A 57,671-nucleotide genomic window follows, 5' to 3' on the forward strand; every position below is an offset into this window, starting at 1 on the left:
TACAACACCGAACGCATCCAACAACGACTCAAGGGTCTAACCCCGATGCAATATCGAAATCAGACCCTTGAAGCCCTAACCGCCTAGAATTAAACCAGTCCAACTTTCGGGGGCCAGTTCAGGCAGCTCATTGGCTGCATACCGGGGCGGTTTCTTATCGCCACAGCTATCTCCGCTGCCAGCTAGCGCAGCCGCTGCCCGCTTTATTGCAGCGCAGAAGTTAGACGCATGACATTATCCACGTAACGGCGGATGAAGCCACGCTCATTCCACTCCTCAAGGGTCAGCTCGTGGCATACGGCGCGGTAATTGGCCACGAGCTGGTTGAACTGGTCAATGAGGTCTCCCTTGGCCACCAGCATGGTGGATTCGTAATTTAGGCCGAACGAGCGCGGGTCCATATTAGAAGAGCCAAACATGCACAACGGGTCGCGGCCTGGATCGTCAGGGTCGGTGATGATGAACTTGGAATGCAGCACAAAGGGGTAGGGGAATTGGTAGATGCGCACACCCGCCTCCAGCAGCGCCTGGTAGTAGGAGGATTGCGCGTGGTTGACCATAAACTGGTCCGCCTTTGCCGATACATAAAGTTCCACGTCCACGCCGCGGTAGCAGGCGGTGGTCACGGCCTCCAGCAGGGATTCATCCGGGACGAAGTAGGGCGAGCACAGCACTAGCCGGTCCTTGGCGTGGTGTACCAAGGAGTTGAACATGCGCAGGTTTGGCTCAGTGGTGTAACCCGGCCCGGAGGGGATTATCTGGAGGTGGTTGGCGTCGGCAGTCTGGGCGTCGTCATACGGCAGCTCATCCAGCGGCAGGTTCTCGTCCGCCTCGAGGTACCAATCCACGGCGAAGACCGCGGACATGGAGGTCACAATCGGGCCCGAAAGCTCCACCATGTAGTCAATCCAGTAGCGATCCTTGGTCTTGTACTGGCGCTTAATCATATTCAGCGAGCCAATAAAGCCCACCTTGCCATCGATAATCACCAGCTTGCGGTGATTGCGCAGGTCAGGGCGGCGGAAGCGGCCCTTGTGCAGCTGGATGGGCAGCATGAGATGCCAGTCGACGCCTATCTCCGTTAGCCGCTTACCCAGCTTGAAGTAGCCCTTGTACTTAAAGCTGCCAATCTGATCCAAAAGCAAGCGCACCTTCACGCCGCGGGCGGTAGCCCTGCGCAGCGACTCAAAGAAGACGTCTGTGGTCTCATCCCAGGACTGGATGTAGATCTCGATGGATACGTACTTCTCGGCGCGGTCAATAGCGGCGGCAATGGCGCGAATGGACTCGTCATAATCCGCGTGCAGGTCAAGGTTATGGCCCACCAATGCTGGGAACCCGGTCAGCTCGCGGTTGAGCCTGATGACCGATTCAATTTCGGCCGAAAGGATACCTTGTGGGTGATCCGGGGTGCGGGCTGTGACGTTTTCAATCTTCTCATTGGCTTCTTGCTGGATGCGGTGGCGACGCCGGTTGATATACGGCGATCCCATGAGCAAAAACAGCGGCAGGCCGATAAATGGCAGCACCAGAATAGCCAATAGCCACGCGGTGGAACTGGAAGGTCGGCGGCCTTCCGGCACAAAACCAACGGCAATAATCTTGATGCCGTAATCAAGGATCAGGAATACGAGCTGCCAGAAGCTGAGATCAAGAGACCAAGACATTTAACGAACGGAATCGAAATCGGGCAGATCATAATCTGCGATAAGCGGGCAATGATCAGAGGTTTTATCGCCGGCGCGCTCCACCATGTCTACCTGCGCGCCGGTCACATGCTTGGCAAGCGGGGCTGAAGCCAACTGGAAGTCGATGCGCATGCCCTCGTTCTTTTGGAAGCGCATGCCTTTGTAATCGAAGTAGGTATAGCGCTGGTCCTCCGTGAACCGGCGGGTAACCTCCTCGAGGCCGGCTTCTTCCAGCATCTGGAACGCGGCGCGCTCTGGCTCGGTGACATGAGTCTTGCCGCGGAATGCCTCAATATCCCACACGTCTTCATCGCGCGGGGCAATATTGAAATCACCGGTCATAAGCAGCTTGGATTGCGCATGATCTTCTGCATAGCGCGCCAAGTGATAGAGAAAGTCCAGCTTGTAGTCGTAGTGGCGGTCCGTAATCTCGCGGCCGTTGGGCACGTAGAGAGACCAGATTTCTACGCCACGGATGCGCGCCCCTAGTGCTCGGGCCTCACGGTCTTGCGGCTTTTCTGGATCTTTGGCAAAGCCTGGCTGGCCCGGAAAGCCGATAAAGACGTCCTCGGGCTCTTCCTTGGACACAATGGCCACGCCGTTCCACTGGTTGAGCCCGTGGCAGGTGACATGTAGGCCCGCGTCCTCGAAGGCCTCGCGCGGAAACTTATCGTCTTTCACCTTAGTTTCTTGCAGGCACAAAACATCGATGTCGTGCTTGGAGATAAGGTCCAGCGCCCGCTGTGTGCGGGTACGAACGGAGTTAATATTCCACGTGGCGATGCGCATGCCACATAGGTTACCTGGGTAGTGAGTCGAGCTCACTACCCAGCCCACAAGGAGTCAGCGGGCAGTCCCATAAGGCTCACCGCCCAGACCGGAAGTCCGCAGCGCGGAGCCTAGTCGCGCAGGCAGGCGTAGATGCGCCGGTGTTGCTCGATGAAGCCGAGCTTCTCAGCCAGACGTACTCCTGCGATATTCGAGGTCGGCGCGGTGAGGTACGCGTGCTCAGCGCCGTTGTCGTGGCCCCAGTGCAGCAGGTGCTGGAGTGCGAGCGTGCCGTATCCGCGGCGCCGGAAGTCCTTGGCCACCTCGATGGAAGAAAGACCCAGCCACGTGGTGCCATCGCCGGATTCGCTCAGGGTGCCGCGGGCAATGGCGACGGTCTCGCCATCGAGGACTAGGCGGCCAAATCCGAGCGTTCCCTCGAGGTGAGCGCCAAGGCTCTGCAACGCTTCGGCAGAAAGGGCATCGGTGCGGGATTGATACATCGCCAGCCACTCGTCATCGGGCTGGGCGGCGAGGTGGAAGGTGGGGGAGGGAGAGGGGGCGTCGGCAAGCGCGGGCAGATTCCGCAGGACCATGGCGAGGACCTCTGGCTCAGTCTCCCAGGCGGGGTCGGCGAGCAGGCGCTCGGCCGGCTTGCCTATGCGCTCCGGGACTAGCAGGTGCACTGGAAGGCTGTGGCGGGCGTAGAAGGCCTTAATCTCCTCCAGTGGCACCGGAGTGAAGCCGGCCGAAGGCCCCACGGGCACGGCCGAGTTGGAGCGGCCGGAAACCCCGTCGCTCGCGCGCAACAGCCAGGAACCGTCGCTGGTCCAAGCGTGGTCTGTGCTGGGGAAAGCCGCGGCCGCGGCAACCTCCACTGCGCGGATATCGGAGTTGCGGACCATGCGCGGGGAGAGGCGCTTGATGATCTTCAGCTGCTCTGGCGGGATCTCCACCGCCTCCAGGTCGGAGGGGTAGCCGCCGACCTCTTGTGGGCGAATGACCAGCGGATTGAGGCTCAGCACATGCCCGATGACATCGCTATGCACGTCGCCAAAGTCGCGCCGGGCCACCACGCGCTCGCCCACATGGATGGCATCGGAGCGGAAAATGCGTGACATTAGTCGTCGTGGCCGAAGGGATCGGCGTCCTCGCCCGGTACCCAGGAATAACCCGGTTCGGTCCAGCCGTGGCGCTTAATGGCCTTCTTGGCCTGGCGCTTATAGCGGCCGATGAGGGTATCGGTGTAGAGGAAGCCATCGAGATGGCCGGTCTCGTGCTGCAGGCAGCGGGCGAAAAAGCCATAACCCTCGACGGAGATGTCATTGCCGTTTTCGTCCTTGCCGGTCACGCGCGCCCAGTCGGCGCGGCCGGTGGGAAAGCCCTCGCCTGGCACGGAGAGGCAGCCCTCGTCATCGGAGCCATCATCGGCCGGCATGGTCTCTGGGATCTCGGAGGTCTCCAGCACGGGGTTGATAACGCAGCCCTTGCGCATGCCCGCCTCCTCGGACGGCAGCTCAGTGCCATTAGGGCCATCTGTATCGGGGCAGTGGTAGACAAAGAGGCGCTTGCCAATTCCTACCTGGTTAGCGGCCAGGCCCACGCCATTGGCGGCGTCCATGGTTTCATACATGTCCGCGATGAGCTGCTGCATTTCCGGGGTGGAAATCTCGGATTCTTCCACCGGTTGGGTGGGTTCGTGAAGCACGGTCTCGCCGTGGATAACGATGGGGCGAATAGTCATGCCTTACAGTTTAGGCATGAACCCCTTGTCTGACCTAGACGCCGCCATTTTGGACTTCGAGGAAACCGCGCCGCGCAGCATCGGCCACAAGGAAGAGGCCATCCGTGCGCAGCTGGACATCTCCCCGGTGCGCTACCACCAGCGCCTTAACCTGCTTCTCGACGCCCCCGCGGCCGCCCAATCCCATCCCCTCCTGGTTGCACGGCTGCGGCGCCTGCGCGAGGAGCGAGAAGACACGCGGCGCGCCGCGCGGGGAAATACCCCAGATAGTTAATTCTGGGTACTAGTGTTGCGTATGTGACTAATGTGAATCCGGAAAATTCGACCGACAAGGTATCCGACGAAACCCGCGCCGGCTCTGCTGCCGGTGCGTCCGCTTCCCGTGCAGCTAAGCGCCCCGCTGGTGGTGGCGCGCACGCTAAAAAGGGCGGCCTCCCGCTGCGCGGCCTGGCGATGGTCCTCATCGCCGTGGCCGTCATGCTCGGCCTCTGGGCTTTGTACTCCATGACCTCAGGCGACGATGACTCCACCGTGGCCTCCGAGAACAAGCAGGAAAACTCCACCGGTTCCACCATCGGTGCCGCGCCCGAAGGATCTGCTGGCCCCGACGCCGCAGGTTCCCGTGCCCCTGGCGCGCCAGGCGCTTCCGAGGGCGCGAGCGCGCCGGCCCCCGCACCGGCGCCAGGTGAGGGCGAAAGCGATGCTGCAGGCGACTCGGCCGCGTCCGGCGCTGCCGATGAGGGAGCCGCGGCTGAGGGAGATGCCGCCGCAGGCGAGGAAAACGCCCACTCCGCCGCGCGCGACCGCAACGATATTAAGGTCAGCGTCCTCAATAACTCCGGCGAGGTAGACAAGGCCAAGAAGGAAGCCGATTCCCTCAAGGGTGGCGGCTTCAAGGTTGGCTACGTGGGCAACCTGCCGGGCGATGTCCTCACCGTTCCGAAGACCACCGTCTTCTTCCCAGAAGGCGATGCCTCCGCTGAGGCTCTGGCCAAGGAAGTCGCCGCCCGCTACCAGGCCGATATCGCCCCGATGAACCGCGACCTGCCTAAAGAAGCAACCGATGACGGCGCCGTCGTCGTCGCCCTGGCGGTACCGCAGGCCTAAGCAAGCCGCGCACCTGACTTAAAGTCCAAGGCCATCCGGCCGAAGAGCAAGCACCATAGTTCTTCGGCCGAATGCCTTGGACTTTTGTGATCTGAACTTGTCCGCGACCGCCCGTCCACCGGTGCGAACAGGTTAAATAAAATTCACGCCTTAATACCTGTCACCCGTTAAGCTGAATGGGTGAAGATCCCGGCAGAACAATTCGCCCGCTCTCCCGAACCAACGCTCGGCGTGGAATGGGAGGTGGCGCTCGTGGACCGTGGCACGCGCGACCTTGTCCCGCGCGGCGCAGAACTCATTGACCTCGCCACTGCAACCCACCCCGAGATCCACCTGGAAAAGGAATTCCTCCAGAACACGGTAGAGCTGGTCACGGGCATCTGCCATACCGTGCCGGAAGCCATCGCTGACCTGAACACTTCCCTGAAGGCAGTGGAAGAAGCAGCCGATAAACTGGGCGTAGACGTCTGGGCCTCTGGTGGCCACCCGTTTACGGACTTCCGGGAGAACCCGCTTTCGGATAAGCCCAGCTATCAAGAAATCATCGCGCGCACCCAGTACTGGGGCAAGCAGATGCTGCTTTGGGGCACGCACGTGCACGTGGGCGTTAGCCACGAGGACCGCGTATGGCGCATCATCAATGCGCTGATGACCAAGTACCCCCACCTGCTGGCCATTTCTGCGTGCTCGCCCGGGTGGGAGGGCCTCGATACCGGCTATGCCTCCAACCGCACCATGCTGTACCAACAGCTGCCCACCGCAGGCATGCCGTATCAATTCCGCGATTGGGCCGAGTGGCAGTCCTATATGCGCGACCAGGCCATTTCCGGCGTTATTAATCACACCGGTTCCATGCACTTTGATATTCGGCCGGCGTCCAAGTGGGGCACGGTGGAGGTGCGCGTCTCTGATGCGACGTCCAACCTGCGCGAGCTCTCCGCCATCGTGGCGCTCACTCACTGCTTGGTGGTGTACTACGACCGGCTTATCGACGCCGCGGAGCCCCTTCCCACCCTGCAGCCCTGGCACGTGGCAGAAAATAAGTGGCGCGGTGCCCGCTATGGCATGGACGCGCTGGTGATTACCTCCCGCGAGACCGATGAGGCCTGGGTTAAGGACGAGTTAGCGGAGATGGTGGATGAGTTTAGCCCCATTGCGCGCGAGCTGGGATGCGTCAACGAGTTAAAGCTCATCCACGAAATTATCGATGGCGGAGCCGGCTATGAGCGGCAGCGCCGTCTCTTTAAAGAGACGGGCAGCTGGCGCGAGGTGGTCGAAGAGACCTGCCGCGAGTTGCACACCTTCCGCCCGCTCTAAAGCGGCGGGCAGGCGGGCCCGGGGCTAGTCCTCGGAGCGTGAATGGCGACCGTAGGCCGGGATATCGGGGATATCGGTGATGTCCTGAGCCGCCGGGAACGCGCGCGTTTCCGGCCCTACCGCGGGCATTTCTGCCGTTTCATCGCTGACGGGTTGCGCTGCCCGCGAATGCCCCTGGCCCCCACGGCTCGTAGCTGTGGTATTAAACGAGCGCGCCGGGCGTGCCCCGGCCTCCGAGCCAGCGGGCTGCGCAGGTAAGTGGTGGCGGCCCGGGGCGGGCGCTTCCTCTTCCGGCTGGGTGCCAGGGATAAAACCCCACACCGCGTAGAAGGCGATAAAGAGGACGCCGGCGCCGGTGAAGGCCAACGTTCCCCACGGCTGCAGATCCCAGTGGTCGAGCGAGCGGCTAGCCGCAGACAGCCACACGGGTGCGGAGATGAACGGCAAGGTCACCGCACACATAGCGAGCACCGACACGAGGCCAGCGACCTGCGCGCCGAGGATGCCGTGCAGGCGCTTGCCCAGACCCTGGTTGACGGCAACTAGCACGACGACGGCTAGCGGCACCGTCCACACCCAGTGGTGGTACCAGGAGAACGGGGAGACCAAGCAGGAGCTGATGCCGGCAAGCGCAAGTGCGGCGGAATTATTGCGGTGCTTCATCGCGGTGCGCAGCGCCAGGCAGGTCAAAATGAAGACCACGACCACGGCGGCAAGCCAGATCCAGCCGCCATCGATGCCCCATGCGCGGACCATCACCGAGCGAATGGACTGCGCACCTGGGTTGGTGTGCTCGCCCACGCGGGAGGACTTAAAGATAGCGTCGGTCCAGAAATCGGCGGCATCCGGAATCGTCACGAAACCAATGGCAACGGTCACCGCGAAGGTAAGGATAGCGATGATCGCTTGCCACCAGCGCTTCTGGAAGAGCAAGACCAGACCCATATAGGCCGGGGTGAGCTTCATACCCGCGGCCAAACCAATTCCGATGCCCGGCAAAGCGCGCTTGCGCGGGAGGATGTCCAAGGCCACCAGCAGCATCAAAAAGATGTTGATCTGGCCAAAGAATAAGGTGCCGTGCACCGGCTCATTCGCCGGGGTGCAGCACAGCAGCAAAAGGCCCAGCAGCCAAATTGCCGGGGAGAGCTTGAGGCCGCGCTCACGCAGGACCAGCATAATAACCGTGAACAAGGCGAGGGCGGTGCCGCCCTGCCAGAGAAGGATCAAGGGGGCGTCGGCAAGCGTGGAAAGCCACGTGAAAAGAGTGCCGGAAAAGGGTGGATAGGTAAAAGGCAGGTCGCCAATATAGGCGTTATCGTAGAGGTCCGCGCCTTGGGCCACCTCGCCGCCGGCGAGCCAATAAATCTTCAGATCCAGGGGAACGCGCCACACAAAAGCGCTATTGCCGTCGAAGATGCTGAAGCGGTAGACGATGACGCCGATAAGAGCGGCGAGCAAAGCCACCATAGTGGGAAGCCCATAAAGCTTTTTCACGGTGAAAAGCGTCTCCTACTTGCGGCGCAGCGACTTCGCGGCGGGTCGGTCGTTGCGGGACATGGATTCCTCGGTGCCGTACAGACCCTCACGGCGTGCAATACGTGAGGTGCGCTGCGCGGTTACCGGGCTAGTGAACATGGCAAACAGTACCAGCAAAACGAGTATTCCTAAATCCCCGCGCTCGGCTACGCTGAAGGATTCCGCGCCAGTGATGCGTATGATGGCGCCGAGGATGGTGAGGATAAGCCCTGTGGTTTGTGGCTTGCTTACCGCGTGTACACGAGACATCGTGTCCTTGAACCGAGCGATGCCGATGGCTGCGGCCAAGGTGAGGACGCTGCCGCCAATAATGAGGATGAGCGAGAGTACATCTGCAATAAAGGACCAGCTCATTGGCTATCCCTCTTCCTAAACCTGGTGACGGATACGGTGGAGATGAATCCCAGCAGCGCAATGACCAGCATGGCTGAGACCACGGTCGTGTTAAGTGACCAGCACATATAGGTAGCCAGCGCGCACTGGAACATCGCGGTAAAGCCATCCATGCCCACCAAGCGGTCCAGCGAATTGGGGCCGGTGACAATACGCCAGACGGTGATGAGGAAGGAGACCACCAGCAGCGCGGCGGCCACCAGCAAAATCGCGTTATAGATCTGCGGATCCATTAGGGGTGGCTCCTTTCAAAGATGTCGATGAATGAGGCCTCAAGGTGGGCCACGGCACCGATTTCGCGCTGAATCTGGGCCTCATCGCGGGCGTCTAAGATATGGACGGTAATCATGCGGTTGGCAATGTCGATATCGGTCACCGTGCCGCCTGGCTGCAGGTTATACAGCGTTACGGCCAGGGAGAGTACGAACTCATTATCCAAGCGCATGGGCAGCTCCAAGATGGCGGTCTTGGGCACCGGTTGCGGGCGCACGGCCAACCAGCCCACCTTGAGCGAGGCATAGAACAATTCCCAGAACCAGCGGGCCATGAAGGCGATGAGCTTGCCCCAAGAAACATCGATGTCTGCGATAGGCATGGCCGGCAGTGGCAGGGCAAAGACGATAATGGTGCCGATGAGGAGACCGGCCACCACATTGCCCACGGTGACCTCTCCCATGAGCATGCACCACATGATGGTCAGCCAGACGATGAACCACGGGCGGAAGCGGTGGCGCAGGCCGGAAAAGCGTGCGTTAGTCATCGCTAATATCCTTCCTCTTGGCGGCGTCCGGTGTCTTTACAGTGCCGGAGTGGGAATCGCGGCCGCCGGCTTCCGGGTCGGTGCGTGCATCCAGGCCCGGCTGGGCGGGCGGCTTCGCCTCCTGGGAGGGATGCCGGCGATTTTCATAGGAATCCGCGCCGCCGGTGTAGCGCTCCTTTTGATTGAGGTGGCGGGTGGGGTCATCAGCTCTATCGCCCAATACCGCGTACTGATAGATGGACGTATCCTGAGCGGATTCGGCCGCGCGCGAGGTGATGCCCGAGATCGGCCCGGCCAGGAAGGTGATGGAGGTAGAAGCAGCTACCAGCAGCGTAGTAGAGGCGATCATGCCAAAGGGAACCCTGCCCACGTCCTGACGGGAGGAAAACTCCACCTCATCCGTGATATCAGAAAGCGGAGCTGGGCGAGCGAGTGCCACGTTACCTTCGGGGGCATCGGCGCGGTCGCGTTGGAAGCCCTTTGCCCACACCAGCATCATGACGTAGAGGGTAAGCAGGGAGGTAACCACGGCGCCGACGATAAGCACCCAGGCCATCCAGGAATCCTCGTTTGCACCAGCTTCTAGCAAGATAACCTTGCCCAAAAAGCCCGAAAACGGCGGGATACCCCCCAGGTTGATCGCGGGGATAAAATACAAGATTCCAATGAGCGGGGCGGAGTACATCAGCGAGCCCAAACGGCGCAGCGACGAGGTGCCGGCCTGGCGCTCGACGAGTCCGACCACCAAAAAGAGCGCGGTTTGCACCAAAATGTGGTGCACGGCGTAGAAGATGGCGCCGGAAAGCCCTTGCGCGGTACCGAGCGAAACGCCGAAGATCATATAGCCAATGTGGCTGACCAGGGTAAAAGACAAAAGGCGCTTAATATCGGACTGTGCGATGGCGCCCAAAATACCCACCAACATCGTGGCTAGGGCTACCCACATGAGCACGGTATCGAGGCCGCCGGCGGTGAAAATAGAGGAGCGGGCGCGGATGATGGCGTAGACACCCACCTTGGTCAGCAGGCCGGCAAAAACCGCAGTGACCAGTGAAGGTGCCGTGGGATACGAGTCCGGCAGCCAGGCGTCCAGCGGGACGACGGCTGCCTTAATGCCAAAGGCAACGAGCAGCGTGGCAAAGATCGCGGTGCGGGTGCCTTCCGGGAGATCCTGCATGCGCTGGCCAATTTGTGCCATGTTCACGGTGCCTACCGATGAATACACAAAGCCCAGCGCGAGCAAGAAAATCATCGACGAGGCCATGGACACCATCACGTATCCCACACCAGCGCGCACGCGGCTGGCCGAAGCACCCAAGGTCAACAGCACATACGATGCGACGAGGAAGACCTCAAATCCCACGTAGAGATTGAAGAGGTCGCCGGCCAGGAAGGATATATTTACGCCCATGGTCAGCAACATGTAGGTGGGCAAGAATACGGCCACCGGCTCGTCTTTGGTGCCATCGCGCACACCTTGGGAGATGGCATACCAAATAACAGAAAAGAGCACCACGGACGAGGTAAAGAGCATCACCGCAGAGAGGCGATCTGCCACTAGCGTGATGCCCACTGGGGCGTCCCAGCCGCCCACCTGCAGTGTTTGAATACCCTCAAAATCCGCAATGAGGATCAACACGGCGTTGACTACCGCTGTTATAAGCAGCGAGAAAAATACGATTTGGCGCTGCGCATTGGGCACGCGGGAAAAGATCAAGGCGAGCGCTGCGGCTATCGCTGGGATGATGATGGGCAGGGGAATGAGGTAGCCGATGTAGGGAAAGAGGGCATCGACAAGCGGCTGCATGGTCTCACTCATCGTGGGCCCCCTTTACAGGCTCTTCAAAGGACTCTGGACCGAAGTTATCGCCTTCTTTGGTTGCGCGGCCCGTCGTGGGATCGTTGGAGGCATCGTGATCTGGGCTTGCGGCCGCATTGCCAGGGCGTGCAGCCTTGGCGGCAATGGCGGTATCCTCCGCGTCATCCTCAATGACATCGTCCGTGCGGTAGCGGTACTGGCGGTAGGCCAAGGTCAGTATGAAGGCTGTCAGAGCCATGGAAATGACGATGGCGGTAAGGATCATCGCTTGGGCGAGGGGATCTGCAATCTCGGTGCCAAACGGCTCCGATTCGCGGCCATCGATGGGCGGGGAACCGGCCGAGCCGCCTGCCTGCAGCAGGAAGAGGTTGGCACCGTTGCCCAAGAGTAAAAGTCCCAGCAGCATTTTGGTCATGGCGCGGTCTAGCAGCAGGTAGATGCCCGCGGCTACGAGCACGCCGGCGGCGAGCAGGAGGAAGAGATTGGCTTCCATTTACTTCTCCTTTCCTGTCGTAGCGGCTGTGCTTGCCGTGGTGGCTTGTTTCTTTTCCTTGCGTTGCGCCCGTTGCGCTTTCTGCTTGGCGGTGCGTTGGCGTTGCTGGCGGGCCAGCGAGCGGGCGCGGTCGCGGGCGCGCTGCTTGCGCATATCCTCTTCTTCATCCAGCTTCGCGCCCAAGGAGCTGAGTATGTAGAGCGTAAGGCCGATGACGATGAGGTAGACGCCCGCATCAAAGACCAACGCCGAAGGCAGCGATACCGCGCCGATGAGCGGGATCTCTGGTGAGGTATACCCACTGGTTAGCGGAGGGTGGCCAAAGAACATTGGGGCCACCACGGCCACTGCGGATAGGAAGAGTCCGGTGCCCATGGTGCGGCCGGCGTCGATAGGCAGGGTTTCATCCAGCTCTGCGCGCCCGCCGGCCAGGTAGCGCAGGATAAGAGCTAAGGCGGCGACGAGCCCACCGGCGAAGCCGCCACCCGGTGCATTATGGCCTGCGAAGAAGAAATAGAAGGAAATCGCGACCATAGACGGGAAGAGTACGCGGGTAGAGACATCGATCATCAGCGAGCGGTTGAGTGCCTGCTCTGATTCCACGCCGGCCGCCAGCCAGCGCCGCCCAGTAACCTGCAGGGTGGGGCGGCGGCTCGCGCGGGCGAAGGACTGGGTGCGATAAATCAGCGAAGCCACGCCCAGCGCGGCGATGATAATGACGGTGATCTCGCCAAAGGTATCCCATGCGCGCAGGTCCACCAGCAAGACATTGACGGTATTGGCGCCGTGGCCAATCTCCTTGGCCAGATCGGGCATGAACTCAGAGATGGGTTTGGACTGGCGCGCGTTGATGGCAAACATCGCCACCACGGTTACCGTCAGGCCCGTGCCCACCGAAAGCCACGCGCGCAGGCGCCCCATCTTGGGATCCTGCTTCCACTCGGTGGAGGCAGGCATGCGGCGCAGGACCAGCATGAAGATAACCATCACGATGGTCTCCGTCAGCAGCTGGGTCAGTGCAAGATCTGGTGCACCGTGGAGCGCAAAGATAAAGGCGAGCGTATAACCGGTCACGCCTACGATGATGACGGCGGATAGGCGGTTATCGGTGACCGTGGCGGCCACCGCGGCCACAATAATGATGACGGCGGCCACGATCTGCCAGGGATTTTCCGCCACAATCATCCGAATATCGGTGAGGTCGCCCTTGATGAGCATGGCTACCGGCAGCAACATCAAGGTGGCAAAAATGACCGTGAGGTTCAGCTGCAGGGAGCCGCGCTGCGTGGTTGCCGTCGTGCGCAGCGAGAGCTGGCGCAGAAGAGCGATGACCGAATCATAGGCATCATCCGCATTGCCCAGTGCAGGGTAGGCGAATTGCCACTTGACTAGGGCTTGGCGCTGCCAGTGCATGACAATACCGCCCACAATAATGAGCACGGAAAGGCCCAGCGCCACGGTAAAGCCGTGCCACAGCGCCAGCTCACTATGCGCCTTCGGGCCAAAGGTGGAGTTGAGGTGCTGGTCAAAGGCCGCCGAGAGCGGCTTGGGGAATATACCCAGTACCACGGTCAGGGCGGTCAGTAGGGCAGGGGAGAGCCACAGCCCCATGGTGACGGGATGCATCTTGGCGACGGCCTCTGCCGGCTCCGTGCCATTAACCTCCGGCTTGGTAGCGAAGGCGCCCCACAAAAAGCGCAGGGTATAGGCCATGGTGAGGATAGAGCCGAGGACATAGGCCACGAGCATCATATTGCGCGGCATGCCGGCCAGTAGCTCCTCGTGCATGGTGGCTTCCAGCACGGCCTCCTTGGCCACGAAGCCAAAGAGCGGTGGGACGCCGGCCATGGACAGGCCAGAGATGATAGCGATGCCAAAGAGGAAGGGCTCCTTGCGCCCTAGGCCGGATAGCTTGGTGATATCCCTCGTGCCTGAGCAGTGGTCGATGGCGCCGACGACCATAAAGAGCGCCGCCTTAAAGAGCGAGTGCGCAAAGGTCAGCGCAAGTGCGGCCTGCATGGCCTCGCGGGAGCCTACAGCTGCGATGGAAGTAATAAAGCCCAGCTGGGAGACAGTGCCGTAGGCCAGCACCAGCTTCAGGTCGCGCTGCTTGAGCGCCATCCAGCCGCCCAGCAGCATGGTAAATACGCCGAGGGAGATAACCACCACGTGCCAGGTGGCAACCTCATACATCGATGGCGCGAGGCGCGCGACTAGGTAGATGCCTGCCTTCACCATCGCGGCGGAGTGGAGATAAGCGGAAACCGGCGTCGGCGCCGCCATCGCGCCCGGCAACCAGAAGTGTGCCGGCGCGATGGCGGACTTCGTTAGCGCGCCCGCCAAGATAAGCACGATGGCGACCGTGACAAATGGCGTCTGGGCAAAGTGCTGATAGGCGGCGATATCGCTAAAGGTCCACGCCCCGGTCTGGCGTCCGAGCAGGATGATGCCCATGAGCATGGACAGTCCGCCCAGTGCGGTGACCATGAGTGCCTGCTGCGCGGCGCGGCGGGAAGAGGCACGCTCCGCGTAGTAGCTGACCAAAAGGTAGGACAGCATGGAGGTAATCTCCCAGAACACGTACATCAGCAGGAAATTATCTGCGGCCACCAGGCCAAACATGGCGGTGGCAAAGCCCACCATCTGCGCGGCGAACATGGCCAGGCGGCGCCGTGTGCCGTCGAAATAGCCCCAGCAATACACCAGCACCAGGGCGCCCATGCCCAAAATGATGAGGCTAAATAGCGCGCCTAGTCCGTCCAAGCGGAGGTCAAAACTTAGGTTGGCGGACGGCATCCATTCCACGGTGCGTTCGACCGCGCCGCCGTCTGTGAAGGTGCCGCGCAGGAAATGTACGAGAGTCCACACGAAGCCTGCGCCGGGAACCAGTGCCAAAATTCCAAAAGCCGGGCGACCCATTCGCATGATGAGCAGCGGCGCGACCACGGAGGCGGCGATAAGAGCACCCAGAAGTACTAGCACGTTGGTTACTGCGCTCCTTATGGTTGTGTCACGTTCTTATACCCCGCTGCCGCGAATACCACGAGCACACAACTGACGAGAGGCGAGAACATTCACGAGCCGCGCGCCGCTGAGTACGCCGCGGCGGCACAGTGCAAGCAACATGGCCGAGCGCGGGGCCAACTTTTTGCCACTTTACCGGTTTTTCCACGGCTTTGAAAGGAATAATTTTATGCACTGTATTATATGCCGCTATTTCGGGCCGATTGAGGGCAGAAATAAACCCCGCATCCCATCGGTTCGGGACGCGGGGAGTTGGCGGCAAGCCGCTAAACCGAAGCGGCAGCAGCCGCGGTGGCCGCGGCGGCCGGGAGGGGTAAGCCGCTAGGCGTAGCGCTGCAAGAAGAGCGCTTCTGCGGCAGCGATGTTTTCGATCTCGGTGGGATCGACGGACTCATTGGCCGAGTGGATGGTGCACTTTGGCTCCTCCACACCGTAGAGAGCGATCTCCGCGTTGGGGTGAGCCTCCTGCAGTTCGGTGGTCAGCGGGATGGAACCGCCCATGCCCTGTGCAGCGGTGTCCGTGCCGTAGGCCTCGGTGAGGCACTCGCCCAGTAGGGCAGCGGCGGGCTTTTCCGGATCGGTGGCAAAACCGGCATTGGCCTCGAGTACCTCGGCCTTAACGTGGGCGCCCCATGGGGTGTGGGCGCGGAGGTGATCACAGACGGCGTCGGCAATCGCAGCGGCATCGGCACCGGCCGGAACGCGCAGGTTGAGCTGCGCGGAAGCGGTGGCGGGCACGGCGTTGACGGCCTCTGACACCGGGGTGGAGGTAAAGCCGGTCACGGTAATGGCCGGGCGGGACCAGACCATGTTGGCCACCGGGGTGGCACCGGCTGGGTCGTCTTCGCCCATGATCTTGGTGCCCTCCAGCAGCTGCGCATCGGCGCGGAAGGCCTCGGCCGGGTACTCCTGGCCGGACCACTCGGCGGTGGTATCTACGCCGTCGATAACCGTGCGACCGTACTCATCGGACAGGGAGTCGATGGCGCGCATCAGCGCCTTGGCAGCATCCGGTGCCGCGCCGCCGAATTGGCCGGAGTGCACGGCGGAGGCCAAAGTATCGACCTGCACGCCAATCTGCGCGCCGCCGCGCAGGGACGTGGTCAAGGTCGGCTGGCCCACAGCGGCGTTGCCCGCATCGGCGATGAGGATGGCGTCGGCAGCAAAAAGCTCCGGGCGATCCTTGATGAGCTGGGACAGGCCCTCGCCGCCGCGCTCCTCAGAGCCCTCAATGAGGTACTTCAGGTTCACCTTGGTGCCGCCGTTATTGTCCACCGCGCGCAGGGCGGCTAGGTGCATGGCCACGTTGCCCTTGCAATCGGCGGCGCCGCGGCCGTACCAGCGGGTGGTGCCATCAGCGGCCTCACGCTCGGTCAGGGTGAACGGATCGGATTCCCAAGCCTCGCGGTTGCCGGCCGGCACCACGTCATAGTGGGAGTAGAGCAGCACCGTCTTGGCGCCCTCATCGCCCTTGCGCTCACCCAAGATGGCGGTGGAGCCATCGGCCGTGGTGATGGTTTCTACGCTCACTCCCGCCTCCTCCAGTGCGGACTTAACCCACTGGCTTGCGCCTTTGGTCTGGTCCTCCAAACCTTCCTCGTCGTGGACGGAATTAAAGGCCACGAGCTCGCTGAGCTGGCGGAAAATGGTCTCGCGATCGTTGCGAATGCTTTCATTAAGTGCAGTCATGTTCTCTACGGTACCCGCCCGCCCCAAGCTATAGAGCAACCGGAATAGGAAAACGCTGGGGTGGTGAACTAAAATTTATTCATTCCACCCTGTGCGGATTCTGTCCGTTCGGACTCAAACCGAGGAAAGAAACCGGTACCAAACAGATAGAAACGGACGTAGCTGGCTGCGGCCCGCTGTGGCCCGCTGCGGGGTGAGTCAAGAAACTTTCATAGCCGAGAATAGAAAGGACCTGGCATGGCGAACGCATCATCCGCCGCAGGTTCCAAGGCCTCCCTGCCCGAGCTGACGCTGCGCGGCATCATTATCGGTGGCCTGATTACCCTCATCTTCACCGCCGCCAATGTGTACTTGGGCCTGAAGGTGGGCTTGACCTTTGCTACCTCCATCCCGGCCGCCGTGATTTCCATGGCGGTGCTGCGCCGGTTCAAGGGCCACAACATTAAAGAAAACAACATTGTGCAGACCATTGCCTCTGCCGCGGGCACCTTGTCCGCCATCATCTTTGTCCTCCCGGGCCTGGTGATGGTGGGGTACTGGCAGGGCTTTGGCTTCGTGCAGACGGCCGGCGTGTGCATCATCGGCGGCGTGCTGGGCGTGATGTATTCCATCCCGCTGCGCCGCGCTTTGGTCACCGGCTCCGATCTGCCCTATCCGGAGGGCGTGGCCGCGGCCGAGGTCCTCAAGGTGGGCGATGAAAATGCCTCTGGCACCAGCCAGGAAGAAAATGCCAAGGGCCTGCGTGTCATCGTCGCGGGTGGCATTACCTCGGCCGTTATGGCGCTGCTGACCGCAATGAAGGCCGCCGCCTCCGAAGTCACCGCCTATTTCAAGCTCGGCGCTGGCGCGACCACCCTGGGCACCAGCCTGTCCACCGCGCTTATCGGCGTGGGCCACCTGGTGGGCCTGCCGGTAGGCATTGCCATGCTGGTAGGCGTGGTGATTTCCTACTTCATTTTGCTGCCCATTTTCACCACCGGCGATATTACGGGCGCCACCGCGCTTGCCGACGTCGTCGATACCACCTTCTCCGATGACATCCGCTTCATCGGCGTGGGCACCATGGCCATTGCCGCCATTTGGACCCTGCTGAAGATTGCCGCTCCCATTGCCGTGGGCATCCGCCAGTCCCTAGCCTCCTCGCGCGCCCGCAAGTCCGGCTCCGCCGTGGACGTCACCGAGCGCGATATTCCCTTCCCCTATGTCGCCACCACCATCGTGGCGTTCATGGTGCCTATCGCATTGCTGTTGTGGGACTTTGTGCGCGGTACCGATATCCACGACCACATGGCAGTGCTCATTACCGTCTCTGTCCTCTTTACCCTGCTGGTGGGCCTGATTATCGCCTCCGTGTGCGGCTACATGGCCGGCCTGATTGGCGCGTCTAACTCGCCAATTTCCTCCATCGGCATCATCGCCGTGCTCGCCGCCTCGCTGCTCATCGCGGCTGTCACCCGCGGCACCACTGCGGATCCTTTGTCTTTGGTGGCCTATACGCTCTTCACCGCGGCCGTTGTTTTTGGCATTGCCACCATTTCCAATGACAACCTGCAGGACCTCAAGACCGGTCAGCTCGTCGGCGCTACTCCGTGGAAGCAGCAAGTAGCGCTCATCATCGGCGTGGTCTTCGGCTCCCTGGTCATCCCGCCGATTCTGCAGGTCATGCTCAATGGCTTCGGCTTCCAAGGCATGGAAGGCGCTGGCGAAGACGCCTTGGCCGCCCCGCAGGCGGCCCTGATGTCCTCCGTTGCCTCCGGCATATTCGATAGCTCGTTGGATTGGAACCTTATCTTCATCGGTATGGCCATTGGCGCTGTCCTTATTATTATTGACGAGCTCCTGCGCAAGTTCACCGATAAGTACTCGCTGTCCCCGCTGGCCGCCGGCATGGGCATGTACCTACCGGCCGCCCTGACCATCGTCATCCCTATCGGAGCCATCCTGGGCACCTTCTATGACAAATGGGCCGCGAAGCAATCCCACCCGGAGTTTGCCAAGCGTATGGGTACTCTCCTGGCCACCGGCCTCATCGTAGGTGAGTCCCTCTTTGGTGTGGTCAACGCCGGCATCATTGCCGCCGCTGGCGGCGAAAGCCCGCTGGAAATCTTTGAGGGTGGTGCCTCCGCCACCGTGGTGGGCGTGATCCTCTTTATTATCGCGCTGACGTTCATCTACCGCTGGACCAAGCGCACGGTGAAGAGCTCCTAGTTTCTGATCCATTCCTTATATAATGGCGTCCCTTCGCGGGGGCGCCATTTTTTCTTGCAGTCGCGGTAGGAGAGTGCCAGAATGGTCGTTAGCACTCGCACAGTATGAGTGCCAGATAAATCTACATCGTTGTGGTTGAGGTTGGTTCACACTCACCAGCCATGCCGTCGCGGGCGTCCGCAGCGAGAAAGACGTGAGTGTCGTCCTCAATAAACCAAGGAGCACAAACACAATGGCAAAGATTATCGCTTTTGATGAAGAGGCCCGCCGCGGCCTCGAGCGCGGCCTCAACACGCTTGCCGACGCCGTCAAGGTCACCCTCGGCCCCAAGGGCCGCAACGTCGTCCTGGAAAAGTCCTGGGGTGCCCCGACCATTACCAACGACGGTGTTTCCATCGCTCGCGAAATCGAGCTCGAGGATGCTTACGAGAAGATCGGCGCCGAGCTGGTCAAGGAAGTTGCCAAGAAGACCGACGACGTCGCAGGCGACGGCACCACCACCGCAACCGTGTTGGCACAGGCTCTGGTACGTGAGGGCCTGCGCAACGTAGCCGCAGGTTCCAACCCAATGGGCATCAAGCGCGGCATCGAGACCGCAACCAAGAAGGTTGTGGACTCCCTGCTGTCTTCCGCCAAGGAAGTAGAAACCCAGGAGCAGATTGCTACCACCGCTGGCATCTCCGCTGCTGACCCGGCCATCGGCGAGAAGATCGCCGAGGCCATGTACACCGTGGGCAACGGCTCCGTAAACAAGGACTCCGTTATCACCGTGGAAGAGTCCAACACCTTCGGCGTTGACCTTGAGGTTACCGAGGGCATGCGCTTTGATAAGGGCTACATCTCCGGCTACTTCGCTACCGATATGGAGCGTCAGGAGGCGGTCCTGGAAGATCCGTACATCCTGCTGGTTTCCTCCAAGATCTCCAACATCAAGGACCTGGTTCCGCTGCTGGAGAAGGTCATGCAGTCCGGCAAGCCGCTGCTGATTATCGCTGAGGACGTTGAGGGCGAGGCCCTGTCCACCCTCGTTGTGAACAAGATCCGTGGCACCTTCAAGTCCGTTGCGGTTAAGGCACCGGGCTTCGGCGACCGCCGCAAGGCCACCCTGCAGGACATGGCCATCCTCACCGGTGGCCAGGTCATCTCCGAGGAGGTCGGCCTCTCCCTCGAGACCGCCGAGCTCGAGTACTTGGGCCAGGCACGCAAGGTTGTCGTCACCAAGGACGAGACCACCATCGTTCAGGGCGCTGGTTCCCAGGAGCAGATCGACGGCCGCATCAAGCAGATCCGTGCCGAGATCGAAAGCTCCGACTCCGACTATGACCGCGAGAAGCTGCAGGAGCGCCTGGCTAAGCTCTCCGGCGGTGTTGCCGTACTCAAGGTCGGTGCTGCTACCGAGGTTGAGCTCAAGGAGCGCAAGCACCGCATCGAGGACGCAGTCCGCAACGCAAAGGCTGCCGTGGAAGAAGGCATCGTTGCCGGCGGTGGCGTAGCACTGCTGCAGGCTGCTTCCGTCCTGGACTCCCTGGATGACCTCAAGGGCGACGAGGCTACCGGCGTCAAGATCGTCCGCAAGGCCCTGTCTGCACCGCTGAAGCAGATTGCACACAACGCGGGCCTCGAGCCAGGCGTTGTTGCTGACAAGGTTTCCTCCCTGCCAGCAGGCGAGGGCCTGAACGCTGCTACCGGCGAGTACGTCAACCTCATGGAGGCTGGCATCAATGACCCGGTTAAGGTCACCCGCTCCGCTCTGCAGAACGCTGCATCCATTGCAGCTCTGTTCCTGACCACCGAGGCTGTCGTTGCCGACAAGCCTGAGCCGGCTGGCGCCAACAACGGCATGCCGGATGCTGATGCCATGGGCGGCATGGGCTTCTAGGTCCCGAAGACGAGGTATTAGGGTACGTTTTAGAGCCCTCTAGCCCCTTCTGAGCGCCCCGTTTCTGTGCTTTTGAGCGCATGAAGCGGGGCGCTTCGGCGTGTCTGCATCATTCTGCTTAATTGGTGCGATACAGCGGCGCCTCGTCTTTACGGGAAAGCCCTCCGAAGATGCTCGTCATAGCTGATTTCGATTTGGGCTGCGGGGTAATGAACAACCCGGAACCTTATCGCGGTTGAAGGCTTAACAATTACCGTCACAGCTTTTAACCCCTTAACCATGCGTCTCAGTGACCCCGTATAGGGGTAACTGAAGGGCAGAAATTTATAAAAGTTTTTCGCTCTCAGAGGTGGAGTTTCAGGCCTATCTATCGTTCGTTAGACGGAAAAGCGTTACAGTGTTAAGTTTTAATTCACCTACCTATTTGGGGCGTGGCAAAAAAGCCCAGTTCAGTGGACTTTGAGTTGGGGTAAAAAGTTTTTAATGACTGCCATAATTTATAACCCCATCCTTATCAAGTTGCCAATGTGCCGGAACGTTCATGCGAATTTGACTTGATTTCGTCCAAACTTGTGCCAAAATAAATCATGTGACGCCCACTGAGGGTGTCTGCAAACTGCAAACCCCTCCGCGGCAAAAGCTTCGGATCTATTTTAGGAGTTCAAATATGGATCTCTCTAACGTAATCACCCACCTGGACAACTTCGTCACCACCTGGGAAGGCTGGGGCAAGATCCTGGGCAACGTTGGTTCCTTCTTCCAGAACACCATCTTGGCCTTCGACTTCCTGTCCTCCGAGCCTGAGGCAGCTGATTTCTTCCCAGGCACCTCTTCCCTGATTACTGAGAACAAGTAATTCATTTACTTCTCATCGGGGCCTTTTAGGTTCTGATCTTCAATCATCAAATACTAGTCCTAAGGAGATAAAATGGACGGCTTCATTAACTTCGCAATCGGTTCTTCCGAGTTCGCAAACGACCTGAACATCTACGCAACCCTGATCGAGCCGCTCGTTCAGATTGCTAAGGGCGCTTCCGACCTGCTCGGCATGTTCGCATAAGAACATCCTTCAGTTCTGAGCTTTAACGCTCGCTGAAGAAGGAAGGCCTACCGAATCGGTAGGCCTTCCTTTTGTTTTATTGCTCAATTGGGGCAGGGGTAACTGCGAAAAATTAGCGCGCTTGATGCCTACATTCGGGTTACACTTAATGCATGGCTGATGTTAAAGACGACGACCTTCCCGAGATTGACCTGGCAAAAACTGACGGCTACGTCGTCGATGGAACCGACGAGGATGATCCTTCGCTGATCATGCCGGATGGTTCCCCGGTTCAGACTTGGCGTGAAAATTACCCCTATGATGAGCGTATGACTCGCGACGAGTACGAGTCTGTGAAGCGCGCTCTGCAGATTGAGTTGCTGAAGTGGCAGAACTGGACCAAGGAAACTGGCCAGCGCCACATCATTATCTTTGAGGGTCGCGATGCGGCCGGCAAGGGTGGCACCATTAAGCGTTTTAACGAGCACCTGAACCCGCGTGGTGCTCGCACTGTGGCTCTGGAGAAGCCATCGCCGCGTGAGTCCACCTCGTGGTATTTCCAGCGTTATATTGAGCATTTCCCGGCCGGTGGCGAGATTGTCTTCTTTGACCGCTCTTGGTACAACCGCTCTGGTGTGGAGCGCGTTATGGGCTTTTGTACCGAAAGTCAGCATGCGGAATTCCTCCGTGAGGTGCCAATGCTGGAGAATATGATCCTCGGTTCGGGTATCTCCCTGACCAAGCTGTGGTTCTCGGTTACCCGTAAGGAGCAGCGCACCCGCTTCGCTATCCGCCAGATCGACCCGGTGCGCCAGTGGAAGCTGTCTCCGATGGACTTGGCTTCGCTGGATAAGTGGGATGACTATACCCGTGCGAAGGAGGAGCAGTTCCGCTACACGGATACGGAAGAATCGCCGTGGATTACCATTAAGTCCAATGATAAGAAGCGTGCCCGTATCAACGCCATGCGCTATGTGCTGTCCAAGTTTGAGTACACGAATAAGGACCACGAGCTGGTGGGCGAGGTCGATGAGAACATCGTTAAGCGTGGTCGCGATCAGATTGGTGACTAGGTTGAGCTAAATTAGCCGCACATTAGGCGGGGAACTCGGTAAGTCCGGGTTTCCCGCTTTTTGTTTTAGGGGTACCAAAAGGGGGTAAATGGGGAGGAATAGTTTCGCGGAAATTAGGGGATTTTAAAGGGGTATTTCCGTGCGGTTATGTTACGGGACCGTAGGTAGCATTGTTGAAAACTATTTGTGGTCTTCGTCTCAGAATATTTAGCATCACTGTTATCTCAATCTCATCTGGCAAATCGATATGAGCTACAACACCTCAAGGAGATAGTGATGATGAAGAAGCACCTAACCGCTTACCTAACGGCAGCGGCAGTAGTGGCGGCACCAGTGACGGTATCTGGCACGCTTACGGCAGGAGCAGTCGCGCAGGAAGCCCCAGCGCCTGCGCCAGCGGCGGACCACAAGCCGGATGTGTTGGGACGCCCGACCGTCTCGGAGAAGCAGGTATCTGATGAAGAAGGCTACTTTGACAGCGCACACGGCCAAGGCATCAAGATTTACTACCGCACGCAAAAGGTGGCCAATCCGCGGGGAGCAGTGGTCTTGGCCCACGGCGTGTCTGAGCACTCGGGGCGTTACGATTACGTCGCTAAGCGGCTGCTGGATGCGGGCTACAACGTCTACCGCGTAGATCACCGCGGGCACGGCAAGTCCGCCGGCGGCAGCGTGCCACTGGGGCACATCGATAATTTCCAGTACATCTTGGATGATTTCGACCATGTGGTGGACATGGCGAAGGAGGAAAATCAGGGCGTTAAGACCTTCCTGCTGGGCCATTCGATGGGCTCGCTGACCGTAGAGGCCTATGGCATCCGTAACCCGGGCAACGTAGATGGCATCATCACCAATGGTGGTGGCGCCCCGCTGAACCTTTCGGGCAAGAATGTTGCGGGAAAGAACATCACGCCGGATGATATTTCTGAGACCCAAAAGAAACTGGATCCCACCATCTTTGAGCGCCTGCCGCTGGCCCAGCTCACCAGTTTCAATGCCCGCTACGCGCAGAACCTAATCCCGCATCGCACCGAAATTGGTGTGGACTCGCCGGAGTGGAGCAAGGGCATCGTGATGTCCAATCCGTTTACAGATGGCATCTCCACTAACCAAGCGGTGAAAGACGAGTATGCCTCGAGCCCGCTTATCGCACAAAAGACCAGTGCCGGCACCGCCTTGCAGCTGGCGGCAATTGCGAATTATGACGCCGTCAATGCGGACCTCTTCACCGCCCCAACGCTTATCATGCACGGCACCAAAGACGGCATCGTTCCGCCGTACTTCTCCCAGGATTGGTACAACTCCATTTCCTCCAAGGATGTGGAGTATGTGACCTGGGAGGGCCAGAAGCATGAGGTCTTTAATGAGCCGGCGGCCGACCAGGCCCTCGATACGGTCGTGGATTGGCTGGACCGTCACGCCTAGATAGCAAGGAACATAAGCCAGGACTCTTGGTAGGCATGTAGTGCTTGCCAAGAGTTTACGTATCTGTAACCGCCGCGTTGCCCAGGTCAGATAGAAATTGAGTTATGAAAAATAAACTCTATGCTTTCTCTTCTGTCCTGGCGCTTACCGGAGTCTTGGCTGCCCCTATGGCCGCGGCGCAGTCATCGCTGCCAGGCTCGTCCCTTGGTTCTTCATTGGGGTCATCATTCGGCTCTTCGCTGAGTTCTGCACCGGGCTCCTCCCAGGGCTCCTCCGCAGGAGACGATGCGCAGCCGGAGAAAGCCCCCGAGTCTCGGGTGCTGTGGCAGGAGCGCTTCGATGAGGTAGATGCCCCAGCGTGGTTCACACACCAAGCGCCGAAGGGGTGGAGCTCCAACGTGCACGGCGTGGACTCGGGCGAGGCGCGTTGGAAGGGCTGGACCTTTGGCGATATGCGCCATTGGACCTGGGCATCTGGTACCGATATGCGCCACTACTTCACCCAGGCGCATGACACCTTCGCCATCATCGACAACAAGCAGCAGCGCTTGGCCGAAGGTGATTCCATGACCGCAGGTCTAAAGAGCCCGGCCATCCCGGTGGCGGGGCAGGAGCGGGTGAATGTGGAATTCGACCACCATTACCGCCAAGGCAAGGAAGGGCAAAATGCCACGGTGACTGTCTCCTTCGATAGTGGGGAAGCCCAGGAAATCGCCGTCTTTGATAAGGATGTCTTCTCCAAGCACGAGTCCATTGGTGTGGACGTGCCAGCCGGCGCGAAGAATATGCAGGTTAGATTCAGCTACAACAACGGCAATGATGACTGGTGGTGGGCGGTGGATAATGTGGGCGTCGTCAAGCCGCTCGGTGAGCTTGAAGGCTCGCCCCAAGCCACAGTGGACGTGCTTTCCGACGTCCAGGGTGACCCCCAAGACTACAAAGACGCGGTCCGCCAGCTCAACGGCATGGAGGATAAGGCAGGGGCGCTTGTGCTCAATGGTGATCTAGTGGATGACGGATCGCAGCAGCAATGGGATGATTTCCTCGCCGCGCATAGCGAGGTGCCGCACGATTCCGGCAAGGAATTATGGACCATCGGCAACCACGAAATGTATGGCAAAGAGGGCTCTGAGACCTACCTGGACCGCTTCCTCAAATACTCCGGCCAGGATAAGCCCTGGAAGGAAGAGGTAGTTGATGGGGTGCCACTGATTTCGGTGAATACCGAGTTCTATTCCGATATCCTGCGCCACGGCAAGGAGCCGTTCCAGCGCATCAGCAAGGAACAGCTCGACTGGCTAGATGAGCGCCTGGCGTATTGGGATGCCAAGGGCACGCCGGCACTGGTCTTTAGCCATCCGCTGCTGCCGCAGACGGTATCGATGTCCCATTCGGCGTGGTACCAGAATGACTTTGAGGACCTCGAGGCGCTTTCCAATGTGGTCAATAAGTACAACAACATCGTGTGGTTTAGCAGCCACAGCCACTCCTCGCTGCACCAAAATAACTGGTGGGGAACCCGCCGCTACGACGGCACCGGCGAGGCCGGCCGCACCGGTTTCCCGGTGGTCAACACCGGCGCAATCCTCAATGAGTACCTGCCGGATGGCGATAATGACGAGACAATCGTCAAGGAAAAGGAAGAAGCCTCCACCGGACTGCGGGTCAAGGTCTTTGCTGACCGCGTCCGGGTGGAGGCCTGGGACTTCAAGTCCGGCGAGATGATTAAATACCAGGACTTCGCACGGTAGGGCGCAGGCTATTGCCGGCGGCCTATCGCTTCCATGGCTCGATGGGGTTGCCCTGCCACACGGCGTTGGTGGGCACGCGGTCACCGCGCATGACCAGCGAGCCGGGGCCCACGGTGGAAGCCGTGCCGATGAGCGAGGCCGGCAGCGCCACCGAGTGGGCGGCCAACGTGGAGCCGTCCTGGATGGTGACGGTATCCAGGCTCATCACGCGGTCCTGGAAAAGGTGGGTTTGCACCACGGTGCCAGGGCCCACGGTGGCGGCCTCACCGACGCGGATGAGGTCCGTTTCCGGGAACCAGTAGGAATCGATCCACGCACCACGGCCGATCTCCACGCCGAGGGCGCGCAGGCCCAGGTTGATCTCGCCGGAGCCGTAGGTGTGCTGGAAGAACCACGGCGCGGCGACGACCTCCACGAAGGTATCCTGCAGCTCATTGAGCCAGACAAAGGCGGACCACAGCGGGTGGTCGGCGGCCCGGTGCTTGCCCACGCAGATCCACTTGACGGCGACGGTGACGGCCATGGCCACGGCACCCATGCCCATGAGGATGAGGCCGGAGAGGAGCCAGGTGAGGGGGAAGCCGAGGGCGTCGAGAAGCGAGTCGTAGACGCTGAGGGTTGCCGCGAGCAGCATGGCAGAAAACATCGGTGCCAAAAGGCGCATGGTTTCCACCACGCCGCGGGCGGCCTTGACGGCAAAGCCCGGGTTATAGGTCAGCGCCTCGCCCGAGTTGGCGGGGGAGTTCACCTCTACGGTCACGCGGCGCATGCGCTCTGGCGGTGCACCCCACCAGTTGGCGCCGGCCTTCGTCTTCTTCGGGGTAGAAGAAAGAACGGCAACCAGCGAGTTCTTGGATAGCTTGCGGCCGGGTGCGGTGATGCCGGAGTTACCCACGAAGGAGCGCTTACCCACCTTGGTCTCGCCGGTGCGCATCCAGCCGCCGCCGAGCTCGTAGCCGCCGATCATGGTGTCATCGGCCAGGAAGGCACCCTCTTTGACCTCGGTGAGCTTGGGGATCATGACCGCGGTGGAGATTTCCACGTTGGCGCCAATCTCCGCGCCGAGCGAGCGCAGCCACGCTGGGGTCAGCTGTGAGGCATAGAGCGGGAAGAGCTTGGTGCGGGCCTCGTCCATGAGGCGCTCGATGGCCCACAGGCGCCAGCCCTTGGCCGAGCGCACGGGTGCTACGCCCGGGCTAATGCCCAGCGAGAGAATGCGCACGCCCAGCCAGGTCTGCAGTATATAGGTGGCAAAGGCCGCCAGCGCGCCGACGGGCGCGAAGAAGATCGCGCCGACGAAGCTATCGCCGCCGGTGGAATGCACTAGGGCCAAGACGATGGCCGCGCCTACCGCCAGCGCCACAACCGGCTGGATGGCCAGCAGGACGGAGGTGGCGTCATAAATAGCCACCCACCACGGCCGGCGCTTGGGCGTATGGGACGGGAAGCGGTGCTTGGAGCGACCCACCTTCTGGGCAGGCGAGCCGGACCAACGCTGTCCGTCCTTGATCTTCTTGCGGCCGGTAACGGTGGAACCGGCCTCCACGTGGGCATACTTGCCCACCACGGTGCCAGGCAGCAGCGTGGAGCGCGCGCCCACGCGAGCGCCTTCCTTGACGTCGATGGCGCCCACGTGCAGGATATCGCCGTCCAGCCAGTAGCCGGAGAGGTCCACCTCAGGCTCGATGGCGGCGTGTTTGCCCAAGGTGAGCAGACCGGTCACCGGCGGCAGGGAGTGCAGGTCCACGCCGCGCTTGACCTTGACGCCGAGCGCGCGGGCGTAGTTATTTACGCGCGTGGCACCGGCCAGGGAGCTCGCGCCGGAGGCATTAGCCCAGCGCTCGGCCGCCCAGATGCGCAGGTGCGTCGAACCGCCGCGCGGGTAATCGCCCGGCTTAATTCCGGCCGTAATAAGACGCGCACCGTAGCCGCCAATGGGGATGCGGCCGACGGGGGTGACAAAGACGATGAGCATGGCGATGACCAGCCACCACGGATAGGCCGCGGCCCACTCAAAGCCCAGCGATGCCGCCACGGTGGAACCCAGCATGAGCCAGGCCAGCCAGCTGGAGGCGGCCAGTGTCATGACGGGAATCTGAATCAGGGTCTGGGCGAGGCGGGTACCGAAGCCGACCTTGGTGACCTCGCGCATCGGGACGTCGGCAGCCGCGGGGCGCGGTTCGGCTCCCGCAATGAGCTCGGCCAGCGAGCCCAAGCGCGGGTGATCGTAGAGGTCGCGCACGGCCACGGTGGGGTAGCGCTCCCTGATATGGCCCACGAGGGTCGCGGCCGCCAGCGAGGTGCCGCCGAGCGAGAAAAAGTCGGCGTTTTCGTCTTCCACGGACACGCCGAGCGTTTCGACCCACAGCTCCGCGAGCCACTTCTCGGTCTCGGTCAGCGTGGTCGATTCCACGCCCACTCCCGGCAGCGGCCACGGAAGGGCCTTCTTATCTACCTTGCCGGAGGTACGCACCGGCAGTTCTTCCATCACGCAGATGCGCGGGTCGAGTGCGGCCGGCATGGTTTCGGCCAAGCGGGCGTGCGCGGCCTCGTGATCGAAGCCCTTGGCCTCATCCTCGAGGGAAACATAGCCCACCAAGACCGACTCGCCGCCCGGGGTCTTTTGCACGGCCACGGCCGAGTTATAGACATTATCCAGGGCCGCAACATTGGCTTCGACTTCGCCGAGCTCGATGCGGCGCCCGCCAATTTTCACCTGGTCATCCACGCGGCCGACGAAGTACAGCCCGTCCTCCTCCAAGCGCACGTGGTCACCGGTGCGATACGCACGCTGCCAGCCCATCGACTCCAGCGGGGCGTACTTCTCCGCGTCCTTGGCCGGATCCAGGTAGGACGCCAGTCCCACGCCGCCGATCACCAGCTCGCCGACGCCGCCCATTTCCACAGGTATGCCCTGCTTATCGACGACCACCAGGTCCCACCCATTCAACGGCAAGCCAATGGACACCGGCCGGCCTGGCAGCATCTGCTGCGCACAGGCGACGACGGTGGCTTCAGTAGGGCCGTAGGTATTCCACATCTCGCGGTCCTCGGTGGCCAGGCGGTCCACCAACTCCTGCGAGCAGGCTTCGCCGCCGACGATGAGCAGGCGGATATTATCCAGCGCCTCGGCCGGCCATAGGCCTGCCAGGGTAGGAACGGTGGACACGACGGTGATATCGCGGCGGATGAGCCACGGGCCCAAGTCCATGCCGGAGCGCACCAGGGATCGCGGCGCCGGGACCAAGCAGGCGCCGTGGCCCCAGGCCAGCCACATTTCCTCGCAGGAGGCATCGAAGGCGACGGATAGCCCGGCGAGCACACGATCCTCCGGGCCGAGCGGCCCGTGCGGGTGATTGACCAAAAAGAGGCTGGCCTCGGCATCCACGAAGGCAGCCGCGGAACGGTGGCTCACGGCCACGCCTTTCGGCTTGCCGGTAGAACCGGAGGTGAAGATGATCCACGCGGTGTCTTCTGGGCGCGGGGCATTGGGGTTCTCGGCCGGCTCCTCGGCGGAGGTGTCGGGGGCGTCCGGGCGCGCGGAGTCGCGCAGGAAGCGGAAGCCTTCATCAGTAAAGACGCCATCGATATCGGCCTCGCCGAAGACCATCTCGGCGCGCTCGTCTGGGTCATCGGCGTCGACAGGCACGTAGGCCGCGCCCGCCGCCAGGGTCGCCAAAATGGCGAGGTAGAGCTCGCGCTTGCCGGAGGTCATCCGGATGCCGATGCGATCGCCCCGGCGCACACCATTGGCGTGCAGCTCGGTGGCCCACAGCTCGACTTCGTGGATGAGCTCGGAGTAGGTGATGATTTCGCCGTCGTCCAGCGCGGCGGCGTCTGGGTGCATCTCCGCGGTAGTGGTGATGATGTCCCACAGCGTGCGCGGCCGCGGCGCCGCGCTACCTAGAAGGTACTGCTGCGGGACGAACGATTCGGGGCCCGCCATTTATGCCTCGTCCTCGTCCGCGGCAATGATGGACTTGGCCAACTTTCGCAGGTGCTTGAGCTGCTTATTGGTGGACTCATCCAAAGCCTCGTCCTCGGCGGCGGAAACAAGCTCCGCCAAGTCCTTGTGGACCTTTGCGCCCTTCTTGGTGGACGCGACGATCTGGCGGCGGCGATCCTTCGGATCGCGCTCGCGCTTGGCCCAGCCGCGGTCCTCGAGGGCGTCGATAAGACGCACCATGTCAGAGGCATCAATGGCCAGGGTCTCGGATAAGTAGGACTGCGACGCGGCATCCGCGTCTACCAGGCAGGTAAGGACCCAGTACTCGCGCAGCGTCGTCTGTTTGGTTTGCAGGGCGGCCTCGACGCCATCGCGGGTGCGGCGGCGGAGGCGCTCCAGTTGGAACGACGGGGATTCGAGTAGGGCCGTTGGGATTACAGAATTATTCGTGGAAGCCATACCATCATAATAATCCCAAAAGATTGGTTAAGGCCAATTAATCCGTTTCGATGGGGAGCCCGGCAGCCTTCCACTTATCCGTGCCACCATCGACGTTAATGGTGTCCCAGCCCAGCGCATGCTCCAGATACTGGCAGACCTGCATGCTGCGGCCGCCCGCGTGACAGATGACGTAAATGTCCTTGTCCGGGTCGATTTCCTGGATACGACCCGTAATCTCACTCATCGGGATATGGGTCGCGCCCTTCGCGCGCTCCACCGCCCACTCATCATTCTCGCGGACATCAATGAGCTGAGCGCCTTCTGGTACTTCAGTTGGTTGAACGTTTTTCATGCCTCATACCCTAGTCACGCATAGGGCCTTGTGCTGCTCCGCGTGCCCCAGTGCTAGCGCTGGAACCGCCAGTAGTGGTGCCACTGCCACGGTGGCTGCACAATGTCGCCTTTTCCATGGATTATCGCGAGGACTTGGCTAACAGCTGTGTCGAGGTGGTGCTCGATTGTGGCGGCGGTGAAGTGGAGGGGTTTGTAGCCTCTGTGGACGGCGTCGTTAAGCTTTTGGCGGTCAATTTCGAACCGCTGCCGGTTCTCGCCCTGGTGGTAGGCGTAGCCGTCGACCTCGATGGCCAGATTGTGCTCCTCCAAGAGTAAATCCCAGCGGTAAGGGCCAATGTATCTGTTGTTGTGCACGGTGACATGGGGCCGAAGCGCGCGGGTGAGGCTGCGTTCGGGGACGCTATCAGCGCCGAGGATGGTGTTTTCCATCACGCGCCGGGTGTGCTGCGGGAAGCGCTGAAAATCAAGCATGTGGCCCTCCATTTGGGAGGCGCCGTACTGGCCGGCAAAGCATGCCTCGAGGAAGGCGACGGCGTCTTCCTCCGCCATGATTTCTGTGGCCTGCAGCGGATTGCACACGTTAATGCCATTGAGCTGGCCCAGCGCCTTCGGCTGGGCGCGGCGGCTGCGGAAGTACGGGCTGGTGGCCATCGTTCCCGCGCGCAGGAAATGAAGTGGGAAACCTAAAGCGCGGCCGAGGTAGTGGTGGGCGCACGAGTAGCCGTCGAGCGCCGAATCGGGCCAGCGGTGGGAGACGATTTCCGCGAGTTCGCGCGGCGAGGGCTTCCTATCCGTGTAGAGGCCGTGGCAGATTTTCACGGCTTGGTTGTTGATAGCGCGGTTCGCGGCCCTGCGCGTGGTGAAGATTCTCATGCGCCCACCCCTAGGCGTTCATTTCGATCAATTAGGTCCCCCGAGGCCGGCGGTTTCGGCCTGCTATGTGATCGAATTGTACTGCGGGGTCGGGATGGTGTCGCGGGGAGGGCCTTGCGGGTGCGAAGAAGAGCAAAAAAGGGGCGAAATGGGACAAAAAAGGGGCGTTTCGATCAAATACGGCCTTGAAAACCGCCGCTTTCGCGGTGCTATTTGATCGAAACGCCCTAAGGGCAGCCCGGAGCAGGAAGGCTTACTTGAAGCGAGCCTTAGCCTCGTCGAGGATCTTCTCTGACTCGGCCTTGTCGCCCCAGCCGGAGCCGGTAACTTCCTTGTTCGGCTCCAGGTCCTTGTAGTGGACGAAGAAGTGCTCGATTTCGTCCTTGATGTGCTGCTCCACATCGTCGATGTCCTGGTAGCGCTCCCAGCGCGGGTCATCGATGACGGCGAGTAGCTTGTCGTCGCCGCCGGCCTCGTCGGTCATCTTGAAGACGCCGACGATGCGGGCCTCAACGACTACGCCCGGGAAGACCGGCTCCGGCAGGATGACCAGGGCGTCGAGCGGGTCGCCGTCCTCGCCCAAGGTGTGGTCGATGAAGCCGTAGTCAGCCGGGTAAGCCATCGGGGTGAACAGGTAACGGTCGAGGTAGACCTTGCCGGACTCGTGGTCAACCTCGTACTTGTTGCGGGAGCCCTTCGGGATTTCAATGGTTACTTCAACGCTCACAGCGATGTCCTCCATGGGGGATTGGGTATCAATTACTGCCCATAGTCTAGCGCGTTGCGGATTCGCGCTAGGGTTAAAGGCAATGAAAGCAAAGCATGTTTGGTGGTCAGCGACCGCGCTCGTGGTAGCGGCAGCGGTCGGAGGTACGGCTGCGCTGGGCGTTACCCTCCAGCGCGAATACGGCGATCTCTCGCACGGGGAGGCGCAGGCGGTCGAGGCTCCTGAGGAGCCGTTGAGCGCAGCAGAGCCGGGAGAGGCAGACCTGGATGCGCTGAGCGCGAAGCTGGATGAGCTCGCCAAGAATAAGGACCTTGCCACTTTCGGCGGCGAGGTGATCGATACCGAAACCGGCGACGTAGTGTGGCAGCGCGACGCGGATAAGCGGCTTACCCCGGCCTCGTCCACGAAGGTCCTCACCACTGCGGCGGCGACGTTGGCGCTGGATGAGAATGAGAGAATCACCACCAAGGTCTACCGTGGGTCGAACGAAAAGAACGTGGTCATCAAGGCCGCGGGCGATGTGTGGATGACACACGAACAGCTCGATGTTTTGGCCGAGCAGATTTCGAAAAACGTCGAGCAGGTCGATGGCGTCTACATCGATACCTCCGTGTGGTCCGGCGAGGCGCAGGCCCCGGGGTGGGATCCGGAAAACGTGGATGGCGGCTTCGTCGCGCCGATGGAACCGGCCATGCTTTACGGCGGTCGCCTGGGCGCGACGACGGGGGATGTGCCGAGGAGTCATGAGCCGGCTTTGGATGTGGCTAAGCAGCTAGGCGATCGCCTCGGCGCGGGCAAGGTAGGCATGGGCTCTGTGGCGGAAAACGCGCAGGAGGTGGCAAGCGTGGATTCGCCGCCGCTCGCGGACCGCGCCCGAGAAATGGTGCGCCATTCCGATAACGTCATGGCCGAAGCCATTGCGCGTGAGCTGGCGATGTCCCGTGGCAAGGAAGCCAGCTTTGAAGGCGATACGCAGGCCACGCTCGAGGTGCTGCGGGAGCAAGGATTCGACGTCGAGGGTGTCGACATTAAGGACAATTCCGGGCTCTCGGTGGACAATCGGCTCACCGCCGGGCTGTTGACGCAGCTCATTAATGGCGCGGTCAAGGATCCGCGCCTGCGCCCGCTGGTGTCCTACCTTCCGGTAGCCGGCGGCGATGGCACGCTGTACGAGCGCTACGGCGATTCCGCGGCCAAGGGCTACGTGCGCGCCAAGACCGGCACGCTGACTGGGGTCTCGGCCCTGGCCGGCACCGCGCAGGGTAATTCCGGGCGCGTATATGCCTTTGCCTTCCTTGTAAATGACGGCGATATTTTGGCCGCCCGCAAGGCGCAAGACGCATTGGCTTCTGCACTGCATGAGTTCTAATAAGCCCTTTTGGCCGCGGATTTCACCGCACTTTCTAGCGTGTCGGCGCGGCGTGCGCGCCGCAGGCCTTGACCACGCAGTGGCGGTGGGGCTTTCCGGGGGCGCGGATTCGCTGGCTCTCATGGCGGCGCTGGTGGCGGAGGGGCACGAGGTGCTCGCGCTGTGCGTAGACCACGGGTTGCAGGACGGATCGCGGGCGCAGGCCGAGCGCGCGGCCGAACAGGCGCGAACGCTGGGCGCGCGGGCGCGGGTGCTCAGCGTTGAGGCGGGCGCTGCGGCGGGGGCGGAGTCGATGGAGGCGGCCGCGCGGGCGGCGCGGTATCGAGCACTGGCCGCCGCGTGCGCGGGCGAAGGTTTCGAGGTGGCCGTGGCGCATACGGCCGATGACCAGGCGGAAACGCTGCTGCTCGGCGCGCTGCGTGGGCGGGTGACTGGCATGAGCGAGCGCAGCGAGGTCGAAGGCGCCCGCGTGGTGCGGCCTCTGTTGAGCGTGCGCCGGGCCGATACCGAGGGCGCCTGCACAGAGTTGGGCCTTTCCGCGTGGCGGGATCCGCAGAACGAGGACACGAATTTCCGCCGCGTGGCGCTGCGCCGCGAGGTCATTCCGCAGTTGAGCCGCATCATCGGCGGGGACGCGGTGCCAGCGCTGGCGCAAGCCGCAGGCGATGCCGCGCTTGACGACGCCGCCCTGCGCACCCCACCCACCACCGACTGCGCCGAGCTGGCGGCTATGGCGGAACCGCGGCGCCGGCGGGCGATCGCTGCGTGGCTGGTCAGCGAGGAGGTAGAAGTGACAAGGAGGGCAGTGGGGGACGTCGGCAAGCTGTGCACCCACTGGCACGGGCAAGGCCCGGTGGCCGTGCGATCGGCGCGGCAGGTGGGGCAGAGGTTGGAAGTAGCCCGTATAGGTGGCAAACTGGCACTATTGTCTGGTCATTAAAGGAGCGCACACGTGCACGACAAGAAAGACTTCGCCGTTCCCGCAAACCGCTACGGTGACGATGTAGAAGCAATCCTCATTGGAGAAGAGGAGCTGCAAAACCGCGTCCAAGAACTCGCGGATATGGTCTCGGAAAAGTATGCCGACTCTGAGCAAGACCTGCTGTTGGTCTGTGTGCTCAAGGGCGCAGCATTCTTCCTCACGGACTTTGCGCGCAAGCTATCTATCCCCTCCGAGCTGGAGTTTATGGCCGTATCCTCCTACGGTGCCTCCACTTCTTCTTCCGGCGTGGTGCGCATTTTGAAGGATTTGGACCGCGATATTGCCGGGCGCAACGTGCTCATCGTGGAAGACATCATCGATTCGGGCCTCACCCTGTCGTGGCTTATCCGCAACCTGGAAGGCCGCAACCCTGCCTCGCTGAATGTGGTCACCCTGCTGCGCAAGCCGGAGGTAGTCAAGGCCGATATTGACCTGCTGGATGTGGGCTTTGATATCCCGAATGAATTCGTCATCGGCTACGGGCTGGACTTTGCGGAACGCTACCGCGATCTGCCCTACGTGGGCACCCTTCACCCTGATGTCTATACCACCAACTAAAATCGCGCAGTAATGAAAAACAACAAGATTCTTCGCTACGGCGGGATTGCGGCTCTAATCCTTATCGCGCTGTACGCCTTTACCTTCTTCAGCAACGATGCCCGCGGCTATGTGCAAGCGGATACCTCCGTTGCGCTGACCCAGCTCAAGGACAAAAACGTCGATGAGGTGGAAATTGATGACCGCGAGCAGCGCCTGCGCATCAAGCTCAAGGACGAAATCACGGTAGACGAGCGCGACGGCGTGAAAGAGATCGTGGCCAAGTACCCGGCCCGCGCCTCTGAACAGGTCTTTAACGCCGTCAAGGATTCTGGTGCCGAGAAATACCAGACTAACGTCACCCAGGAATCCTTCCTCGGCTCCATGCTCAGCATGCTGCTGCCGATGATCATCCTCTTTGGCTTCCTCTTCTGGCTCATGTCCCGCATGCAGCAGGGCGCCGGCGGCATGTTTGGCATCGGCGGTTCCAAGGCTAAGGAACTGACCAAGGACATGCCCACCAATACCTTTGAGGACGTGGCCGGTGCGGACGAGGCCGTGGATGAGCTGCAGGAGATCAAGGACTTCCTGGAAGACCCCACCCGCTACCACGACCTAGGCGCCAAGATCCCGCGCGGCGTACTGCTTTATGGCCCTCCGGGTACCGGTAAGACCTTGCTTGCCCGCGCCGTGGCTGGCGAGGCTGGCGTGCCGTTCTATTCCATCTCCGGTTCTGACTTTGTGGAAATGTTCGTCGGCGTGGGTGCCTCCCGCGTGCGCGACCTGTTCAAGCAAGCGAAGGAAAATAGCCCCTGCATTATCTTCGTGGACGAGATTGACGCCGTGGGCCGCCAGCGCGGTTCCGGTACCGGCGGCGGCCACGATGAGCGCGAGCAGACCCTTAACCAGCTGCTAGTAGAAATGGACGGCTTTGGTGACCGCGAAGGCGTGATCCTCATCGCCGCCACCAACCGCCCGGACATCCTCGATCCGGCGCTGCTGCGTCCGGGCCGTTTCGACCGCCAGATTCCGGTCACCAACCCGGACTTGGCCGGACGCGAGGAGATCCTGCGCGTGCATGCGAAGAATAAGCCGCTGGCAGAAGAGGTTGACGTAGCGCAGCTGGCTAAGCGCACCGCCGGCATGTCCGGCGCGGACCTGGCCAATGTGCTGAACGAGGCCGCCCTGCTTACCGCCCGCATCGGCGGCAACGTCATCACCTATGACGCCTTGGAAGAGGCCACCGACCGCGTCGTGGGCGGCCCGCGCCGCCAGGGCAAGATCATCTCCGAGCACGAGAAGAAGGTCACCGCTTACCACGAGGGCGGACACACGCTTTCTGCGTGGGCGCTCAAGGATATTGAGCGCGTGTACAAGGTCACCATCCTGGCCCGCGGCCGCACCGGCGGCCACGCCATGACCTCCCAGGAAGACGACAAAGGCATGTACACCCGCGACGAGCTTTTCTCCCGTTTGGTTTTTGCCATGGGTGGCCGCGCGGCCGAGGAGCTGGTCTTCGGTGCGCCGACCACCGGTGCGTCTTCCGATATTGAAAACGCCACCAAGATCGCTCGTTCCATGCTCACCGAGTACGGCTTCTCCCCAGACCTGGGCACCGTAAAGTACGGCAAGGAGCAGGGCGATCCCTTCAGCCAGATGGGTGGCGGCGGCTCCATCGATTACTCCGATGAGGTTGCCTCCAAGATTGATGAGCAGATGCGCTACCTGCTGGAGCGCGCGCACGAGCAGGCCTATGACATCCTGCGCAATAACCGTCACTACCTGGATAAGCTGGCCGAGGCCCTGCTGGAGAAGGAAACCCTGCGCCGCCCTGACCTGGAGCGCATCTTCGACGGCATCGAGCCGCGTGAGGCCTTCGACGTCTTCCCAGGTGAAGACGACCGCTTCCCGCGCCAGATTGGCTACGCCCCAGTGAAGACCCCGGTCGAGCTAGCGAAGGAGCGCGGCGAGGAGCTGCCTAAGCGCATGACGCTTCTCGATGCCTCCCGGGCCGCCCGTGAGCGCCGCCTTGCCGGCGAAGAGCCGAAGGGTGAGGTGGGCTTCAACTTTGGCCAGCACGCCGGCGATTACGTCGACCCGGACACCGCCCGCGAGTTGGGCCGCGGCCCCGCCAAGGGAGACGAGAATAAGGAAGCGAAGGACGCCAAGCCGGCCCGCGACAATCAGTCGGCTCAGCCTTCCGAACCTGTTGCACGCCCGGCCGCCCGCCCCGCCAACAGCGGTGGCAAGCACCACAAGCCGGATGCTGGCGCGGATGCTGATGCCGAGACCAGCCAGTGGTTTACCCCTGGTTGGGGCGAAAAGGATCGCCGCAAGAACCCCTATGCGCGCGAGGACGACAAGCAAGAAGATAACTAATGTCTGATAATCACATTCCCGCTCGCGCCGCCTTTGACCAAGACCGGGCGGAGGCAGCGGTGCGTGAGCTGCTCCTTGCGGTAGGGGAGGACCCTGACCGCGAGGGCTTGCGCGAAACCCCGGCCCGCGTGGCCCGCGCCTACCGCGAAGTCTTCGCCGGACTGCACGAGGACCCGACCGAGGTCCTGCATAAGACCTTCGCCGAGGACCACCAAGAACTGGTTCTGGTGCGCGATATCCCCATTTATTCCACATGCGAGCACCACTTGGTGCCGTTTTACGGCGTGGCGCATATTGGCTACATCCCGGGCAAAGACGGCCACGTCACCGGTTTGAGCAAGCTCGCCCGCCTGGCAGATATGTACGCTAAGCGCCCCCAGGTCCAAGAGCGCCTCACCCAGCAGGTAGCGGACGCCTTGGTGGAGGTCCTCGGTGCGCAGTCCGTCATCGTGGTCATTGAGTGCGAGCACTTGTGCATGGCCATGCGCGGCATTCGCAAGCCGGGGGCGACAACAACCACCTCCGCGGTGCGCGGCGGCTTCAAAAATAATGCCGCCTCCCGCGCCGAGGTACTCAGCCTGATTCGCAGCTAAGTCCCCCGGTTACCACGAAAGCGAGAAGGAGCACGCCATGCAGCAGGCAACCTCGGTATCGGATCTGAGCATCGCCAACCGCACGCTGGTGATGGGCATCGTCAACGTCACGGAGGATTCCTTCTCCGATGGCGGTAAGTGGTTGGACGTCGATGCCGCCATCAACCACGCCCGCGAACTCGTGGCGCAAGGCGCGGACATGATTGACGTCGGCGGCGAGTCCACCCGGCCGGGTGCGGTGCGGGTGGAGGCGGACGTCGAAAAGCGCCGCGTGGTTCCCGTCATTAAGGCGCTGAGTGAGCTGGGCATCCGCACCTCCGTGGATACGATGCGCGCCTCGGTGGCCCGTGCGGCCGCAGCGGCCGGCGTGGACATGATTAATGACGTCTCCGGTGGCCTGGCTGATCCGGAGATGTATCGCACGATGGCAGAGGCCGGCGTACCCGTATGCCTGATGCACTGGCGCACGCTGCAGGAAGGCGCCTTTGGATCCGCAGCCGGTAGCGCCGACCACGGCGGCGATGTGGTGCGCGATGTGCATGAGACCCTCGAGCGCCTGGCAAATAACGCGCTGGCGGCCGGCGTGCGCCGCGATAATATCGTGCTGGATCCGGGCCTGGGCTTTGCTAAGACCCCGCAGGATAATTGGGCGCTGCTCAAGGCCCTGCCGGAGTTCCTCGACGCCGAATTCCCGGTGCTGGTGGGAGCCTCGCGCAAGCGCTTCCTCGCCGCCATCCGGGAGGACCGTGGCGTGGAGTCCAGCCCGCTGCTGGCCGATCCCGCGACTGCGGCCGTGACCGCTATTTCCGCCCAGATGGGCGCGTGGGGCGTGCGCGTGCATGAAGTCGCCGTCTCCCGCGACGCCGTCGATGTGGCCGCGGCTTGGAACGCCGGCGATGACTACAAGGGTGGGGCCAATGCCAGCGGCAGCTATAGCAATGGCGCCGATGGCAATGGCACCATGAAATCCACCGCCCTACCGCGCAACCCTGAGGAGTAAAAACATGGCAGACCGCATCGAGCTCACCGGCCTAGAATGCTTTGGCTACCACGGCGTCTTCGAGGAAGAAAAGCGTACGGGCCAACCCTTCATCGTGGATATCACCTGCTGGTCCGAGTTCGCCGACGCCGCCGCCACCGATGATCTGACCAAGACCATCAATTACGCCGAGCTTGCCGACGTCGCCGCGAAAATCATCGAAGGCCCCGCCCGCGACCTCATCGAGACCGTCGCCAGCGAGGTGGCCGATACCATCATGGCCACCTTCGAGGGCCTGCACGCCGTGGAGGTCACCCTGCACAAGCCGCAGGCGCCGATTCCGCGCACTTTTGCCGACGTCGCCGTGGTCGCCCGCCGCTCCCGCAAGCACGCGAGGACCCTCTAATGCGTGCGGTGCTGTCTATCGGCTCCAATATGGATGACCGCGTGGAGCTTTTGCGCACGGTATTCGACGAGTTCGCCGGCGAGATCGTCGCCGCCTCGCCCGTCTATGCCACCCCGCCGTGGGGCGTGACGGACCAGGACGAATTCCTCAACGCGGTGCTCATCGTGGATGTCGAGGAGACCCCGAAGGAACTGCTGCGCCGCGGGCAGAAGCTTGAAGAGGCCGCCGAGCGGGTGCGCGTGCGCCACTGGGGACCGCGCACGCTGGATGTGGACATCGTCGACATCGAGGGCTATACCTCCGACGACCCGGAGCTTATCGTCCCGCATCCTTATGCCCACGAGCGCGCCTTCGTGCTGATTCCGTGGTTGGCGGCCGATGCTGGTGCTAGGTTGAGTGGGGAGGGCGTCGCCAAGCGGGTAGCAGCACTCGACCCGCAGGAGCGCGCCGATATTCGCCGGCTGGGCATGATGGAGGAGCTATGACACGGACCTCGCTGGGTGCCCTCATCGGCACCGGGGTCTTCTTTGCCGCCGCGGCGGCCATCCTCACCACGCGCTTTTATGGCTCCATGCTGCAAATCCCGGTAACGGTCTCCGCCACGCTGTGGCTCATGGCCGTCATCTGTGTGGCGCTGACCTGGAAGGTGGATCAAGCCACCGAGGACGAGCATGGCATCGGCCTGGATAATTCGCAGCTCAACCCCATGACCATCACGCAGTTCATGCTGGTAGGAAAGGCCTCGGCATGGACGGGTGCCATCGTGGGTGGCATTTATGCCGGCATTGCTGTCTACGTCATTCCCAACGCCGGTACGCTCACCGCGGCCTCTGATGACCTCGTGGGCGTCATTGCCTCCGCGCTTGGTGGCCTCGCGATGGCCGCCGCTGGCCTGCGGCTAGAACGACACTGCGAGACCCCGCCCCCACCAGATGGGGTACAAGCGGTACATTAGTGAGCATGACTGAGCCGCGCTCTTCTTCTAGCAAACCTCCCGCCAAGACGACCAAGCCGGATCTGGGCCAGATCGGGCTCATCGTCCTCGTGGTGCTGGCCGTTGTAGCCAGCATCGTCATGCTGATTTCCGGCTCTGCCGCAGCCCTTAAGATTGCGCTCATCGCCGCTTTGTGGGCCGCCGTGCTTGGCTTCTTCCTGGTGATGCGCTACCGCCGCCAGGCCGAGGAATCCGTGACCAAGCTGGAGCTGCAGGAGCGCGCTCACCGCGCCGAGCTTAAGCAGGCCCGCACCGCCGACGGCCAGCCCCTGCCGGATCAGGAATTGCTCGATGAGATCCGCACCGAGTTGGCTTCCATCCGCAAGCAGATTGAGGATCTTTCCGGCCAGGACTTCACCTATGAACCGGCCGCCCTGCACGCCGAGGCGCGCCGCATCATGCAGCTCGAGGCCCAGACCGCGGCCGCTACTCGCCCTGGCTCTGAGGAAGGCAATGTGGACTTCACCCAGTCCTCCTCCGGCGCCCCGTCCGCCGATGCCATCGCCGGCCGATTGGGCAATCAGCCGTCCGCGGCGCACGCCGAGTCCAACCCGCTCAATGACATCATCAGCGAAAAGACTCGTGCGCAGCGCACCTCCGGCAAGACTTCTGGTGCCTCCACCTTCAATACTGGTGGCTTCCAAGCCGTGCGCTGGGATACCGGCGGCGATGATTCCCTGAAGAACACCCGCACGTCCGCGGCCAGCGAGCACCACGGCAGCCACCGCAAGCCAGAGGCTGCCACCAAGGCCAACGATGAGACCCAGGACATTCCGCAGCAGCCGACGCCCCAGCGCGATGAACGCGCGGAGTACCCGGGCTCCGGTCAGCACGTGGCTCCAGAAAAGTCCGAGCCGGTGCGCCAGAAGGCAGCCCGCTCCCATCACCGCGCAGCCGCCGAAGAACCCGATTCCCGTGGCCGCCGCCGCAGCGACGATAAGCGCGAAGGCGCGGTCTCCGTGGCCGAGCTGCTGGCCCAGGCGAAGAAGAAGGATAAATAAATGCGCCCGCCACGCATGCGGGTAGCCCTTTTTGGCCGGAGCCTGGCCGGATTTACCTTGGCCAATGCCATGGAACGCGCCGGCCATGAGGTGCAGATGCTCTCGGACCCGGCCGAACTTGCCTCTTTTGAGGCCCTCATCATCGCCGTGGGCGATGCCCGCTTAGAAGCCACCGTGGAACTTCTTGAACCCCACGTCCACCACGGGCTTATCGTGTTCCACACTTGCCTCTCGCGCGGTGTCCAAGTGCTAGATCCGCTAGAAACGCGCGGCTGTGTCGTTGCGGCACTCGCCCCATTTGCACTCATGCGCTGGGCCGTGACCACCCTGGACGAGCTGGGCGAGACTGTGGTGGAGCTCAATATCACCGAGTTCCGCGGCGAAGCCGTCGCGCTTTCCGATGCCGAACGTCCTTCCTTTGCCGCCCGTGCCTACTACGCCGAGATGCTGCGGCGCTTGCACATCTCTGCGGCGGTCGATGCTCGTTTCTTCCCCTCTGCAGAGGAAAAGCCCATGGTGGGTGAGGACATGGACACCGAAGAAATCATCGCCGCCTACCGCGGCGCCACCGACCCCGGCCTGCGCCGCAGCTACGTGGAGGTTGCCCGCCGCCTAGGCGAGGTAGACGGCCGCGAGGAGCTGGAAATGTGGGCCCTACAAGAGGAGAGCCGATGAGCCTAGAGCTGGGAAACGCCACCGTCATCAGCGAGATTGAGCGCATCCGTATGGTCGGCAGCGCCTTTCATAAGACTGGCCGCCCGGTGGCCTTCGTGCCCCTGACTACCGGCGTGCACGCCGGCCATATCGCGTTGGTGCGTGCGGCCAAGCACATTCGCGGCGCGGTTACCGTCGTGGCCCTGCAGTCCCCGCACGAGGAGGACCTTGAACTCCTGCGCGCCGAGGGCGTCGACATCGTGTGGGATTACTCGCCAGAAACCTTGTGGCCGCACGGCCGCCGCATCGCCGTGGCTCCGGCCGACGCCGCAACCGCCCTCGAGCCGGACCTCAGCGAAGATCTCTCGCTCTACCTTGCGCTCATCCTGACGCTTTCGCCTACCGACGTCCTCCTCGGTGAAAAGGACTACGAGCTCCTCCTCGCCATCCACCACGCGGTTCAAGATTTCCACCTGGGTGTCCGCGTGCAGGGCGTGCCCGCCGTACGCATGCCCGATGGCGTGGTGATGAGCTTGCGCAATACCAACGTCCCGGCCGAATCCCGTGACCAAGCCGCGGCCCTATCCGCCGCGCTGACCGCCGGCGCGCATGCCGCCGAAGCCGGTGCGGAGAAGGTCCGCGAGGTTGCTGCGGAAGTCCTGCGCGCAGCAGGCGTTGAGCCCGACTACCTCGAGGTGCGTGGCCGCGACCTCGGCATGCCTCCCGAGGAGGGGGATGCCCGCTTGCTCGTCGCCGCGACCATCGGCGGCGTCCGCCTCATCGATAATGTGGGCCTGCCGCTGGGCATCGGCTTTAATAATATTGAAGAGCACGAAGCCAAGGCCGAGCTCGAGCGTGAGCAACAACGCGAGCAACAGCGCGCGCGGGGTACCGCTTCCCAGCAGCCATCGGAGGACTAATGACCGATATCCAGATCCGCGACCTTGACTCGCGCGATGAGCCCAAAGCCATTTCTTTTGCCATCGAGGGCATGCACCTGCACTGGTTTGTGAAGAGCCCGCGCTTCGAGCGCGCCTATGGCCGCTACTTTTGGGATTTAGAGCGCGCCAAGGCCACCGATATCTTGGCGGCTTACGATGGCGACCGCTTCCTCGGCGTGCTATTAGCCTCCATGAAGGGCAAGCCCGCGCTGCCGTATCCGTGGTGGCGCAAGGCATTTGTTCACGCGGTGGAAATCTTTAATAATCTGCGCCCGGGCGGGCACCGCGATGATTACGATGCCGCCAATCAGGACATGCTGCTCAAGTACTTGGGTAAGCACCCCATTGATGGCGAAATCGGCTTCCTCGTCGCGGATCCCAATTCCGGCGTGAGCGGCGTGGGCACGGCGCTGCTCGAGGCCTTCGAAGCCCGTCATGAGGGAAAGAACGTCTACTTGTTTACCGATGACGGCTGCACTTATCAGTTCTATGACAGCCGCGGTTTCACTCAGGTGGGCGAGCGCACCATCGCGGTCAACGAGGACCGCGACTTGGAGTGCATGCTCTATGTGCGCCGCCTTGGTACGCCGCAGTCATAGCGTGCCGCAGGCTTAGCGCGCCAACGCGCCCATCGGATCCCAGGCCGGCAGGGTGGTGACGGACTCGGACTGCAACGCCGCCTGGTACTGCTCCGGCAGGCGGGAGGGGTGCACGGCGATTTCGAAGACGAACTCGTCGAACCAGTCATCGCCCATGGTCCAAAAGCCCTTATCGGCCTTCTTCGGGCCCCAGGAATTCTCCACGCGCCAGCGATTGACGGTGCCATCGTCTGCGATATCGGCGCCGGTAAAGACCATCGCGTGGGTCATGAGGGACTCGTGCAGGCGCAAACGCTGCGCCTTGTCCAGATCCATCTCCACTCCGTAAAAGGCCTCATAATCGTGCAGGTGCTTGGCCCACACGCCGTGCTCATCATCAGATTGCTGGTCGGTATCGCAGCCGAACCAAACCGGCTGGCCGTCTTCGATGGAGGCACGCGCGGCATCGCGCAGCACCTCCACAGGCGCGTTCAAGTAGGTCACGCGCTTTCCCGCCACGTTGCCCAGGTACTCCACGGTGTAGAGCTCGCCATAGGCATTGCGCGGGTCGTTGACCACGCACACGTACTCGCCTAGGTCCGCCGGCAGGTATTCCCGGGCAAACTCCTGCGGGGTATAGGTGCCCGCGCGGTGGAACTCATCGTCCTTATCGCGGTACTGCCACACAAAGTCCTCGGGCGGCAGGCCAAGGTTGGCGGTGAGGATCCGGTAGACGTCGGCAAGCGCCTGCTCATGCGCGCTCTCTTCGCCGCTGCGGATGCGGTGGGCGGCGCGGCGCAGCACGGTCTGCAGATTGCGGTTAAGCATCGCCGTGGCCTCGGAAGACGCGGTCTCCGGCATGGCGTACTGCGGCACCACGCCGTACTTTTCCACCAGGGCGACGAACATGGACCACTGGCCGCCGTCATCGATGGGATCATCCATGAGCTTGGCAACGGTGCGGTCAGTAATCTCGCGGTCCTTCAGCTCGGCCATGGCGGTGAGGAACCAATTGGCCTTCTCCAGCTTGTCAAAGAAGTAAATATAGGTCTGGGAGAGCTCAAAATCCTTGAGCTTGGCTTTGTCCATTAGCCCGCCGCGCAGGGAATTGAGGCCGGCAAAAATCCAGCAGCGGCCCGATGCCTTCTGGTCGGCTACGCCCCAGGAATCTAGCTTATAGCTGGTTACCGGGGTAAGGCTGCGCAGTTGTTCATGGTCGAGGCTGAGCTTGTCGACGCCCTCCTGGGCCACCCCGTTGCGTACCAGGCGCAGCGTGGCATCGCTGGTGAGCTCGGCGGTGGCGGCATGAACCTCGTTCGGTTTAATCTCTGTCATTTCTCGATTCTCCTTAGTTCATCCGGTCCCAGAGGGGAAGCTCAATCGGTTCGGTGGCAAGGGCCTGGGCAAGCGTGTCGCTCAGGTGCTCCTTGCGCACGGCGATGTGGAAGACGTTCTGGTCAAACCAGGCATCGGCCATCGTGGCAAAGCCCTTGCCGGGCACATCCTCGCCATCGTCCTTGCGCGGCGGCTTAGAGCCCCAGGAGTTCTCCACGCGCCAGGCGCGGTCACCATCGACGCCGGTGAGCACCATCGCGTGGGTGGGCGCGGTCTCGCCGGAGGTAAAACGCTCCTCCTTGCTCATGGAGGAATCGATGCCGTAGAGGCCATCGGTATCTACCAATCCCTCGTCCCATACGCCGTTGAGGAAGGAGAACTGGCGGTTGACATCGCAGCTAAACCACACCGGCTCACCGGCCGCCAGGCTGCGCTTGGCAGTTTCCTTCAGCTCAGCCGCGCTGACGTTGAGGTACTCCTGCGGTGCGCCGCCCAACACATTGGTCTCCTCGGCGCTGCTAAACACGCGATGCTTGGGGTTGGTGGAGCGGGGGTCATCGGCCAACACCACGTACTCGTCCAGGTGCGGCAGGTACTTATCCGCAAACTCGCGCGGGGTGGAGTGCAGCCGCACGAATTGCTCGTCCTTGGTGCGATACGCCCAGGTAAATTCCTCCGGCGGGGTGCCCAGGTGGATGGCCAGGATGCGGTGGATATCCTTGCGCGCTTGGGCGAGGATTTCTTCGCGCGGGCCGTCCTGTGCGGCGGCGCGGCGCACCACGGTGGCAAGATCGCGGTTCATCTCCGCGGTATTTCCAGACGAGCGCACCTCCGGCATGACCTCGGCAGGGACGGCGCCGTACTTGGCCACGAGGTTGCTAAAGAAGCACCACCAGCCGCCATCGGCGCCCGCATGGTCCAGCACCGCGGCGACGGTGCGCTCGTCCCAGCCAGCGTCCTTCTTGTCCAGCAGCTGGTTGAGCACCAGGTTGGCGCGCTCTAGCTTGTCAAAATACTGCAGGTAGGTGAAGGAAAACTCGAAGTTATCTACATTGAGTTCCTTGGCCGCGCGGTGACGGAAGACGTTCAGCGCCGCAAACATCCAGCAGCGGCCCGAGCGCTTTTGGTCCGATACGCCCAAGCTATCCAGCTTGACCTCGGTGGTGGGGTAGAGGGCCGTAATACGGTCGCGGTCTAGGGCCGCCTTAGCTGCCCCGACGTTGGTGATGGCGTTGCGGGCGATGCGCAGCCGGGAATCGGCCGCGGCCTCCTCGCGCAAGTGGGATAGGTATTCGTTGGTGAGCAAAGTCATAGTTTCGGTTTTAGCAGACCCGGGCCCACAGCGGCGCGGGCGGGTGGAGCTAGAGGTATGCCGCCAGCTTGCCGACGGCCCCCGGAGTCCCCACTTCCTCCGGCAACCACGGAACCTCGCGCACTGGTGTATCAGGCAGCTGGGTGCGCAGGAGCGCGAGCGCCTCATCCTCGGCGGCGCGCCGGGCGGCTAAGAACTCGCCTTGGTCGGCCGGGGTGCGCCGGTTAACCAGCATGGATCCCACCCGCACACCGTTGCTCTTAAGATCCGTATGGAACTCGGCAGATTCCAGCACGGGCAGGCGCTCGGCGGTGAGCACAATGTGGAATACGGTGCGTGGGGAGGTAAGCGCGGTGCGCAGCTGGGCAAAGCGCTCGCGGCGCTGGAAAAGCGTGGCGCGAATTTCCTGATTGCGCCGGTCCACCGGGTCATTATCTGCGCCGCTGCCGCTAGACATCCCGCGCACCAGCGAGCCGAATTTATCGGATTTCTCGCGCCGGGAGAGCAGCCCATCGGTATAGGCGGCCATGATCTCCGGCAAGGCCATCAGCCGCGAAGTGTGCCCAGAGGGAGCGGTATCGAAGACGAGGTAGTCGAAGTTCGATTCCCCCACTACGAGCGCCGCTATGCGCTCCAATAGCGCCGCCTCTTGTGTGCCGGGCGATTGCCGGGCTAGGTCGAGGTGCTTTTTCACCTCACCGTGCAGGTGTTCGGGCATAAAGCGGCGCATCGAGTTCCCTACCTGCGCTAGGTGCTGCTCGGTCGCGCGCGCAGGGTTGATCTCGATGGCGGACAGGGTAGGGGTGAGGTCTGAGGGGGCGTCGCCAAGCGAGGTACCAAAGATATGCCCCAAGTTATGCGCCGGGTCCGTGGACACCAGGCAGACGCGATGCTCGCGGGACAGGCGCAACGCGGTGGCGGTGGCCAAGGTGGTCTTGCCCACCCCGCCCTTGCCGCCAAAGAACATGATGGGTGAGGTCTCTAGCAACATTGAATATTCTCCAGCGGGGATTTATCCATTCCCATGCGGGTATGCCAGGCGTGGAAATCCTCATAGACCAACGGCAAAAGTTCCAGGGTGTAGTAGCTGGCCGGGTTGGGGATGCCGAGCGCCTCCGAGGCAACCAGCATCAAGAAGAGATCGTCTTCTTGCTGCTGGGCCTTGGCAAAGCTGGCGCGATACGGGGCCTGGTAGTACTCATTGAGTCCGGCCGCAAGTGCCTTAAGCTTGTCGAGCATGCTCGGGCAGTGGGGCGTCAAGGTCATCATCGGACCACTCCAGCGGGGTCTCCTTGCGGGCGCGGGAAATGGCGCCAACGGCTTCCACAATGACCCAGATGGTGGCCACCACGATGATGACGTCCATGCAGAATAGCAGCCAATTCTGGCTGGTAAATAGGGACTTCAGCTGGAGTAGTGCGGCCCACAGTGACATGGCGGTAACAAAGATGAGCGGAATGACCACCGGCCACGTCGGCCTGCGTAGGTGGGTCAGGATGACCACCACAATGGCCAAGGAAAGGCCCGCCATGAGCTGGTTGGTGGTGCCGAATAGCGGCCAGATGGTCATACCGCCGGAGCCATCCGCGCCGGCAGAGAAGGTCAGGCCGAAGGCCAAGCCCACCGCGATGACGGTGGCGGCCAAGGCCTTGATGCGCACGCCCATGATCTCGCCAATTTCTTGTACCACTAGGCGCTGCAGACGCACGCCCGAATCCATGGTGGTAGCGGCAAAGAGCACGGCCATGGTGGCCAAGATGGTGCCGGAGAGGGACGTGGGAATGCCCATGCCCTCGTTCATGAGCGCGCCGCCGCCGTGCACGAAGGCCTCCACGCCGCCGGCATTCCATTCGGAGTAAATTTCTTCCCACTGCTGCAGGGACTTAAAGCCTGCGGTGGTGGCGATGATGGTGCCCAGCGCGAGCAGCCCCTCGCCCACGGCACCGAAGTACCCCACAAAGCGCACGTCGGTTTCCTTATCCACCTGCTTGGACGAGGTGCCGGAGGCCACCACGCCGTGGAAGCCGGAGATAGCGCCGCAGGCGATGGTGACAAAGAGCAGCGGGAAGGTGCCCGGGGTGCCGTCCGGCACGTTATCGCGCAGCGCCGGTGCGGCCAGCGAAGGGCGGGTAATGAGGAAGGATCCGTACAAAATGGCCAGGCCCACGAAGAGCTGGAGGCCGTTGATGTAGTCGCGCGGCTGCAGCAACACCCACACCGGCAGCAGCGAAGCGATGAAGGCGTAGATGAATAACAAGATGATCCACACGCCGTTAGCGGGGATACCCAGGACCGTATCGGGTAGGACCACAGGCACGCGGTCACCGATGATCATCAACGTGTAGAGCGCGACAACGCCCACGATCGAGACCAGCGGCAGGTTCCAATTCAGGCGGTAGATGGCCTGGCCGATAAGCAGCGCGACGACGATGGCGCCCCAGGTAGGGATTACGGCCGTAGGGGTGGAGACCAGCAGGTTCGAAATGGCCACGGCGAAGGCCGCATTCACCATCAACAGCAGCAGGAAGATCACGATGAGGAACAGATTGCGCCCGCGCTTGCCAATGTAGCGCCCAGACAAAGTGCCGATGGACTGGCCCTTATGGCGCTGCGACGCCCACAACGCACCCAAATCGTGCATGCCGGCGAAGAAGACGGTGCCGAGGGTGACCCAGAGAAACGCCGGAACCCAGCCCCAGATGACGGCTACGGCCGGACCAATGATGGGCGCGGCGCCCGCCACGGAAGTGAAGTGGTGGCCCCACAGGACGTATTTATTGGTAGGCACAAAGTCCACGCCGTCTTCTATGGTGTGGGCCGGGGTGGAGTAGTTCGGGGATAGCCGGAAAATGCCCTTTCCTAGGAACTTGGAATAGAGCAGATAGCCGGCGCCCATCATCGCAATGCCGATGATGGCGAGGACTAGAGAGTTCATGGTGTGCGTCTCCTCATGGGCGGTTGGGTGGCGTGTCTCACACGTGCGGATAGTATGCCACAACTCACATGGATATTTGCCCGTGGGGGAGACCGGCGGGTGGATTTATATTTGGAAGGCGCAGGCGGCGCAGTACCTTATACTGCCGGCAGGGAAAACAACAGCGCGGCCCCAGTTCCAGTGGAGGAACGAGGGCCGCGCGGTGGGTGCTTAAACCAGGTGGTGCTTACTTCTTATCGACGCCGATGTTGCCGTCCTTCTTCCACACCACAACCACTGCTGGGCGAGGGGTGGACTTGCCACCCTCTGGCCAGTGGGAGGTCTGCTTTTCAAAGGTGGCGTCATCGGTCTCGCCTGGGTGCTGGACGTTGACCATCACGCGCTCATCGGTGACGATGGGGCCGCAGGTCTCGGCGCCTGCCGGGACCGTCAGGAAGCACTTGAGCTCGCCGCGGGTATCGCCTTCAGTGGTCACGGCGTAGAGGCCATCGTTGGACTCAAGGGCGTTGCCGTCGGTGGAGATCCATAGGTTACCGTGGCTATCAAAGGCCAGGTTATCCGGGCAGGAAATCGGGGATACCTTCTCCTTATCAAAGCCGCCGAAGTAGGTATTGGCCTCCTTCGGATCACCACAGACCAGGAAGAGGTTCCAGGTGAACTTCTCGCCAGCGTGGTCATCTTCAATCTCCATGACCAGGCCGTTCTTGTTCTCCTTGATAGGAGCCCACTCCATCGGCTCTTCCTTGTTCTTCTTGGCGTTCTCTCCGGTAGCGCCGCGGTATTTATTGTTGGTCAGGGCGACGTAGACCTTCTCGGAGTCTGGGTGAACCTGCATATCCTCAGGACGGTCCATCTTGGTGGCGCCCACCTTATCGGCGGCCTCACGGGTGTAGACGGCAACCTCTTCGGCAGACATGCCATCAACGTGGGACTCGAACTTATTGTTCTCGGTATCAGAGGTCAGCAGCTTGACCCACTCGCCCTTGCCGTCGAAGGAGCCGTCCTCTGGCAAAACGCCAGAGCCATCGATTTCATCCTCGGGGGAGTTGCCCTCCAGCTTGGCCACGTACAGGGTGCCGTGATCCAAGATGCTGAGGTTGTGCTCGATATTGCCCTCTTCGTACTTCTTGGTGGAGACGAACTTGTAGATGTACTCAAACCGGGAGTCATCGCCGGAGTAGCACACCACGGTGCCATCGGAGGCGATGTGGACGTTGCCGGCCTCGTGCTTGAATCGGCCCAGAGCGGTGTGCTTGACCGGGGTGGACTTAGGATCTAGCGGGTTAATCTCAACCAACCAGCCGAAGCGGTTAGGCTCGTTCGGCTCCTTGGAGACGTCGAAACGCTTATCAAAGCGCTCCCATTTGCGCTGGGTCTCGCCATCTTCCAAGCCGAAGCGCTCCAGGGACTCCTGTGCCTTCTTGTCATCCAGCTTGGCGTGTGCAAAGTACTGGTCAAAGTTCTCTTCGCCAGAGAGCATGGTGTTCCACGGGGTGATACCGCCGGAGCAGTTAGCCAGGGTGCCCTTGACCTTCTTGCCCGTCTTATCGGCGGAAGTCTTTACAAACTCGGAACCGGCAGCCGGACCTACCAAGGTGAATTCGGTAGTAGCGGTAATGCGGCGGTTGAGTGGACCAAACTCGCGCTTGAGTTCACCGGTATCGCCTACCTTGGACACCTCCACGATGGAGTGGCCGTGGCCAGCCCAGCCAATCTTGGCCTGCTCTTCGGTGGGGTTATCCGCATCGTAGTTAGGGAACATCTGCGGTTCGGTGGTGTACTCGTGGGAGCAGACGTAGATAAGGCGGTTGTCGTCGTCCGGGTGCTCGATGAGGCCGGCGAAGTCATTGTTGAAGCCGAATTGCTTCTCGGCTGCCTCGGCGGTCTGGTTCTTGTCATCGAATTCCGGCGCGTCCTCAAATAGCGGGTCGCCCCAGGCAATGAGGACGGACTGCTCGTAGCCATCCGGGATGACCACTTCGTCCTTCTCGTTTGGCTGTACTGGGTCGAACTTCATGCCTTCTGCGGAGGTGAGCTCAATGTTCGCCTCAGAGGTTTTGCCGCCCTTGCCCTCGGAGGAAGAAGCCTCATTAGACGCATCATCCGGGTTGGAGCAGGCCGCCAAAGCAGCGCCGCCGCCAACGGTTACGACCGATAGGCTGCCCGCACGCAGCGCGGTACGGCGGGAGAACTGGTCAGCAAAGTACGGGTTATTGGACTTGTTCTCGCACTCGCCAAAGCAAGCATTACCGCACTTGTAGGTGCAGGTCAGGCTGGAACGAGAGGAGGCAAAGAGACTAGAGAGAAGGTTGCGGCCTTTAAGTGCCATAGTTACTGCTCCAAATGGGTTGAAAATATTGTTTAGACACGGGGACAGCCATATATATAAGGGGATCTCAGTAACTGTGCGTTGGCGCGGAGGTGACGGTGAAGTGAATTATGCGTAAATCTTTTCCGGGGTGAGGGTGGCATGGGCTAAATCGCGTGCTGCGGTGGGGATCGACTACCCTAGGCTAACGTGAGCGAGCAGAAGAATAATGAAGTAAACGATGTCCCTGAGCAGCTGCGCATCCGCCGCGAGAAGCGCGATCGCCTGCTGGAATCCGGCGTAGAGGCCTACCCGGTCACCGTTGAGCGCACCATCTCTTTGAAGGATTTGCGCCACGATTTCCGCGTAGTGGCCGAGGGCGAAGAGCCGGGCACGGAAGAAGGCGTGACCTACCTGGCCCCAGGCGAGGAAACCGAGGTAACCCACGCCATTGCCGGCCGCCTTATCTTTATGCGCAATACCGGCAAGCTGTGCTTTGCCACCCTTCAAGATGGCGACGGCACCCAGGTGCAGGCCATGCTTTCTTTGGCCGAGGTAGGCAAGGAGCGCCTCGACGCTTGGAAGTCCGATGTTGACTTGGGCGATTTCATCTCCGTGCGCGGCCGCGTAATTTCCTCCCGCCGCGGCGAGCTGTCCATCATGGTCTCAGAGTGGACCATGGCCGCTAAGTCCCTGCGCCCGCTGCCGGTGTCCTTTGCCGATATGGCAGAAGATACCCGTGTGCGCCAGCGCTATAACGACCTCATTATCCGTGAAGAGGCCCGCAAGAACGCCATGATCCGCGTGAAGGTCATGCGCGCGCTGCGTAACTACCTGGAAAGCCAGGATTTCGTTGAAATCGAGACCCCGATGCTGCAGACCCTGCACGGTGGCGCGGCCGCTCGCCCGTTTATCACCCACTCCAATGCGTTGGATATTGACCTCTACCTGCGCATTGCGCCGGAGCTGTACTTGAAGCGTGCCGTCGTCGGCGGCATTGACCGCGTCTTCGAAATCAACCGTAACTTCCGCAATGAGGGCGTGGACCGTTCCCACTCGCCGGAGTTCGCCATGCTCGAGACCTACGCTGCGTGGGGCGACTACGACGATTGTGCCCGCATGACGCGCGAGTCCATCCAGGCCGTAGCGCGCGACGTCTTTGGTTCCACCACCGTCACCCTGGCGGATGGCACCGAGTTCGACTTCGGCGGCGAAGAGTGGCCCGAAATCGAGATGTACCCCTCCCTCAATGAAGCCCTGCAGCGCAAGTTCCCGGGCCAGCCGGAGGTCACCATCGATACCGACGTCGAGACGCTCAAGGGCATTGCAGACATCATCGGCCTCGACGTCCCCAAGGACGGCGGCTGGGGCCACGGCAAGCTGGTGGAGGAAATCTGGGAGGTCCTGTGCGAGGACCAGCTGGAAGGCCCCATCTTTGTCAAGAACTTCCCGGTTGAGACCTCCCCGCTGACCCGTCAGCACCGTTCCAAGCCGGGCGTGACCGAGAAGTGGGATCTCTACGTTCGCGGCTTCGAGCTGGCAACCGGCTACTCCGAGCTGGTGGACCCGGTTATCCAGCGTGAGCGCTTTGAGGATCAGGCTCGCCTGGCCGCCGGTGGCGATGACGAGGCCATGGTGCTGGACGAGGACTTCCTTGCCGCTATGGAACAGGGCATGCCGCCTACGGCCGGCACCGGCATGGGCATGGACCGTCTGTTGATGGCCCTGACCGGCCTGGGCATCCGCGAAACCGTGCTCTTCCCACTGGTTAAGCCAGAACAGAAGTAGCCGCCCAGCGGTCAATCGCTAGCCGTCAGCCCGCGTGGCTGGCGGCTTTTGCCGTGCCTGGGCTAGTGCGAAAGCGGCCCGGCGGATTTATCGCCACGCAGGCGCTTGATTATGTTCTCGGCCGAAATCAGGCACATCGGCACGCCCACGCCTGGCACGGTGGTGGCACCCGCGTAGTAGAGCCCGCCGACCTTGCGCGAGGCGTTGCGCCCGCGCAAAAACGCCGATTGCCGCAGCGTGTGCGCAGGCCCAATAGAACCGGCCGACCAGGCATGGTAGCGCTCGGCAAAATCGGCCGGGCCGAGCGTGCGCTTGACGACGACCCTGTCTACCAAATCCGGCACCCCAGCCGTGGCGGCGATGTGGTTAAGGGCGGCGTCGGCAATCGCAGCAACGCGCTCGGATTCCTCTGCATGGTAGGCATTGCCGAACCCGGGCGCCTCCGCGGCCGGCACCGGCACCAGAATGAAGAGGTTTTCGTGGCCCGCGGGCGCTACGTTCGGGTCGGTGGCCGAGGTCTTGGACACGTAGATGGACTCCGAGGCACCCAACGGCCGGGAAGGCTCCGGGCCGGAATAGACGGCGCGGAAATCCGGATCCCAATCCTGGCTAAAAAGCAACGTATGGTGCGCTAGTTCTGGAAGCTCGCCCTTCACCCCGGCCAAAATGAGCACGGTGCCCAGACCGGGATTGCGCCGGCCCCAGTAGCGCTCCGGGTAGGTGCGCAGTTGGGGCGGCAAAAGCTGGGTCTCGGTGTGGTGCACGTCCGCCGCCGAGACCACGATATCGGCGTGGATGGCGCCCTTATTCGTGCGCACGCCGGTGACCTTACGGTTGGCGACCTTGATGGAGGTTACCTCCTCGCCCAAGCGGAAGGTGGCGCCAAACTTCCGTGCCTGCCGGTAGATGGCCTGGATCACGGCCGCGAAGCCACCCTGTGGGTAGCGCACGCCCTCCACCAGGTCGGTGTGGCTCATCAAGGAATACAGTGCCGGGGCGGCCGCCGGCTCGGAGGACAAAAAGACCGCCGGGTAGCTCAAGATTTGGCGCAGGCGAGCATCAGAAAACGTTCGGCCCACGTACTGCTTTAGGTTCACCGAAAGCAGAGCCACCAGGCGGGACAACCGGGTGCGGATATCGCGGTGCACCAGGTTCAGCGGCGCGGAGAAGGTGGTGTAAAGGAAGTGCTTGAGCGCCATCTCATAGGTATCGCTGGCCTGCGCTAAGTATTCCCGGACTTTCTCGCCCGCGCCGGGCTCCAGCGACTCGAAGAGTGCGGCGACTTCCTCGGGGCCGGAGTACACATCCACCGGCGCATCGCCATGAAAGACGCGGTAGGCGGGGGAGAGGTCCACCAAGTCCAGCTCCGCCTCGGTAGAGGTGCCACACAGCGCAAAGAAGTGATCGAAAGCCTCGGGCATGAGGTACCAGGACGGTCCGGTATCCCAGCGGAAGCCGGCCTCCGCAAAGCTGCCGGCGCGCCCGCCTACCTCATCCAGCGAGTCCACGACGGTGACCTCGTAGCCCTCGCGGCCGAGCAAAGCGGCGGTGGCGAGGCCGGCGATGCCGGCTCCAATGACGACGGCGTGCATGACGTTCTCCTTAGTTTTCGGCCGTGGCTGAGGTCTGGCTGCTGTGGCCGCGACGGCGCACCGCGCGGGCCGCGAGCCAAGCCTTGGTGTGGTTCGGCACGGATACCCGCGTGGTGGCAAGCGCCGTAGCCGGGGTGGCGGCGAGGCGATTGGTGAGCTCTGCAAAGATATCCGCCGCCGCGCTCACACCGACCCGCGCGGACGCCGGGAGCAAGTCGATGGTGAGCGCGGCGGTGGCGAGCTCTCGGCGGATCTCTGCGATGAGCGCGGACTTGGAGGTCTCATCAATCCGTCCAGATTGGACCTGCTGAAAATAGGTGCGGCCCAAAGTGGAGCTATCCTCGCTCAGGTCACGCAGGAAATTAATCTTCTGAAAGGCAGACCCTAGCGCGCGGGCGCCGCGCTCCATGGCGGCGCGGTCGGCAGGGGAGACGTCCTCCTCGGCCAAGAAAATTTGCAGGCACAATAGCCCGATGGCTTCCGCTGAGCCGTAGATATAGGCCTGCAGCTCCGATGGCGAGTACTCGCGCTGGGTGAGATCCGCGCGCATGGAGCTAAAGAAGGCAACAAGGTGCTCGCGGTGGAAGCCGCAGCGGCGAGCCGTGATGGCATAAGCGTGCACAACCGGATCGGTGTGCAGTCGCTGCTGCGGCGCGGCCAGGATGGTCTGCTCGTAGGCATCCAGTGCGGCGGCGGGGTCGGTGTGGGCTTGGGCTGCGGCGCCGTCGACAAGCTCGTCTGCAATGCGCACCACCGCGTATAGGTGGCGGATATCGGCGCGCACCCGCCCGCGCAAAAGCCGCGTGGCCAGAGAGAAACTGGTGGAGTACTGCCCCATAACCTGCGCGGCCGCGCGGGAGGCCGCTTGGTCATAGCGAGTCAACATATCTGTCAACGTAGCATGCAGCCTGTCAGCGGTTCGTGGCGCGTGGCTGCCCCTCGGCAAAGCCGGCTGCAGACTGCACGCCCACGGTGGCGCGCTCGCGGAAGGCGGCCAGGGAATCGGCGCCGGCGTAGGTGCACGAGGAACGCACGCCAGAGATAATCCGGTCCACCAGGTGCTCCACGCCGCCGTGCTCGGGGTCGAGGTAGATGCGGGAGGTAGAAATGCCCTCTTCGAACATCTCGCGGCGGGCGCGCTCAAAGGCCTCGGTATCGGAGTTGCGGCCGCGCACCGCCCGGCGCGAGGCCATGCCGAAGGACTCCTTATAGAAGGCACCGTCGGCATCCTTGTGCAGGTCACCTGGGGACTCGAAGGTGCCGGCGAACCAAGAGCCAATCATGACATTGGAAGCACCCGCGGCAAGTGCGAGGGCAACGTCGCGCGGGTCGCGCACGCCGCCGTCGGCCCAAACATGGGCGCCTACCTCGCGGGCGGCCGCAGCACACTCTAGGACGGCCGAGAACTGCGGGCGGCCCACGCCAGTCTGCATGCGGGTGGTGCACATCGCCCCCGGGCCCACACCGACCTTGATAATGTCCGCGCCGGCCGCGGCCAGCTCGCGCACACCCTCGGCCGTGACAATATTGCCGGCAGCAATGGGAAGCCCCAGATCCAGCGCCTTAACCTTGCGCAGCGCGGTGAGCATGCTTTCCTGGTGGCCGTGTGCGGTATCGATGACGAGGACGTCAGCGCCGGCCTCCGCTAGGGCACGGGCGCGGCCTTCCACGTCACCGTTGATGCCCACCGCAGCACCGATGTGTAAGCGGCCTTGCTTGTCGACGCCCGGCCTATACATCTTCGCCCTTACCGCGCCCTTCCTCGTGAGGATTCCGGCCAGGGTGCCATCCGGGTTGACCACCGGGGCTAGCTTGCGGGAGGTTTTGCGCAGCTTGGTAAAGGCCTCTTGTGGGTCAATGCCCACCGGCAGCGTGACCAAGTCGGTGGTCATCAATTGGCCAACGGCGGTGAAGTTATCCTGTCCGCGCAGGTCCTTCGGGGTGATGATACCGATGGGCATGTCCCCCTCGACCACGATGGCGGCGCCATGGGCGCGCTTGTGTAAAAGGTTGCTGGTATAGCCCACGGTGTGGTGCGGCTTGACGGTAATTGGGGTGTCATAGACCAAGTCCGCCGCTTTCACAGAGGCGATGGTTTCTGCGGCCGCTTCTAAGGAGAGGTCCTGTGGCAGGATGGTCAGCCCGCCGCGCCGGGCGATGGTCTCGGCCATGCGACGTCCGGCCACGGCGGTCATATTGGCCACGATGAGCGGGATGGTATTTCCGGTGCCGTCCTCAGTGGTGAGGTCTACCGACTGGCGCGAACCCACCTCGGAGTGGCTCGGGACCATAAATACGTCGGAGTAGGTCAATTCGTACGGCGGATGGGAATCGTTGAGAAAACGCACTGGGGTGTACCTCGCTTTAGGCTCGGGTGGCGCGGTCTCACCGCGCGGATGAAGACACTAAAACTATACTCCTCGACTTTCCCCGCACCCGCGGCCTCAGTATCCTGTCTGGGTGTCTCAGAAACCAGATCCCCACATTTCCGCAGAGGTAAAAATCAACCTCACCATCCTCGTCCTCGGCGCGATGGTGATGATCCTGAACGAGACCGCCCTGTCGGTGGCGCTGCCCACCATCATGGCGGACTTTGGCATCCCCGCGACCTCCGCCCAGTGGCTGCTTACCGGTTTCCTCCTCACCATGGGCGTGGTCATCCCGACCACCGGCTTTCTCATGGATAAGTTCACCACCCGGCAGATCTTCTTGGCCGCGTCGGGCGTTTTTCTTGCCGGTACGGTACTGGCGGCGCTCGCCCCGGCCTTCGGCGTGCTGCTGGTGGGGCGCGTATTCCAAGCGGCCGGCACCGCCTTGATGATCCCCACCCTGATGACGGTGGCGATGACCCTCGTCCCGCCGCAGCGCCGCGGCAGCGTGATGGGCATTATCTCCGTGGTCATTTCCGTGGCCCCAGCACTCGGACCCACGGTG

Annotated in this window: 52 protein-coding genes (1 of these 52 running past the window's edge); 26 read left to right on the forward strand and 26 right to left on the reverse strand. The window is 61.9% G+C overall.

The annotated features are described in order from the left end of the window. Positions 1–87 (forward strand): IS3 family transposase (locus tag MHY13_RS03835; protein ID WP_239230518.1); only part of this gene is annotated, 87 nt, incomplete at its 5' end. A 116-nt stretch (positions 88–203) separates the two neighbouring features. Here the strand turns inward: MHY13_RS03835 and cls are convergent. The 4 genes from cls to MHY13_RS03855 form a co-directional block, all read right to left on the reverse strand. Continuing rightward, the gene (gene cls, locus MHY13_RS03840) at positions 204–1,667 is read right to left on the reverse strand and encodes a cardiolipin synthase (RefSeq protein ID WP_239281013.1); all 1,464 of its coding nucleotides are present in this window, start codon (positions 1,665–1,667) and stop codon (positions 204–206) included. Continuing rightward, a complete protein-coding gene (locus tag MHY13_RS03845; protein ID WP_204610918.1) occupies positions 1,668–2,477 on the reverse strand; it encodes an exodeoxyribonuclease III in 810 nt (269 codons plus the stop codon). Positions 2,478–2,587: 110 nt separating this feature from the next. Next, positions 2,588–3,577 (reverse strand): GNAT family N-acetyltransferase, encoded by a 990-nt coding sequence (locus MHY13_RS03850; protein ID WP_239281015.1) that lies wholly within the window; start codon positions 3,575–3,577, stop codon positions 2,588–2,590. After that, positions 3,577–4,200, reverse strand: a complete 624-nt coding sequence (locus tag MHY13_RS03855; protein ID WP_005325608.1) for a peptide deformylase — start codon at positions 4,198–4,200, stop codon at positions 3,577–3,579. Before MHY13_RS03855 ends, MHY13_RS03850 begins: the two co-directional genes overlap by 1 nt. Between MHY13_RS03855 and MHY13_RS03860 the strand changes: the two genes are divergently transcribed. The 3 genes from MHY13_RS03860 to MHY13_RS03870 all read left to right on the forward strand — a co-directional run bounded on the left by MHY13_RS03860 (position 4,199) and on the right by MHY13_RS03870 (position 6,624). After that, positions 4,199–4,474: a DUF3263 domain-containing protein gene (locus MHY13_RS03860; protein WP_239194521.1), complete on the forward strand. Its 276-nt coding sequence runs from the start codon at positions 4,199–4,201 to the stop codon at positions 4,472–4,474. The genes MHY13_RS03855 and MHY13_RS03860 overlap by 2 nt on opposite strands. A 23-nt stretch (positions 4,475–4,497) precedes the next feature. Then, positions 4,498–5,307 (forward strand): LytR C-terminal domain-containing protein, encoded by an 810-nt coding sequence (locus MHY13_RS03865; RefSeq protein ID WP_239281017.1) that lies wholly within the window; start codon positions 4,498–4,500, stop codon positions 5,305–5,307. Between the two features lie 180 nt (positions 5,308–5,487). Next, a complete protein-coding gene (locus MHY13_RS03870; RefSeq protein WP_239236090.1) occupies positions 5,488–6,624 on the forward strand; it encodes a glutamate--cysteine ligase in 1,137 nt (378 codons plus the stop codon). 24 nt (positions 6,625–6,648) lie between these two features. On the opposite strand, the gene MHY13_RS03875 is transcribed toward MHY13_RS03870, so the two are convergent. The 8 genes from MHY13_RS03875 to MHY13_RS03910 form a co-directional block, all read right to left on the reverse strand. Further along, positions 6,649–8,118, reverse strand: a complete 1,470-nt coding sequence (locus tag MHY13_RS03875) for a glycosyltransferase 87 family protein (RefSeq protein ID WP_239281018.1) — start codon at positions 8,116–8,118, stop codon at positions 6,649–6,651. 15 nt (positions 8,119–8,133) lie between these two features. After that, positions 8,134–8,514 carry a monovalent cation/H(+) antiporter subunit G gene (locus MHY13_RS03880; RefSeq protein WP_179387013.1) on the reverse strand — a complete coding sequence of 127 codons (381 nt, stop codon included), beginning with the start codon at positions 8,512–8,514 and terminating at the stop codon, positions 8,134–8,136. Further along, entirely contained in the window at positions 8,511–8,786 is a 276-nt protein-coding gene (locus MHY13_RS03885; protein WP_005325614.1) for a monovalent cation/H+ antiporter complex subunit F, read from the reverse strand. Before MHY13_RS03885 ends, MHY13_RS03880 begins: the two co-directional genes overlap by 4 nt. Then, the gene (locus MHY13_RS03890; RefSeq protein ID WP_239281020.1) at positions 8,786–9,313 is read right to left on the reverse strand and encodes a Na+/H+ antiporter subunit E; all 528 of its coding nucleotides are present in this window, start codon (positions 9,311–9,313) and stop codon (positions 8,786–8,788) included. The genes MHY13_RS03885 and MHY13_RS03890 overlap by 1 nt, the downstream gene beginning before the upstream one ends. Then, positions 9,306–11,132 carry a Na+/H+ antiporter subunit D gene (locus MHY13_RS03895; protein ID WP_239281022.1) on the reverse strand — a complete coding sequence of 609 codons (1,827 nt, stop codon included), beginning with the start codon at positions 11,130–11,132 and terminating at the stop codon, positions 9,306–9,308. Before MHY13_RS03895 ends, MHY13_RS03890 begins: the two co-directional genes overlap by 8 nt. Continuing rightward, positions 11,125–11,625 (reverse strand): Na(+)/H(+) antiporter subunit C, encoded by a 501-nt coding sequence (locus MHY13_RS03900; protein WP_239281024.1) that lies wholly within the window; start codon positions 11,623–11,625, stop codon positions 11,125–11,127. The genes MHY13_RS03895 and MHY13_RS03900 overlap by 8 nt, the downstream gene beginning before the upstream one ends. Then, entirely contained in the window at positions 11,626–14,607 is a 2,982-nt protein-coding gene (locus MHY13_RS03905) for a Na+/H+ antiporter subunit A (protein ID WP_239281025.1), read from the reverse strand. 363 nt (positions 14,608–14,970) lie between these two features. Beyond that, positions 14,971–16,338, reverse strand: coding sequence for a dipeptidase (locus tag MHY13_RS03910; protein WP_239281027.1), 1,368 nt, complete (start codon positions 16,336–16,338; stop codon positions 14,971–14,973). Between the two features lie 237 nt (positions 16,339–16,575). Here MHY13_RS03910 and MHY13_RS03915 point away from each other — a divergent pair, with 237 nt between their 5' ends. The 7 genes from MHY13_RS03915 to MHY13_RS03940 all read left to right on the forward strand — a co-directional run bounded on the left by MHY13_RS03915 (position 16,576) and on the right by MHY13_RS03940 (position 25,713). Beyond that, positions 16,576–18,546, forward strand: a complete 1,971-nt coding sequence (locus tag MHY13_RS03915) for an OPT family oligopeptide transporter (protein WP_239281037.1) — start codon at positions 16,576–16,578, stop codon at positions 18,544–18,546. Between the two features lie 232 nt (positions 18,547–18,778). Then, positions 18,779–20,425, forward strand: coding sequence for a chaperonin GroEL (gene groL, locus MHY13_RS03920; protein ID WP_239281039.1), 1,647 nt, complete (start codon positions 18,779–18,781; stop codon positions 20,423–20,425). A gap of 667 nt (positions 20,426–21,092) precedes the next feature. After that, positions 21,093–21,281 carry a hypothetical protein gene (locus MHY13_RS03925; protein WP_239228649.1) on the forward strand — a complete coding sequence of 63 codons (189 nt, stop codon included), beginning with the start codon at positions 21,093–21,095 and terminating at the stop codon, positions 21,279–21,281. 72 nt (positions 21,282–21,353) lie between these two features. After that, on the forward strand, positions 21,354–21,485 hold the full coding sequence (locus MHY13_RS12180) for a hypothetical protein (protein WP_255712198.1): 132 nt from the start codon (positions 21,354–21,356) through the stop codon (positions 21,483–21,485). Between the two features lie 152 nt (positions 21,486–21,637). Continuing rightward, positions 21,638–22,537 carry a polyphosphate kinase 2 gene (gene ppk2, locus MHY13_RS03930; RefSeq protein ID WP_239208095.1) on the forward strand — a complete coding sequence of 300 codons (900 nt, stop codon included), beginning with the start codon at positions 21,638–21,640 and terminating at the stop codon, positions 22,535–22,537. A 276-nt stretch (positions 22,538–22,813) separates the two neighbouring features. Beyond that, entirely contained in the window at positions 22,814–23,962 is a 1,149-nt protein-coding gene (locus MHY13_RS03935; RefSeq protein ID WP_239281041.1) for an alpha/beta hydrolase, read from the forward strand. Positions 23,963–24,066: 104 nt separating this feature from the next. After that, positions 24,067–25,713, forward strand: a complete 1,647-nt coding sequence (locus MHY13_RS03940) for a metallophosphoesterase (protein ID WP_239281043.1) — start codon at positions 24,067–24,069, stop codon at positions 25,711–25,713. A gap of 22 nt (positions 25,714–25,735) precedes the next feature. Here the strand turns inward: MHY13_RS03940 and MHY13_RS03945 are convergent, their stop codons facing one another. The 5 genes from MHY13_RS03945 to MHY13_RS03965 form a co-directional block, all read right to left on the reverse strand. Then, a complete protein-coding gene (locus MHY13_RS03945; RefSeq protein WP_239281059.1) occupies positions 25,736–29,659 on the reverse strand; it encodes a Pls/PosA family non-ribosomal peptide synthetase in 3,924 nt (1,307 codons plus the stop codon). Further along, positions 29,660–30,118, reverse strand: coding sequence for a MarR family winged helix-turn-helix transcriptional regulator (locus MHY13_RS03950; protein ID WP_049377915.1), 459 nt, complete (start codon positions 30,116–30,118; stop codon positions 29,660–29,662). Between the two features lie 37 nt (positions 30,119–30,155). Beyond that, positions 30,156–30,452 carry a rhodanese-like domain-containing protein gene (locus MHY13_RS03955; RefSeq protein WP_005325643.1) on the reverse strand — a complete coding sequence of 99 codons (297 nt, stop codon included), beginning with the start codon at positions 30,450–30,452 and terminating at the stop codon, positions 30,156–30,158. A gap of 53 nt (positions 30,453–30,505) precedes the next feature. After that, positions 30,506–31,327 carry an endonuclease domain-containing protein gene (locus MHY13_RS03960; protein WP_239193246.1) on the reverse strand — a complete coding sequence of 274 codons (822 nt, stop codon included), beginning with the start codon at positions 31,325–31,327 and terminating at the stop codon, positions 30,506–30,508. A 253-nt stretch (positions 31,328–31,580) separates the two neighbouring features. Then, the gene (locus MHY13_RS03965; protein ID WP_239281060.1) at positions 31,581–32,054 is read right to left on the reverse strand and encodes an inorganic diphosphatase; all 474 of its coding nucleotides are present in this window, start codon (positions 32,052–32,054) and stop codon (positions 31,581–31,583) included. 82 nt (positions 32,055–32,136) lie between these two features. Here MHY13_RS03965 and dacB point away from each other — a divergent pair, with 82 nt between their 5' ends. From dacB to MHY13_RS04030, 13 genes are read left to right on the forward strand one after another with little or no spacing between them, the layout of a single operon-like run. Next, complete coding sequence (gene dacB / locus MHY13_RS03970; protein ID WP_239281061.1) at positions 32,137–33,423, forward strand: D-alanyl-D-alanine carboxypeptidase/D-alanyl-D-alanine-endopeptidase; 1,287 nt, start codon at positions 32,137–32,139, stop codon at positions 33,421–33,423. Then, positions 33,413–34,363: a tRNA lysidine(34) synthetase TilS gene (tilS, locus tag MHY13_RS03975; protein WP_239281096.1), complete on the forward strand. Its 951-nt coding sequence runs from the start codon at positions 33,413–33,415 to the stop codon at positions 34,361–34,363. Before dacB ends, tilS begins: the two co-directional genes overlap by 11 nt. 12 nt (positions 34,364–34,375) lie before the next feature. After that, positions 34,376–34,963, forward strand: a complete 588-nt coding sequence (hpt, locus tag MHY13_RS03980; RefSeq protein WP_200435727.1) for a hypoxanthine phosphoribosyltransferase — start codon at positions 34,376–34,378, stop codon at positions 34,961–34,963. Positions 34,964–34,975: 12 nt separating this feature from the next. Next, complete coding sequence (gene ftsH / locus MHY13_RS03985; protein ID WP_204610939.1) at positions 34,976–37,321, forward strand: ATP-dependent zinc metalloprotease FtsH; 2,346 nt, start codon at positions 34,976–34,978, stop codon at positions 37,319–37,321. Next, positions 37,321–37,914, forward strand: a complete 594-nt coding sequence (folE, locus tag MHY13_RS03990; RefSeq protein WP_204610941.1) for a GTP cyclohydrolase I FolE — start codon at positions 37,321–37,323, stop codon at positions 37,912–37,914. The genes ftsH and folE overlap by 1 nt, the downstream gene beginning before the upstream one ends. Before the next feature lie 37 nt (positions 37,915–37,951). Continuing rightward, complete coding sequence (folP, locus tag MHY13_RS03995; protein ID WP_239281098.1) at positions 37,952–38,914, forward strand: dihydropteroate synthase; 963 nt, start codon at positions 37,952–37,954, stop codon at positions 38,912–38,914. Between the two features lie 4 nt (positions 38,915–38,918). Then, positions 38,919–39,299, forward strand: a complete 381-nt coding sequence (gene folB, locus MHY13_RS04000) for a dihydroneopterin aldolase (protein ID WP_239281100.1) — start codon at positions 38,919–38,921, stop codon at positions 39,297–39,299. Then, entirely contained in the window at positions 39,299–39,784 is a 486-nt protein-coding gene (folK, locus tag MHY13_RS04005) for a 2-amino-4-hydroxy-6-hydroxymethyldihydropteridine diphosphokinase (RefSeq protein ID WP_005325662.1), read from the forward strand. Before folB ends, folK begins: the two co-directional genes overlap by 1 nt. Continuing rightward, positions 39,781–40,254 carry a DUF3180 domain-containing protein gene (locus MHY13_RS04010; protein ID WP_005325664.1) on the forward strand — a complete coding sequence of 158 codons (474 nt, stop codon included), beginning with the start codon at positions 39,781–39,783 and terminating at the stop codon, positions 40,252–40,254. Before folK ends, MHY13_RS04010 begins: the two co-directional genes overlap by 4 nt. 5 nt (positions 40,255–40,259) lie before the next feature. Then, complete coding sequence (locus MHY13_RS04015; RefSeq protein WP_239281102.1) at positions 40,260–41,294, forward strand: cytochrome P450; 1,035 nt, start codon at positions 40,260–40,262, stop codon at positions 41,292–41,294. Next, the gene (locus tag MHY13_RS04020; protein ID WP_239236061.1) at positions 41,295–41,969 is read left to right on the forward strand and encodes a hypothetical protein; all 675 of its coding nucleotides are present in this window, start codon (positions 41,295–41,297) and stop codon (positions 41,967–41,969) included. Next, positions 41,966–42,868, forward strand: coding sequence for a pantoate--beta-alanine ligase (locus tag MHY13_RS04025; RefSeq protein ID WP_239281104.1), 903 nt, complete (start codon positions 41,966–41,968; stop codon positions 42,866–42,868). The genes MHY13_RS04020 and MHY13_RS04025 overlap by 4 nt, the downstream gene beginning before the upstream one ends. Continuing rightward, positions 42,868–43,488 (forward strand): GNAT family N-acetyltransferase, encoded by a 621-nt coding sequence (locus MHY13_RS04030; protein ID WP_239281106.1) that lies wholly within the window; start codon positions 42,868–42,870, stop codon positions 43,486–43,488. The genes MHY13_RS04025 and MHY13_RS04030 overlap by 1 nt, the downstream gene beginning before the upstream one ends. 12 nt (positions 43,489–43,500) lie before the next feature. Here MHY13_RS04030 and MHY13_RS04035 read toward each other — a convergent pair whose 3' ends face one another. From MHY13_RS04035 to MHY13_RS04060, 6 genes are all read right to left on the reverse strand, one after another. Further along, on the reverse strand, positions 43,501–44,802 hold the full coding sequence (locus tag MHY13_RS04035; RefSeq protein WP_239281107.1) for an aminopeptidase C: 1,302 nt from the start codon (positions 44,800–44,802) through the stop codon (positions 43,501–43,503). A 13-nt stretch (positions 44,803–44,815) separates the two neighbouring features. After that, entirely contained in the window at positions 44,816–46,114 is a 1,299-nt protein-coding gene (locus MHY13_RS04040; RefSeq protein WP_239281109.1) for an aminopeptidase C, read from the reverse strand. Positions 46,115–46,163: 49 nt separating this feature from the next. Further along, positions 46,164–47,105 (reverse strand): ArsA family ATPase, encoded by a 942-nt coding sequence (locus MHY13_RS04045; RefSeq protein WP_239281120.1) that lies wholly within the window; start codon positions 47,103–47,105, stop codon positions 46,164–46,166. Then, a complete protein-coding gene (locus MHY13_RS04050) occupies positions 47,096–47,353 on the reverse strand; it encodes a cory-CC-star protein (RefSeq protein WP_198492073.1) in 258 nt (85 codons plus the stop codon). The genes MHY13_RS04045 and MHY13_RS04050 overlap by 10 nt, the downstream gene beginning before the upstream one ends. Next, a complete protein-coding gene (locus MHY13_RS04055) occupies positions 47,337–49,049 on the reverse strand; it encodes a carbon starvation protein A (RefSeq protein ID WP_239281129.1) in 1,713 nt (570 codons plus the stop codon). Before MHY13_RS04055 ends, MHY13_RS04050 begins: the two co-directional genes overlap by 17 nt. A gap of 226 nt (positions 49,050–49,275) precedes the next feature. Further along, a complete protein-coding gene (locus MHY13_RS04060) occupies positions 49,276–51,378 on the reverse strand; it encodes a PhoX family phosphatase (protein ID WP_239281131.1) in 2,103 nt (700 codons plus the stop codon). 189 nt (positions 51,379–51,567) lie between these two features. On the opposite strand from MHY13_RS04060, the gene lysS reads away from it, so the two are divergent. Beyond that, positions 51,568–53,145, forward strand: a complete 1,578-nt coding sequence (gene lysS, locus MHY13_RS04065) for a lysine--tRNA ligase (protein ID WP_239281140.1) — start codon at positions 51,568–51,570, stop codon at positions 53,143–53,145. A 62-nt stretch (positions 53,146–53,207) separates the two neighbouring features. Here lysS and crtI read toward each other — a convergent pair whose 3' ends face one another. From crtI to MHY13_RS04080, 3 genes are read right to left on the reverse strand one after another with little or no spacing between them, the layout of a single operon-like run. Further along, positions 53,208–54,737, reverse strand: a complete 1,530-nt coding sequence (gene crtI, locus MHY13_RS04070; protein WP_239281142.1) for a phytoene desaturase family protein — start codon at positions 54,735–54,737, stop codon at positions 53,208–53,210. Positions 54,738–54,747: 10 nt separating this feature from the next. After that, complete coding sequence (locus MHY13_RS04075; protein WP_239281144.1) at positions 54,748–55,623, reverse strand: squalene/phytoene synthase family protein; 876 nt, start codon at positions 55,621–55,623, stop codon at positions 54,748–54,750. Between the two features lie 25 nt (positions 55,624–55,648). Continuing rightward, positions 55,649–57,085 carry a GuaB1 family IMP dehydrogenase-related protein gene (locus tag MHY13_RS04080; protein ID WP_239281146.1) on the reverse strand — a complete coding sequence of 479 codons (1,437 nt, stop codon included), beginning with the start codon at positions 57,083–57,085 and terminating at the stop codon, positions 55,649–55,651. A 112-nt stretch (positions 57,086–57,197) separates the two neighbouring features. Here MHY13_RS04080 and MHY13_RS04085 point away from each other — a divergent pair, with 112 nt between their 5' ends. Beyond that, positions 57,198–57,671, forward strand: partial view of an MDR family MFS transporter gene (locus tag MHY13_RS04085; protein WP_239281148.1) — the 5' portion only. The gene runs 948 nt beyond the window's last position; 474 of the gene's 1,422 nt are visible here — the first part of the coding sequence; the start codon lies at positions 57,198–57,200; the stop codon falls past the right edge of the window.

This window comes from Corynebacterium sp. ACRPE (assembly GCF_022347435.1).
Taxonomy (GTDB): domain Bacteria; phylum Actinomycetota; class Actinomycetes; order Mycobacteriales; family Mycobacteriaceae; genus Corynebacterium; species Corynebacterium tuberculostearicum_D.

Excerpts from the sequence above, each read along its gene's own strand:
- MHY13_RS04040 (WP_239281109.1), bottom strand. The coding sequence starts at position 46,114 with ATGACTTTGCTCACCAACGAATACCTATCCCACTTGCGCGAGGAGGCC.
- MHY13_RS04050 (WP_198492073.1), bottom strand. The coding sequence starts at position 47,353 with ATGCTCGACAAGCTTAAGGCACTTGCGGCCGGACTCAATGAGTACTAC.
- MHY13_RS03955 (WP_005325643.1), bottom strand. The coding sequence starts at position 30,452 with ATGAAAAACGTTCAACCAACTGAAGTACCAGAAGGCGCTCAGCTCATT.
- MHY13_RS04010 (WP_005325664.1), top strand. The coding sequence starts at position 39,781 with ATGACACGGACCTCGCTGGGTGCCCTCATCGGCACCGGGGTCTTCTTT.
- groL (WP_239281039.1), top strand. The coding sequence starts at position 18,779 with ATGGCAAAGATTATCGCTTTTGATGAAGAGGCCCGCCGCGGCCTCGAG.
- folE (WP_204610941.1), top strand. The coding sequence starts at position 37,321 with ATGTCTGATAATCACATTCCCGCTCGCGCCGCCTTTGACCAAGACCGG.
- folB (WP_239281100.1), top strand. The coding sequence starts at position 38,919 with ATGGCAGACCGCATCGAGCTCACCGGCCTAGAATGCTTTGGCTACCAC.
- MHY13_RS04055 (WP_239281129.1), bottom strand. The coding sequence starts at position 49,049 with ATGAACTCTCTAGTCCTCGCCATCATCGGCATTGCGATGATGGGCGCC.
- MHY13_RS04015 (WP_239281102.1), top strand. The coding sequence starts at position 40,260 with ATGACTGAGCCGCGCTCTTCTTCTAGCAAACCTCCCGCCAAGACGACC.
- MHY13_RS03895 (WP_239281022.1), bottom strand. The coding sequence starts at position 11,132 with ATGAGTGAGACCATGCAGCCGCTTGTCGATGCCCTCTTTCCCTACATC.
- MHY13_RS04035 (WP_239281107.1), bottom strand. The coding sequence starts at position 44,802 with ATGACAGAGATTAAACCGAACGAGGTTCATGCCGCCACCGCCGAGCTC.
- MHY13_RS03935 (WP_239281041.1), top strand. The coding sequence starts at position 22,814 with ATGATGAAGAAGCACCTAACCGCTTACCTAACGGCAGCGGCAGTAGTG.
- MHY13_RS04030 (WP_239281106.1), top strand. The coding sequence starts at position 42,868 with ATGACCGATATCCAGATCCGCGACCTTGACTCGCGCGATGAGCCCAAA.
- MHY13_RS03855 (WP_005325608.1), bottom strand. The coding sequence starts at position 4,200 with ATGACTATTCGCCCCATCGTTATCCACGGCGAGACCGTGCTTCACGAA.
- folP (WP_239281098.1), top strand. The coding sequence starts at position 37,952 with ATGCAGCAGGCAACCTCGGTATCGGATCTGAGCATCGCCAACCGCACG.
- MHY13_RS04025 (WP_239281104.1), top strand. The coding sequence starts at position 41,966 with ATGAGCCTAGAGCTGGGAAACGCCACCGTCATCAGCGAGATTGAGCGC.
- MHY13_RS12180 (WP_255712198.1), top strand. The coding sequence starts at position 21,354 with ATGGACGGCTTCATTAACTTCGCAATCGGTTCTTCCGAGTTCGCAAAC.
- MHY13_RS03890 (WP_239281020.1), bottom strand. The coding sequence starts at position 9,313 with ATGACTAACGCACGCTTTTCCGGCCTGCGCCACCGCTTCCGCCCGTGG.
- crtI (WP_239281142.1), bottom strand. The coding sequence starts at position 54,737 with ATGCACGCCGTCGTCATTGGAGCCGGCATCGCCGGCCTCGCCACCGCC.
- MHY13_RS03945 (WP_239281059.1), bottom strand. The coding sequence starts at position 29,659 with ATGGCGGGCCCCGAATCGTTCGTCCCGCAGCAGTACCTTCTAGGTAGC.
- MHY13_RS04045 (WP_239281120.1), bottom strand. The coding sequence starts at position 47,105 with ATGTTGCTAGAGACCTCACCCATCATGTTCTTTGGCGGCAAGGGCGGG.
- ppk2 (WP_239208095.1), top strand. The coding sequence starts at position 21,638 with ATGGCTGATGTTAAAGACGACGACCTTCCCGAGATTGACCTGGCAAAA.
- MHY13_RS04020 (WP_239236061.1), top strand. The coding sequence starts at position 41,295 with ATGCGCCCGCCACGCATGCGGGTAGCCCTTTTTGGCCGGAGCCTGGCC.
- dacB (WP_239281061.1), top strand. The coding sequence starts at position 32,137 with ATGAAAGCAAAGCATGTTTGGTGGTCAGCGACCGCGCTCGTGGTAGCG.
- MHY13_RS03950 (WP_049377915.1), bottom strand. The coding sequence starts at position 30,118 with ATGGCTTCCACGAATAATTCTGTAATCCCAACGGCCCTACTCGAATCC.
- MHY13_RS03915 (WP_239281037.1), top strand. The coding sequence starts at position 16,576 with ATGGCGAACGCATCATCCGCCGCAGGTTCCAAGGCCTCCCTGCCCGAG.
- tilS (WP_239281096.1), top strand. The coding sequence starts at position 33,413 with ATGAGTTCTAATAAGCCCTTTTGGCCGCGGATTTCACCGCACTTTCTA.
- MHY13_RS03885 (WP_005325614.1), bottom strand. The coding sequence starts at position 8,786 with ATGGATCCGCAGATCTATAACGCGATTTTGCTGGTGGCCGCCGCGCTG.
- cls (WP_239281013.1), bottom strand. The coding sequence starts at position 1,667 with ATGTCTTGGTCTCTTGATCTCAGCTTCTGGCAGCTCGTATTCCTGATC.
- folK (WP_005325662.1), top strand. The coding sequence starts at position 39,299 with ATGCGTGCGGTGCTGTCTATCGGCTCCAATATGGATGACCGCGTGGAG.
- MHY13_RS04075 (WP_239281144.1), bottom strand. The coding sequence starts at position 55,623 with ATGTTGACTCGCTATGACCAAGCGGCCTCCCGCGCGGCCGCGCAGGTT.
- MHY13_RS04060 (WP_239281131.1), bottom strand. The coding sequence starts at position 51,378 with ATGGCACTTAAAGGCCGCAACCTTCTCTCTAGTCTCTTTGCCTCCTCT.
- MHY13_RS03880 (WP_179387013.1), bottom strand. The coding sequence starts at position 8,514 with ATGAGCTGGTCCTTTATTGCAGATGTACTCTCGCTCATCCTCATTATT.
- ftsH (WP_204610939.1), top strand. The coding sequence starts at position 34,976 with ATGAAAAACAACAAGATTCTTCGCTACGGCGGGATTGCGGCTCTAATC.
- MHY13_RS03960 (WP_239193246.1), bottom strand. The coding sequence starts at position 31,327 with ATGAGAATCTTCACCACGCGCAGGGCCGCGAACCGCGCTATCAACAAC.
- MHY13_RS03925 (WP_239228649.1), top strand. The coding sequence starts at position 21,093 with ATGGATCTCTCTAACGTAATCACCCACCTGGACAACTTCGTCACCACC.
- MHY13_RS03940 (WP_239281043.1), top strand. The coding sequence starts at position 24,067 with ATGAAAAATAAACTCTATGCTTTCTCTTCTGTCCTGGCGCTTACCGGA.
- MHY13_RS03850 (WP_239281015.1), bottom strand. The coding sequence starts at position 3,577 with ATGTCACGCATTTTCCGCTCCGATGCCATCCATGTGGGCGAGCGCGTG.
- MHY13_RS03845 (WP_204610918.1), bottom strand. The coding sequence starts at position 2,477 with ATGCGCATCGCCACGTGGAATATTAACTCCGTTCGTACCCGCACACAG.
- MHY13_RS03860 (WP_239194521.1), top strand. The coding sequence starts at position 4,199 with ATGCCTTACAGTTTAGGCATGAACCCCTTGTCTGACCTAGACGCCGCC.
- MHY13_RS03900 (WP_239281024.1), bottom strand. The coding sequence starts at position 11,625 with ATGGAAGCCAATCTCTTCCTCCTGCTCGCCGCCGGCGTGCTCGTAGCC.
- MHY13_RS03910 (WP_239281027.1), bottom strand. The coding sequence starts at position 16,338 with ATGACTGCACTTAATGAAAGCATTCGCAACGATCGCGAGACCATTTTC.